Genomic DNA, 55,728 nt, shown 5'->3' with positions numbered 1-55,728 from the left:
AGTCATACCGGGAACGGTCAGGACGTATCAGCTCGTCGGCAGATGCACGTCGAACTCGACTTTCAACCGGCCGGTCGTTACTTGTCCCCTCAGCGGCGCCGAGGTCTCCGGCATGACGGGCGTTTATCCGACGAACGTCGCCGGCGTCGGAACGAGAATGCGCGATGGATCGGGCAAACCGTTGATCGGCACGGGGGCTTGTTCGACGGACTCGTCCCTAGGGACGGTCGGGGCGACGGGCGATTTCAACGTCGCGGGGTCGTTCGAACTCGTCAAGACGGGCCCGATCAGCGGAGGTTCGTTTTCCGGCGTGCGCTATGACGCCGGCGTGCTGAACACGGGTATTGCGCTGAACAACGGCGTGAAGTCCATGACGATTCCGAACGGCACGCCCGTTCGGACCGTGACGTGCAGCGTGTCGAGCGCGACGGCCAATCAGACCGTCACGCTTCCGACTATCGGAACCTCAACGCTCGGTGCGGCGGGTGCGGTGGCCGGAAAAACATCCTTCAAACTGGATCTGATCTGTCAGCCGGGGGTGAAAGTGGCTGTGACCTTCAGTTCCACGTCGGGCAACACCGGCGTGCCGAGCGTACTGGCCAGTACAGGCTCGGCGCAAGGCGTCGGCGTGCAGTTGCTGGATTCTGCTCAAGCGCCGCTTGCTCTGGATAACGCACTGCCGCTGACAGCGGGGACGACGGGCAACACGTCCTTCACGTTCTTCGCCCAGTATTACCGCCTCGGCGCCGCGGCCGTTTCGCCCGGCGACTTCCACGCGACCGCTATTTTCACGATGAGCTATCAGTAGGTAACCCGTCGATTGTTGCGCACAAAGCGCTTGCCATCGTGACTCCGCCGCCTACACTTAAAGTAGTTTCTCAACTGCTTCGAAGGAGGCAACAATGAGAACGAGAACTCGCGAAGTCGTACGCATGCTCGCGACATTCCGCCGTTCGGCGCATTGCCGAAGCTTGCGTGCTGCCGCGGCAGCTCAGGAAGTACGCGATCTCGCAAACGAAACGTCGTCCGACGACGCAGCCGAAGAGGACGAGCGTGCCGAACTCGAAACGCGGCTCGCCACACGCAAGCCGCATCCCGGCATGCATTGAGATGCGCGCGCTCAGACGCCTGCCGGATTCCTGAACGGCGAGAAGCGCCAGTGCCCGCTCGCGTCCTTCACGGCGATCGCGCCATGCTCGTGCAGCACGTCGCCGATGGCGCCCGGCTTGATGTCGTCGGAGATGCGGATGACGAGCAAGGTGCGCTGCGGCGCGGCGTCGTCGCTGGCTGGCGGCGTCTGCGGTTGCTGTAGCGGCTCTTGCGGCACGTAGCGGTTGCGCGCGCCGATCACGCCCTGATGCTCGCCGTGCGCGACGTACTCGGCATCGTCTTCGTCGTGAGTGGGCGGCAGCAGCGCATCGATGTCGATTTCGCCGCGTCCTGCCCGGTAAAGATGCGCATCGTCGCGTCGCAGGCCTGCGAGCTGCAATGCGCGAAGCGCGTCATGTCCGTCGCGATAGCATCCGAACACCCCAACTATGACCTGATTCATCGTCGCCCCCTCTGTCGGCCCGTATCGTTTCCACGAACCAAGCAACTGATGTCATCCTGCGCGGTCTTCGATTCGCTTCCGCGCTGTTCGATTCGTCAGATGATCTTCAGCAACGGGCGTTCCCGCATGATGGTTTTGAAAGGGTGAGTGTCAATGAGCCGTTTCCCGCAGGTTGCGACCCCAACGGCTATCACCTAAAGTAGCTGAGCTTCTTTCCCGGATCCGCGCGTCACGCAACGCGCTCTTCGCGAGGTTCGAATGATTGCGAAAGCCTGTGCTTGGGTACTCGTACTGATCGCAGGCTCCGCAGCGGCGGCGCCTTGCTATAACGACGGCGATGTCGTCACGCTCGAAGGCACGGCGACGCGCCAGGCCGCGCACGAAGGAGATGCATCCGCGAAGCCCGCGTGGGTGCTTGCGCTGTCGGGCCCGATCTGCGTGCTGAGTGCGGGCACGGGCCAGAGCGCGCGGCAGCAGTCGAACGTGTCGGCGGTGCAGATCATCGATGCAACGCCCACGGAAAACGCGCGCATCCAGGTGACGGGCAAACTCGTCACCGGCAACGTCAGCGGCTATTACGCGGTGCCCACCGCGATCTGGGTGCTCAAGCAGCGGGTGCTGTCGGGACAATAAGCCTCTCGGCCCGCATGGGCGATGCGTCGAACCCGCGATGAATGCGAACGATCAGGCCGCTTTCGCGTGCGCCTGATAGCGCCAGAATTCAGCGACGACGATATGCAGCGGTTGATCGTCGAGCTTGCGTTCCTCGGCGAATCGCAATAAGGCATCGAGTTGCGCGCCGGTGCAACGGAACGCTTCGCGGCGCGGAGCCGTCTGGTTTTTCTTGTGCGTGGTCATGGCAATCCTTTTTAGGACCTTCCCCGACAGGGCAGGATCGTTCGACGGGGCGGCCCGTGCGCGCGAACGCTGCCTGCTGCTTTCACATTAAGCCGGAGCCGCGCACGCGCGACCGGCTGTTAGCGCACATAGCCGTCAAGACACGACACATAGCGCAAAGCGCGGACCCGGGTATGTGCTTAGGTCTCTTTTGCTTTCACCGCTGGAATAAACCGTTCGACCATGCCGTTTAGCATGGGTGAACCCGCGCGGGAATCGAGACGCGGGACGAGGGAGGAGGAGCCTGTGAGCGCCGATCAACAAGCGCACGAGGAGCTCGCGCATATCGGGCGGATGATCGCGGAACTGGAGCGTGTCGCGGCCACGGAGCGCGGCGAACCGAAACGGTATGCGGTCATGCGGCCGGAGTACTGGCAGCGGCGCATCGATGCGTTGATCGTCGCATCGACGAACGAGCCGTTGCGGCGCGATGCGGCCGCGTTGCGCGAGCGCCTGGCGGAAGTTTTCGCCGATGCGCACGAACGGGATACGGGGCACGCGGGAGAACCGGCGCGGGAGACCGGCAGCAGAAAATGAAGCGAAGCGACGTGCGTGGCGGCGCGTGTGACGATCGGACGATCGACATGCGCCGCCGCAGCGTCAACCCGTTTGCTCGACGGGCGTCACGTCGATATCGAGCTTCTGCGTCCCGCGCAGCACCGCGATCTTCACGGGCTTGTCGATACGCGATGCATCCAGCGTGCGCTGCAAGCCATCGACGCTATCGACGGCGATGCCATCCACCGCGACGATACGATCGCCCGTGCGCAAACCGCCGAGCGCGGCCGGACTGCCTTTTACGATCTCCATCACATGCACGCCGCTCGCGAATGCGAGTTCGAAGAAGCGCTGCACGCGCCGCGAGATCGGCGTAGTCGTGCCCGCCACGCCGATATACGCACGCCGCACGCGCCCATACGCGAAGATCTGCATGATGACCCACTTGGCCGTGTCGATCGCGGTGGCGAAGGAGATGGCCTGCGCGCCGGAAATGATCGCGGTGTTCACGCCGATCACTTGCCCCGCCGAATTGATGAGCGGCCCGCCCGAGTTGCCGGGATTGAGCGCGGCATCGGTCTGGATGACGTCGTAGATCATGCGGCCCGAGGTCGAACGCAGCGAGCGGCCGAGCGCGGACACGACGCCCGTCGTGACGGTCTGCGCGAGCCCGAGCGGATTGCCCACCGCGATCGCGATCTGCCCCACGCGCAGGCTGCCCGAATCGCCGAGCTCGACATGCGGCAGCGGCTCCGCCGAACCGATGCGCAGCACCGCGAGATCGCTCGCGGGATCGTCGCCGACGAGATCGGCATCGAAGCGCGCGCCGTCCGCGAGCGTGACCACGATATGCGTCGCGCCATGCACGACATGGCTATTGGTCAGCAGATAGCCGTCCGGCGTGAAGATGAATCCCGAGCCCGTGCCGCCGACATTGCGGCGCGCGCCGCGCGGATCGGCGACCTGGCGCTCGACTGCGATGAACACTACGGCTTGCTGCACGCGCTCGAGCGCACCGATGACCGTGCGCGAATAGGCGTCGAGCAGGGCTGAATCGTCGATATGGCCGAGCGGGGCGGAGGGCGCGGCGTCCTGCGCGCCGCGCGCAAGATCGTCGATGAATTGAGGCCGGCTTCCCATGTTCCTAGAACTCCCGATGTCTGGAAGCCGACATGCGGGCCGCTGCCGCCGATTTCAAGAGAGGGTTGCGTTCGCGAGCAGTTTCATCGGCCCGAGCGTTTCGACGACGTTGCGCTGTGCAGCGTCGCGCACGAAGAGCGAGCCGGCGAAGCCGAGCGCATTCACCGCGACGCCTTCGACATGCGAGACCCCGCGCGGCACCGCGAGCATCCAGCGGCGCGTGACGAGCAGGTTGTAAGGCGCGCTCTGATGCGCAACGCCCGCGACGTCGAGCGGCTGCACGCCGATCGCGTTAAGCAGTTGCAGATAGATTGCTTGGGCGTTCGCGGGGTCGTCGTCGTCGAGCCGTGCGGCCGTGTGCGCGAACGCGAGTTGCGGCGCGCGAAAAATGCCGCTCGTGTGCGCTGCGTCGATGAACGGTTCGATGGGCAAGGCGTGACCATCGAGCGGCAGCGGCACGATCTGCAGATGCTTGTGCGGCTGGCTCGATCCGGCGATCGTGCCGCCGTTATAGAAGCCGAGGCCATCGAAGCGTTCGAGGCATGCGAAGAGCGCGGCGAAGTCATCCTCGCAGATCAGCGATTCCTGCGGCTCGAAGTCCGTCGTCACGATCAGCAGATGATGCGCGAGCACGTTGAACTTGTTGAGCAACAGAAAGTGCCGCTCGCCGATATCGCCCACACGCAGCGCTTCCTCGCACGGAGAAAACGGATCGCGCCATGCGCTTGCGGCGTCTGCCGTGGCCTTCGCCGCGAGCTTCGATGCTTCCTCCTTGCGCGCGAGGTTCGCCGCTTGCCGCACGAGAAACGGCACGCCGCCATCTTCGATCACGCTTTGCACCGTGTCGAAGGAACGCAGCGCGCCGCACGCGAGCGCGCGTTGCGTTTGCGTGACGACGTCCTGCCACGAAGGAGCGTTCATTCGCGCCATGCTTCTCCTTTGCCGAACTCGTATCGATCGAGCGATGCCGCGTGCATCTCGATGCTGTAGCCGGGCGCTTTCGGCGGCATATAGCGCCCGTTTTCGATGACGACGGGATCGAGAAAATGCTCGTGCAGATGATCGACGTATTCGAGCACGCGACGATCGAGCGAGCCCGACACGCAGATGTAATCGAACAGCGAAATATGCTGCACATACTCGCACAAGCCGACGCCGCCCGCATGAGGACACACCGGCACGCCGAACTTCGCGGCCATCAGCAGCACGACGAGCACTTCGTTGAGACCGCCGAGACGGCAGCTATCGATCTGACAGAAATCGATCGCTTCGGCTTGCAGCAACTGCTTGAAGATCACGCGATTCTGGCAATGCTCGCCGGTCGCGACGCCGATCATCGGTGCAAGACGCCTGCGGATCGCGGCGTGACCGAGCACGTCGTCGGGGTTCGTGGGCTCTTCGATCCACCACGGATCGAACTCCGCGAGACGGCGCATGTTCGCGATCGCTTCATCGACTTCCCAGACCTGGTTCGCGTCCATCATCAGCTTGCGGTCGGGGCCGATTTCCTCGCGCAGAATGCGCGCGCGCCGCATATCTTCGTCGAGATCGCCGCCGACCTTCTGCTTGAAATGCGTCCAGCCTGCCGCTACGCCTTCACGCGCGAGCCGGCGAATCTTGTCGTCGTCATAACCTAGCCAGCCGGCGGATGTCGTGTACGCGGGAAAGCCCTGAGCGAGCATTTCCTTTTCGCGTTCTCCGCGTGTTCCATGAATGCGCTTCAATAAGGCGAGTGCTTCCGATGGCGTGATCGCATCGGTCACATAGCGGAAGTCGAGACAGCGCACGAGCTGCTCCGGACTCATATCGACGAGCAGTTTCCACACGGGCTTCTTCTCGCTCTTCGCCCAGAGATCCCACACGGCATTCACGACGGCAGCCGTCGCGAGATGAATCACGCCTTTCTCCGGGCCGATCCAGCGCAATTGACTATCGGATGTGAACGCGCGCCAGAAGCCGCCCATGTCCGCGGCGATATCCTCGATGCGCCTGCCGACGACGAGCGGTGCCAGCGCCTCGACCGCCGCGACGACGACTTCGGTGCCGCGTCCGATCGTGAATGTGAGGCCATGACCCGCGAGTCCGGGCGCATCGGTTTCGAGTATCACGTAGGCGGCGGAATAGTCGGGCGCGGCGTTCATCGCGTCCGAGCCGTCGAGCGAACGCGAAGTGGGAAAGCGGATATCGCGCACGGAGAGCTTCGTGATGCTGGTCATGTTCATCTCCTCAGATGGTGTCGTGACGGCGATGCTCAGGGTTCGAACGGAGGCCTTCATAAAGGCCCGAATATGCTGCAACGCACGGGCGCAATCGACATTGACAACCCGTGTTGCACCTCCTAGCCTGCTAGCATGTTAGTGCGAAATCAAGGGCGGCGTGAGCTCATCGACGAATGAAAACAGTCTTGCCGCCGACCCTTACCGCGCGTTGCCCCGCTTGCACGGTTCGGAGCGCGGCAGCCTCACCGACGCCGTCGAGGAGGCGCTGCGCGCGGCCATCGTCAATCTGGCGATGGAGCCCGGCATGATGATCGATAAGCTCGCGGTGTGCGAGCGCATGGGCGTATCGCGCTTTCCGGTTTCGTCTGCACTCGCCAAGCTTGCGACCGTGGGGCTCGTCGAAGTCTTGCCGCAGCGCGGCACACGCGTCATGCCCATCGTCATGCACGACATACGTCAGCATCTGTTCATCCGCAGCGCGCTCGAAGTGAAGACCGTGCGCACGCTTGCCGTTGCGTGCGACGCAGCCACGCTCGATGCACTCGATGCGAACCTCGACCGCGAAACGGAAGCAGTGCAGCAAGGTCTGCGCCGCGAGTTTCATCTGCTCGATCTCGCGTTCCATGAATTGCTTCTCGACGCAATCAACTTGCCGCGCGTGAAGGAGATCGTCGCTGCATCGCGCAATGCGCTCGATCGCGCGCGCCGTCTGATGGCGAGTCCCGAGCGTCACGCGCATACGCTCGCCGAGCACACACGTATCGCCGATGCGATCCGCGCGCGCGATGGCGATGCCGCCGCGCGCGCGATGCACGATCACCTGGATGAAGTCGTCGCGGAACTGCGGCGCTTCTCCGCTGAAAGACCGGATCTGTTCAGGGAGTAGGAGACAAGAAAGACGAGCCATACATGTGGTCAACCGCAATGGAGGAGACACACAATGAACCTGTTCAAGCAAATGGGCGCCGTGACCGCGCTCGCGGCCGCATGTCTCGCCGCGTCGCCGGCGATCGCGGCCGAGGACTTCAAGGGCGTGACCGTCAACGTGATGACTTTCGTCGGTCCGCAAATCGCCGAGCCGCTGCAACGCCGCGCGCCCGAGTTCGAGAAACTCACGGGCGCGAAAGTGAATGTGCTGACGGTGCCGTTCTCTGACCTTTATCAGAAGCTGTTGACGGACTGGGCGTCAGGCACGAATTCCGTCGATGCGGCGGTATTCGCGCCGCAATGGATGGTCGATTACACGAAGGGCGCCTTCCTTGAAGACCTGACGCAGCGTGTCGCCAAAGACACGGCGTTGAAGGAAGACGACGTGATGCCGTTCTTCGTCGACTTCTCGCAGAAGTACAACGGCAAGACCTATCTCGTCGCGCTCGATGGCGACTTCCAGATGGTCTACTACCGCACGGATATCCTTCAGCAACTTGGCAAGCAGCCGCCGAAAACCTGGGACGATTACCTCGATATCGCAAAGGCCGCGAACGGCAAGGCGTTCGGCGGCGACGGCAAGCCGGTCGCGGGTTCGTGCATTTCGAAGAAGCGTAACGCGCAGGCGTACTGGGCGATCATCTCGATCGCGGGCGGTTATCTGCAATCGAAGGGCACGGCGCAAGGCGCGTTCTTCGATCCGCGCAACTTCAAGGCGCTCGTGAACAACGACGGCTTCAAGGAAGCGTTGCGCGTCTACAAGGAATCGACGACTTACGGACCGCCCAACGAAATCAATCTCGATGTCGGCGACACGCGCAGCGCGTTCATCTCCGGCCATTGCGCGTTGACGCTCGACTGGGGCGATGTCGGCGTGCTGGCGATCGATCCGAAGCAGTCGAAGGTGATCGACAAAGTGGGCGCGGTGATTCTGCCCGGCTCGCGCAAGGTGGTCGATCGCGACACGGGCAAGCTCGTGCCGTGCGACAAGACCCGGTGTCCTTATGCGATCGACGGCGTGAATCACGCACCGTTCGCGGCCTTCGGCGGTTGGTCGGGCGGTATCAATGCGAAGGCGAAGCCGAAGGTGAAGGACGCCGCTTATGCGTTTCTCTCGTTCATGAGCCAGCCGGCGCAATCGAACGTGGATGTGACGATCGGCGCATCGGGCTTCAATCCGTATCGGCGTTCGCAATTCACGGACATGTCGGCGTGGAAGAAGGCGGGCATGAGCGACGCGGCCGCCAAGTCGTATCTCGGCGCGATCCAGCAGAGCCTGCAAAGCCCGAACATGATCATCGACCTGCGCATTCCGCAGAATCAGCGCTATGAACAGGTCGTGCTCGATACGGCGGTCGCGCGCTTCGTCGCGGGTGAAATCGATGCGGACGCCACGATGAAAGCCATCGATAGCGGCTGGGCCGAAATCACCGACGATCTCGGCAAGGACACCCAGTTGCGCGCATACAAGGCGTCGATCGGCGCGAAGTGAGGAGGAGGGCGGGCGCGTTCATTCCCGACGCGCCCGCGTCGCAATGGAGATTCGATGAATACGCCGTCCCACGCATCGTCCGTGGTCGCGAACGAGCGAGGCTCGCGCGCGCGCGTCGCCAACTGGCTCGACCGGCAGGCGCCCTTCGTATTCGTGTTGCCTACGGTGCTGCTGATTCTCGCGTTCTCGATCTTTCCGCTCGTGGCGTCGGCCTATCTTTCGCTCACGCGCTTCGAACTGGGCGAGGGCGGCTATCAACTGACCTTCACGGGCCTGCGCAACTACGTGCGGCTCTTTTCCGGCAGCCAGCAATATCATTTCACCGGCGTGTTCCGCGCGCCGGGAGTCTTCAGCATTGCGACTATCGTGGTCGCCGTGCTCGCGGTGATCTACTGGTTCTATCGCTATCTAAGGAGCGACGGGCGCTCGATCATGGGCACGCTCGGCCGATCGATCAGCGCGGCCGCGTTTCTCGCGCTCGTGTGGCTCGCGGCGAACACGCTCGGCGGCGGCGGCGCGCTCGGCAGCCTGATGGTGACGATCTTCTATGTCGTGCTCGGCGTCGCGCTGCAATTTCTCGTCGGCCTGGGCCTGGCCTATCTGTGCACGCTGCCCCTCAAGGGCGGGCGCTTCTTCCGGCTTCTCTTCTTTCTGCCGCTGATGGTGACGCCCGTCGGCATCGCGTACATGTTCCGCATGATGGCCGATACGTCCATCGGACCGCTCGCGCCGGTATGGTCGTGGCTCGGCCTCGGCCAGATCGCGTGGGCGGCGAACCCGTGGCTTGCGCGGCTCGTCGTCGTGATCGGCGATACATGGCAATGGGTGCCCTTCATGTTCCTCGTGATGCTCGCCGCGCTCGAAGGCACCTCGCGCGAGCAGATCGAAGCGGCGCAACTCGACGGCGCATCGGCGTGGCGTGTGTTCCGCGATGTCACGTGGCCGTCCATCGCGCCGGTCGCCGCGAGCGCGGTGCTGATCCGGCTGATCGAGGCGTTCAAGATCGTCGACCTGCCGAACGTGCTGACGAACGGCGGCCCCGGCATCGCGACCGAATCGATGACGCTGCACGCGTTCATCGAATGGCGCGCGCTGAATCTCGGCGGCGCGTCGGCGGTGGCGTACATGCTGTTCTTCGTCTCGACGATCGCGTGTGTATCGTTCTTCCAGTTCGTCGTGCGGCGCGCGCGGGGAGATCAGTGATGAACGCGTTGAAACGCTGGTTCGTGCCCGCGCGTCTGGATGAACTGCCGATCGGCGGCAAGGCGATCGCGTATCTGTTGCTCGGGTTCTGGTCGCTCGTCGTGCTGTTTCCGCTTTACTGGATGGCGATCACGTCGTTCAAGCTGCCGGTGGATGTATCGACGGGACCGCTCTACATTCCCTTCGTCGACTTCGAGCCGCATCTCGACGCGTGGCATTACATCTTCGTCGATCTCGGGCCGGACACGTATCGGCCTTATATGAACTCGCTGATCGTCGCGACATGCGGTACGGCGGCTTCGGTCTTTCTCGGCTCGATGGCCGCATATGCACTCGCGCGCATCGAGTATCGACCGCCGGTTGCGGCGGTGGGTTCCGGCATCGTGCTGATCGCGCTGCTGATCGCGGCGGTCGCGTGGGGACATGTCGATCTGCGCATCGCGCTCGCTGTCGCGCTCGCGCTGTTCTTCCTGCTGTTGCGCCCGATCGTGCGGCGCGCGCGCAGGCATCTGAGCAACGACGACATTCTCTTCTGGGTCGTATCGCAGCGCATATTGCCGCCCGTCGTCACGGTGATCCCGATCTATCTCACCTTCAGGGACGTCGGCCTGCTCGACACGCATCTCGCGCTCATCATCACGTATGCGACGGCGAACCTGCCGATCGTCGTGTGGCTGATGTTCGATTTCTTCGATGGTGTCCCGCGCGAGATCGAAGAGAGCGCGCAGATCGACGGCGCGACGCGCTTCTCGATACTCTTCGGCATCGTGCTGCCGCTCGTCGCGCCGGGTCTCGTCGCAACGGGTCTGCTCGTGCTGATTCTCTCGTGGAACGAGTACCTCTTCGCGCTCTTTCTGACGACCGCGAATGCGCAGACGATGCCCTTGCTCGTCGCCGCGCAGAACGCGACGCGCGGACCGCAATGGTGGAACATGTCGGTGCTGATACTCATCATGATCCTGCCCGTGATGCTGCTGACGCTCACGCTGCAGCGCTTCATCGTGCGGGGCATTCTCGTGGGAGCCGTGAAAGGATGACGGTCATGGATAGCGAGGCGGTGAAAGTCGATGACGCCCGCCTGACGAAGATCGCGGCGGCGCGCCAGTCGAAGAGCGTGTCGTTGAGAAACGTCGGCAAGACGTTCGGCGATACGCGCGTGCTGAGCGATCTGTCGCTCGACGTGCAGGCGGGCGAGTTCCTCGTGTTGCTCGGCGAATCGGGCTGCGGCAAGACGACGGCGCTGCGCATCGTCGCGGGACTCGAATCGGCGACGGAAGGCGCGGTGTTCGTCGGCGATACCGATGTCACGCATCAGTTGCCGCGCGATCGCGATGTGGCGATGGTGTTTCAGTCGTATGCGCTCTATCCGCACAAGACCGTGTTCGAGAACATCGCGTATCCGCTCATCGTGCGAAAGCGCCCGAAGGCCGAGATCGATGCCGCCGTGCGTGAAGTGGCCGCGAGCGTGCAACTGGAGCCGTTGCTGTCGCGCTTTCCGCGACAGTTGTCCGGTGGACAGCGTCAGCGTGTGGCGCTCGCGCGCGCGATCGTGCGCCGGCCTGCGGCGTTTCTGATGGACGAGCCGCTCTCCAATCTCGATGCCAAGCTGCGCGGCCACATGCGCGCCGAGTTGAAGCACATGCAGCACGAACTCGGCATCACGACCATCTATGTGACGCACGATCAGATCGAAGCGATGACGCTCGCGCATCGCGTCGCCGTCCTCGACAAGGGCGCGCTGCAGCAACTCGATACGCCCGCGCGCATCTATTCGGACCCGGCGAATCTGTTCGTCGCGGGCTTCATCGGTTCGCCGCCGATGAATTTTCTGCGCGGCACGCTCACGCAAGGACGTTTCGATGCGCCCGGCATTTCTCTCGACACGCCGGCTCGTCACGAGGGCCGGGCGGTGCTCGGCGTGCGTCCCGAGGAATGCTCGCTCGTAGCGCAAGGCGATGGCGAATTGCAGGGGCGCATCTATTCGGTCGAGCTGATCGGCGATCATTCGCTCGTCACGATGAACGTCGGTGAACAGCAGGTGGTCGTGAAGGTGCCGAATACGTTTGCGGGCGAGATCGGCGGGGGCGCCGGGGTGCGCGCGAATCGCGAGCGCATCTATTTCTTCGATGAGAGCGGCGCGCGCATTCGCTCGACCGTTTGAAAAACGTAAGCCTTCAGGCGTGCCGCGCAGCGTTCCCGTGCGTGTGGTCTATATTGGATTTATAACGATCCGATATGGAGGTGCGACATGAGGCGCATCTATTTTCTGCTCCCGAACGTGGCGAGCGCAAAGGGGATCATCGACGAGCTGCTGCTGAAGCGAATCGAATGGCGGCATATGCATGTGCTCGCGCGGCCTCATGAACCGCTGGAGGATTTGCCGCAGGCGACGCTCGTTCAACGCAGCGATCTCTTGCCCGCACTGGCGCGGGGAACGGCTGCCGGCGGCGTGACGGGCGTGCTCGCGGGGCTTGTGGCGATGGCGTTTCCACCCGCGGGGTTGACGATAGCCGGAGGCGCGGTCGTCTGCATGACGCTCGCGAGCATGGGCTTCGGCGCCTGGGCCGCGACGATGATCGGAGTGGGTATTCCGAATACGCGCTTGCGGCGCTTCGAGCACGCCATTGAAGAAGGCGAGTTGCTGATGATGGTCGATGTGCCGAAGGATCGGGTCGAGGAAATTGAGGCGCTGGTGAAGAGTCATCATCCGGAGGCCGATGTCGAGGGGGCCGATCCTACGATTCCGGCTTTTCCTTGATGGTTTTGTTTTTTTCGCTGCAATCTCGGTTTCGCGTCGGTTTATAGAACTGCCGGTGCAAGGCGGTAGTCACGTTTCTTGATTGCTGGAGTCTATGTGCGGGTTTTTTCCTTGAAGATTAGGAAATGAATGCAGAGCCTCCGAATCTCGGGGCAAGCCTAATTCGCATTCGAACCCTTTCGCGATGGCGCAGACCCGTATTCGTTCGCATTCTGGGCCACCGAACGGATCGCGAAGGAAGAAGAGTTCTTTAAGCGCTCGTGCATAACGTTGAGTACCGTATGCGGCGGCGCACCACACACCCGGGTCGTAATAATGCGTTACACCCTCGCAAGATTATTCGGAGAGCAATCCGTTGATTGCTGTTCGGCAGTGGTTTTGGTCTAAAGGTTTTCCCCGATTTATCCTGAAAAAAATCCCTCGTAGCGTGTCGCACCTCGAGCCGACCACACGCGATTCGACTAGTCTAATGGCGCACGGATCCCAGGGCTGCTTCGCTCGAAATGCCCGCTGCGCTCGAAATACACTGGACGCCAAGTCTTTCGGTTGCGAATGTTCGGACAAGGTCCATTGGTGTTCATCCAACCATCATTTATCTAAGTTCAAAAATAGAGATTCATGGATTTTTCGTATTACCGAATCAACAAGTTCCTATGGCGCTGGAGCGAGCAAGACGGTGCTCGCATCGTGCGTGTGGCCGGGCTTTCAATGGACAAGGCACCGCCTGCGCCTCCAACTCCGCCTGCGGTAACGGCCACGCCAGCTCCCGCGCTTCAGAAGCCTGACCCGTTAATGAAAATGGTGGACGACCTATATAAGGTTGCTCACGCGTTCTCGCGTTTCAAAGCTTGGCTGAATGCTCCCGACCCGCCCAAGCTAGCGAAATCTGTAAGGACAGACCCATTAGTGCCGTCGTTCGATATACAGGAGATTCCGGCTGCAATGCGCAAGATGCACCTGCCAGTCTCGGCCACGTTGATGGAGCGGTGGTTTGCCGCGAAGCTAAACTATTCACCAACGGACGCCGATGAAACAGCGGAAATCAATCAGGACGGCAAGCCATATCCACCGGACATGTACGACACCACAACCATCAGAATGGATTGGGTGCTCAAATTCGCTCGCGCCAAGGACAAATTCGATTATCTAATTGATAAAGCTATTCGTTCGCCGAAAGCGAGAGATGAGCTTTATAGGAAGCTCATACCCTACAAGAACAGCGTGACTCTCTTGGACACCGCAGAGATCTGCGGAAACGATACAGCAATGCTTCACCGTCACTTTAGCTTTCAGTTTACGTCGGTCGACGGCACGTTTGGGCAGAAAATCGGCCTTTTTCTGTCCAATTTGGAGCGCAGCGGCGCGCCTGATGACCTCACTGGCGCGCTTGGCTCTTTTAACTTCAGTGTTGCCCTCGCGCACGCCCGCTTCGACTGGGATGTCGAGTCGAGGAGGACGAAAGCAGAAGTAAAGGGTATCTGGGTTTATGTGAAGGATAACTTTACATTCACCGACAGGCAGGGCGACCCCTCGCAATATTTGGGGCATTGGAGCAGCGACGGGGTGATCGTCGTCCCACTCGACGCCGTTGCAGCGACTCTTCCTTATGTTCCTTACGTTGAGTCTCCCGTCACCATCGGCAATCCAGTCATTAAAGGGAACGTCTACTATCCTGTACACAACAGCGACTTTCGGCAGTGGGCCATTAGGCACCGACAAGGCGGCGATTTTGTCATCTATTCCGATCGCCGCTATGTCCCAGTCGTTCCACCCATCACGATTACCCTATGAAGCTTTCGCTTATGCGGTTCGCGCTACTTGTCCCAGTTATCGGTACACTGTTCATCTGCCTCACTGATCTCACGCCACGCGGTACGGAGTGTCAAAAATCGGCACCGCCTGACGGTCTTTACGTAGCCGAACGATGTTTGCTTAAGTGGGTCCCGGGTGGGAATTCAGAATATGTTGGGCGCGTTTTCGACGCGAAAAGCGGAAAAAAACTCGCACAGCATATATTCAGGACGCCCGATCCTCAAATTGCTTGGTATAGCTATACTGCCTTATACGTGTCGTTCTCGATCGGTGATGACAGCAGTGACGCTCCATATATTTCGCTACCGCCCTCCAAGTGGGACAGGCTTCTAGCGGCACGCCTGAGTCCGCGATAGCACAGGCAAATCGCTCACGGACGCAAGTCAAGACACGCAAATGAGAGCGGAATGCAAGTGCCCGCCTCATTCCGTTCGACGCAGACGATCCTGAGCATGTGAAGGTCGCGAAGCCAATTGAACCGGGCTCGCGGATCAATATGTGTCACCACGCTAAATAGACTTGTCAAACTATTGAAACCCGCCGCGCGCGAGCCCTCTCATGGCCGGTCCTCTTCCACCTAGCTCTTGCGCGCTTTTCAGTTGGGTGCTGCGGCGGAATGAGCCGTTGAATCGCGTCCGTCTGAGTCGAGCGCTCGGGCGACTGCAAGCCGCATCGCTCTGGTATCGCTGCGACGTCCCCAAAATTCCGGGATGTTGACTCATTCATCGCCATTGGCGATCCGGTCATCAAAGATGAAGTCTACTTCCCGATACATACTTCCGATTTCGGAAAATGGCAAATCAAGCGCCAACGCCGCGGCGATTTTGTGGTTTTCATCGACCGGCAGTTTGTTCCGGTCATTCCGCCAATTGGGGTATATCTATGAAGTTCATAAGCCTACGTGCCGTTGCGCTAGTCGGAAATGCAGTCATCGTCGCGCTTTTCGGACTGTTTAAGCATACTCCGCCCGGCACGGAATGCGAAAACTCAACATCTCCAGATGGCATTTACAAAGCCGAGCGTTGCTTCCTGGAAGAACAGTCATTTCGCAGTGAATCTGCGACGTACGTCGGCCGATTGTTCGATGCTAAGAGCGGAAAACTGTAGGCGGAACACACCTTCGCACTATATACGCGCGTCCGTGAATTTCTCTCGTGGTGGGGAGGACGGCGACGGTTCAGACATCTCGTTACCGCCATCCCTGTGGGACCGGCTATTAGCTGCACGTCCGGGCTTGTAGAGGCCAGGGCAAGCGCTTTAATCGGTGCTTCAGGATTCCCACGACCCGGCTCGCGCGAGACTTCTCACGGTCGGTCCTCTTCCACCTAGCGCTTGCGCTCCTTGCAGGTTGGTGCTGTTGTGGGATCAATTGGGCCGGCCCCGCATAGGGGCAACGCTAATAGACCACCGCGAAATCGGGACCCAGCGAAAAAAACAAAAACCAATACGCTAAGATCACACCTCGGGAACCGAATCGCGACCCGCCCAGAACGCCTTGAAAAAAACCGAGCGTTCATAAACCGAGGATGAATAACCCGATGCGCCGTGTGGTCTTCAATCAAAAGGGTGGCGTAGGCAAGTCCACCATCGTCTGCAATCTCGCCGCGATCAGCGCCTCGCGCGGCCTGCGCACCCTGGTGATCGACCTCGATCCGCAAGGCAACGCGAGCCAGTACCTGCTCGGCGCCGAATCCCGCGATGCGCAGCCGAATCTCGCGAGCTTCTTCGAATCCGCACTGAGTTATAGCTTTCGCGAACCGGCGTTCGAATCTTTCGTTCATTCGACGCCCTTCGAAAATCTCGACATCGTGCCGTCGCATCCGACTCTCGAAGCGCTGCAGAGCAAGCTCGAATCGCGCTACAAGATCTACAAGCTGCGCGACGCGCTGAAGGGTCTGAAGCAATACGACGCCGTCTATATCGATACCCCGCCCGCGCTGAACTTCTTCACGCGCTCGGCGCTGATCGCCGTCGAGCGCTGTCTGATCCCGTTCGATTGCGACGACTTCTCGCGTCGCGCGCTCTATTCCGTGCTCGATAACGTGCAGGAAATCCGCCACGATCACAATCCGGACCTGAGCGTCGAAGGCATCGTCATCAATCAGTTTCAGCCGCGCGCGAGCCTGCCGCAGCAACTCGTCGACGAACTGCGCAAAGAGGATTTGCCCGTGCTCAATTCGCATCTCTCGCTCTCCGTGAAAATTCGCGAGAGTCATCAGCACGCGCGCCCGATGATCTATCTCGAACCTCGTCACAAGCTCGCGCAGGAATATGTCGCGCTGCACGAGGAACTGAACGGCTGAAGCGCACGGAAACGCCAGCGCGCCATCACGCCATGCCGCTCGCATCGAGAGTTGCGATTGCAGTCATCGTCGAAGCGGCCGTGTTCATCGCGCTGCTGTTCGGCGCGGCGGGCACGCTCGAATGGGGCGCGGGCTGGGCGTGGATGTTCCTGATGTTCGCCGGTGGCGGCGTGGTCACCGTGCTCATCGCGCGGCGCGATCCGGCATTGCTCGCCGAACGCATGCGCTCGCCGATGCAGCCCGATCAGCCGCTATGGGACAAGGTCTTTCTCGTCGCGATGGGCGCGCTGTGGTGCGCCTGGCTCGTGCTGATGGGCCTCGACGCCGTGCGCTTTCGATGGTCCGTCATGCCGCTCTGGCTCGCATCGGTCGGCGCGGCGCTCGTCGCCATGTCGTTCTGGCTCGTTGCGCGCGTGTTCCTTGCGAACACGTTTCTCGCGCCCGTCGTGAAGATTCAAAAGGAGCGCGGGCATCGCGTCATATCGAGCGGGCCGTACGCAATCGTGCGTCATCCGCTCTATGCGGCCGCCTGCGTCATGATTCCGGCGAGCGCGCTCGTGCTCGGCTCATGGTGGGGCCTCGCGTTCTCCGCGCTGCTGCTCGCGGGGATCGTCTGGCGCACGGTGATGGAAGAGCGCGAACTCGTCGCGCATCTCGAAGGCTATGCCCAATATGCGCGACGCGTGCGCTATCGGCTCGTGCCCTTCGTCTGGTAAGAGCGCGATACGAAATTGCGGGAATAAATCGGCGTCGGGAACGTTCATGCAGGAGACAGGCGCATTCCGTCGCGCCTCATTTCCCGCCAGATCATGAACAATATGACGACCGTTCCATCGCAGGCTCCGCACGGGTCTCTTGCCGGGAATTCCCCCGGGGCGTCTCCTTCGACAGAAAGTCTCTCCGGCATGGTCGCGTTCGTGCGCGCGGCGGAGTCGGGCAGTTTCGTGGCGGCGGGGCGCGCGCTCGGGCTGTCGGCGTCGGCGGTGGGCAAGAGCGTGATGCGGCTCGAAGCGAAGCTCGGCGTGCAACTGCTCAATCGCACGACGCGCAGGATCGGTCTCACGCACGAAGGCGCGCGCTTCTTCGCGCGCTGCAAGCGCATGCTCGCCGATCTCGAAGAAGCGGAGAGCGAGCTGTTCCATTCGACCTCTTCGCCGCGCGGACGGTTGCGGATCGCCGCGCCGTCGCTCGGCAGCCGGCTCCTGATGCCGCTCGTGCCGGAATTCAGGCGGCGTTTTCCGGATATCGAACTGGATATCGATTTCAGCGACCGCGTGGTCGAGATCACGCAGGAAGGGTATGACGCCGTGATCCGCACGGGGCGTCTCGCCGATTCGCAATTGCTCGCGCGGCCGCTCGCGCAATATGGCCCGGTGGTGGTCGGCTCGCCCGCCTATTTCGCGGGACACGGCGAGCCGATGACGCCCGCCGATCTCGAAGGCCATGCGTGCATCCGCTTCCGCTCTCCGGCGAGCGGCCGGCCCGAGCCGTGGCGCTTCGCTCGCGACGATCACACCTTCGCCATCGATCCGCACGCGACGCTCACGTTCAACGACATGGAAGCGGTGCTTGCCGCCTGCATCTCGGGCCTGGGCCTCGCGTGCGTGCCGGATTTCGTCGCGAAGAGCGCGCTGGAAGGCGGTCTGTTGCGCGCGGTGCTAGGCGCGCATCTGCGCACCGACGGCGTGTTCCAGATTCTGTGGCCGCCGAGCCGTCACGAAGCGCCGCGCCTGCGCGCGTTCATCGATCACGTCGCGCAGCGTCTGGGCGGCCTGCCGTCGCACGAGGTGCGGTTCCGCGCGGCGTAGAGATCAGCTTTTCTTGGTGGTTTTCGCGACGAACGGCGCGGGCGCGTGCGCGACTTTCTCGCTACCGCACTTCGGACATTTGAGCTGCACCGTCGCATGTTCGGCCATATGCTCCGCGTGCTCGAAGTTCTCGCCGCAATCCTGACAACGGTACTGATAAGTCGGCATGGCATCCTCCGCGCGCGCGCGGTGATCCGGCGCGAGCGGCGCCGGTTCCACCCATTCTAGTTCAGCAATGGCGCATGAAAATCAGTTCAGGACGCGGCGCACGAGCGGCGTTTCCGGCGTCGGATAGCCGGCCTCCCTGAATGTTTCGATGATCGCGCGATTGGTATCGAAATAGACCTGCCAGTAGTCGTTGGTATTGGTATAGGGCCGCACGCACAACAGCGGACCTTCGGGCGTGAAGGACAGCACTTCCACGTCCGGCGGCGGCGTGGTCGCGACATTCGGGATCTTCGCGACGGCTTCCTTCAGCCGCGCGATGGCATCGAGCGGATCGACGCCATTGGCGATCTTCGCCGTCAGTTCGACGCGCCGATGCGGCAGCAAGCTGAAATTCCAGATGATGTCGGAAAAGATCTTGTTGTTGCCGATGATCGCGGCGACGTTATCCGGCGTCGTGATCGTCGTGCCGAAGAGGCCGAGTTCGGTGACGGTGCCGGTCACGCCGCCCGCGGTCACGAAATCGCCCACTTTGAACGGCCGCAGCACCTGCATGAATATGCCCGCGGCGAAGTGCGCGAGCAGCCCGCCCCACGCGGTGCCGATGGCGAGACCGAGACCCGCGAGCAGCGCCGCGAAAGACGTGGTCTGAACGCCAAAGATCTGCAGAATCGCGAGTACGAGCAGCAGATTGAGAATGACGCCGACGATCGAGCCGAGGTAGTGCGCGAGCGTCGGATCGACACGGCCGTTGCGCGCGAGCAGCTTGCGCATCGTGCCCGTGACGAGGTTGATGAGCCAGCGGCCGATGATCCAGAGCGCGATCGCGCCGGCGACCATGATCGCGAAGTCGACGCCGCGCGTCATGATGAATACACGTACGGTATCGAGGTTCATGTCATTCTCGCGTGCGTGAAGCTTTGTCAGAGGAACACGTCAAGCCGGGAAAACATGCCGTATGGGCCTCACGAGTTATAGGCGACGCCCCGCGTCATCGCAAGAATTACAGGAGCAGTTAAGTTTGATCGGAAGCATTGCCCGCGGCTCGCGCGAAGATCACGTCCATTCTGCTTCGTCGGCGTTCTGATCGGGCAGGGTTAGTCCGGATGCGGGCAACGGCAGCGCGGTCTTGTAGCGCACCTGTTTGAGCGCGAAGCTCGAACGAATGTTGGAGACGCCCGGCATTTTCGTGAGCCGCTCCAGGATGAAACGCTCCAGCGCGGCGACATCGGGCAGCACGACGCGCAACAGGTAATCCGCATCGCCCGTCATCAGATAACACTCCATCACTTCGGGACGCTCGCTGATCGCCTGCTCGAAGCGCGCGAGCGCGTCCTTGATCTGCTTTTCCAGACTGACCTGAATGAAGACGTTGATGGAAAGGCCCAGCGCTTCCGGGTTGAGCAACGTGACGTGCTGCTTGAAAAGCCCCGCTTTTTCCAGCGCGCGCACGCGATTGAAGCAGGGCGTCGGCGAGAGGTTCACCGCGCGCGCAAGCTCCGAATTGGTGATGCGCGCGTTTTGCTGAAGCTGATTCAATATGCCGATGTCGGTGCGGTCGAGGCGCTGCTTGGTATTTGCCGTCATAGTCGAAACATTCCGGTTTCTGGCGTTTTCGAAGAATAAACACACTACCGCAAAGCGCGGCGCCAGCCAAATGAGACGCACATTCTGCGCATCAATGGATATGCTTGGATCATCCTTCAGCCACAGCGGAGTCGCGCCATGACCGACTTATCGAGCGGAACCAACCAGCTTCTTTCCATCGCCAAGGGACGCGAGGACACCGATCCCGGCGAAACCGCCGAATGGCTGGAGGCGCTCGATGCCGTCGTCGCGCATGTCGGACGGGACCGCGCGCAATATATCTTCGACAGGCTCGCGGAGCATGCATTGTCGGTGGGCGTCGAATCGGCGCGGGCGCGCGCGACGCCTTACGCGAACACGATCCCCGTATCGCAGCAGCCGCCTTATCCCGGCAATCTCGACATCGAGGAAAGGCTCGCCGCGGTGCTGCGCTGGAATGCGCTCGCGATGGTCGTGCGTGCGAATCGCGCATACGGCGAACTCGGCGGCCATATCGCGAGCTATGCGTCGGCGGCGGATCTGTTCGAAGTTGGCTTCAATCACTTCTTCAAAGCCGCCGATGCAAACAATGGCGGCGACCTCGTCTACTTCCAGCCGCATTCGTCGCCGGGCGTGTATGCGCGCGCTTATCTCGAAGGCTTCCTCGGCGAAGAGCATCTGAAGCACTATCGGCGTGAGATCGCCGGACCGGGTTTGTGCTCGTATCCGCATCCGTGGCTGATGCCCGACTTCTGGCAATTTCCGACGGGCTCGATGGGCATCGGTCCGATCAACTCGATTTATCAAGCGCGCTTCATGCGCTATTTGCAGAACCGCAATCTGCAGCGCACGGAAGGGCGCAAGGTGTGGGGCTTCTTCGGCGACGGCGAAATGGACGAGCCCGAATCGATCGGCGCGTTGTCGCTCGCGGCGCGCGAACAGCTCGATAATCTCGTGTTCGTCATCAATTGCAATCTGCAGCGGCTCGATGGTCCCGTGCGCAGCAACGGACGCATCGTCGATGAACTCGAAGCGCAGTTCACCGGCGCGGGCTGGAACGTGATCAAGGTGCTGTGGGGATCGGACTGGGATGCGCTGTTCGCCCGCGATCGCACGAATGCGTTGCTGCGCGCCTTCGCGCATACCGTCGATGGACAATTCCAGACCTTCTCGGCCAACGACGGCCGCTATAACCGCGAGCGCTTCTTCGGCCAGAATCCGGAACTCGCGTCGCTCGTTGCGCATATGTCGGATGAAGATATCGACCGCTTGCGCCGTGGTGGTCACGATGTGCGCAAGCTGCACGCTGCATACGCGAAAGCGCTGTCGCACAAGGGCCAGCCGACCGTGATTCTCGCCAAGACGATGAAAGGCTTCGGCATGGGCACGGTGGGACAGGGCCGCATGACGACGCATCAGCAGAAGAAGCTCGATCTCGACGATCTCAAGCAGTTCCGCGATCGCTTCCGCTTGCCGCTCTCCGATGAAGACGTCGAGCAGGTCAAGTTCTATAAGCCCGCGGATAACGCGCCCGAGATGCGTTATCTGCATGAGCGCCGCGAGGCTTTGGGCGGTTATCTGCCGCGTCGTCGCGCGAAGGCGTCGCAAGGCATCGCGCCGCCCGCGCTCGATTCGTGGGGGCAATTCGCGCTCGATGCCTCCGGCAAGGAGATGTCGACGACGATGGCCTTCGTGCGGATGCTCGGCAGCCTGCTGAAGGACAAGACGCTCGGCCCGCGCGTCGTGCCCGTGGTCGCGGACGAGGCGCGCACGTTCGGCATGGCGAATCTCTTCAGGCAAGTGGGCATCTATTCGCCGCTCGGCCAGTTGTACGAGCCGGAGGACATGGGCTCGATGCTCTATTACCGCGAGGACACGCGCGGGCAGATTCTCGAAGAGGGCATCTCGGAGGCGGGCGCGGTGTCGTCGTGGATCGCGGCGGCGACGTCGTACAGCGTGCACGATCTGCCGATGCTGCCGTTCTACATCTACTACTCGATGTTCGGCTTTCAGCGCATCGGCGATCTGATTTTCGCGGCGGCGGACCAGCGCTCGCGCGGCTTTCTCATCGGCGCGACGGCGGGGCGCACGACGCTCGGCGGCGAAGGCTTGCAGCACCAGGACGGCACGAGCCATCTCGCCGCATCGACGATTCCGAACTGCCGCGCCTACGATCCCGCGTTCGCGTACGAAGTCGCCGCGATCGTCGATGAAGGCATGAAGGACATGATGGAGCGCCAGAACGACGTGTTCTACTACGTCACGGTGACCAACGAGAATTACGCGCAGCCGTCCGCGCCCGAGGGCTCGCTCGATGCGCACACGCGCGAAGGCATTCTGCGCGGCATCTATCGCATCGGCGGCGATGCGCCCGACGCACAGGTGCAGTTGCTCGGTTCCGGCGCGATTCTCAACGAAGCCATCGCCGCGCGCACGATGCTCATGGACGACTGGAATATCGGCGCCGCCGTGTGGAGCGTGACGAGCTTCACGGAATTGCATCGCGATGGCGCGTCATGCGAGCGTCTCGCGCGCCTGCACGACGACGATGCGAACGTGCCGTTCGTCACGCGTGCGCTCGAAGGGTCGCGCGGTCCCGTGATCGCCGCGACCGATTACGTGCGCGCCGTGCCCGAACTCATTCGCGCATATGTGCCGTGCCGCTACGTCACGCTCGGCACCGATGGCTTCGGCCGCAGCGATACGCGTCAATCGTTGCGCGCGTTCTTCGAAGTGGATCGCGTGTCGATCGTGATTGCCGCGTTGAAATCGCTCGTGGACGAAGGCGTCATCGATAAAACGGTGTTGCAGGGCGCGCGCGAGAAATACGGCAAGGCGCAGGAAGCGCACGACGCGCCGTGGATGCGCTAGGCGGCCTTGCGCGCCGCGTCGAGCAGTTCGCGCACTTCGTCGTCGCTCGTCTGATCGAAGTCGATATAGAACTGCCCGACGCCGAAGTAATGGCGCGGGCGCATCACGCAGACGAATTCGTCGACGACTTCTTCCACGCGCGCTTCGGAATCGAGCGGCGCGACCGGCAGCGCCGCGACGATCTTCGACGGATGCGCGTGACGTAAGGACATTGCGGCAGCCTTCATCGTCGCGCCGGTCGCCATGCCGTCATCCACGACGATCGCAATGCGGCCCTCGACATCGAGCGGCGGCTGCGAGCCGCGATACAGCGTCTCGCGGCGTGCGAGTTCGGCGCGTTCCTTCGCGATCACGCGTTCGAGATCGTCCTTCGCGACGCCCGCGTACTGCACGATGCGCTCGTCGAGATAGAACGCATCGCCGGATGCGATCGCGCCCATCGCGAGTTCGGGCTGAACGGGCACGCCGAGCTTGCGCACGACAAGCACGTCGAGCCGCGCGCCGAGCGCGCGCGCCACTTCATATGCGACGGGCACGCCGCCGCGCGGCAACGCGAGCACGGTCACATCGTGGCGGCCCGCGTAAGCGCTGAGATGCTGCGCGAGCTCGCGGCCCGCCGCTCTGCGATTCTCGAACACTGAGTTCATGTCGCCTGTCCTTTCGGGCTCGACGCGCGCGAAAGAAAACGCGTCGCGCCGTCGAGACCTTCATCGAATATCGAGCGATATCCGTTCGCGCCTTCACGCTGCAATGCCCGGGCGATGTCGGCGTCGAACGCGTTCTCATGCACCGAGCGCAGGTCGGCGCGCAACGCGGCTTGCGGCAGCGCGGCCAGTTCGCACGCGAGCGCTTCCGCGACGCTGCGCGCTTCGCCTTGCGGCGCGATGCGATTCGCGAGGCCGATGGCGAGCGCCTCGTGCGCATCGACCGCGCGCCCGGTGAGAATCAGATCCAGCGCGCGCGACATGCCGATGAGCCGCGGCAGCCGTATCGTGCCGCCGTCGATGAGCGGCACGCCCACGCGCCTGCAGAACACGCCGAGCACCGCGTGTTCCTCGACGACGCGCATATCGCACCACGCCGCGAGTTCGAGCCCGCCCGCGACCGCATGTCCCGCGATCGCCGCGATCACGGGCTTGTTCAGCGCGAGGCGCGTCGGTCCCATCGGGCCGGGGCCGCTGCCGTCGGGATGGATCTCGTTGCGGCGCGCGTCGTCCTCGAGTGCGGAGAGATCCGCGCCCGCGCAGAACGTGCCGCCCGCGCCCCACAGCACGGCGACCGACAACGCGTCGTCGGCGTCGAAGCGTTCGAACGCTTCGCGCAGCGCATCCGCGATTTTTCGATCCACCGCGTTGCGCCGTTGCGCGCGATCGAGCACGACCGTGACGACGCGCGGATCGAGCGCGTGCGGTTCCATGCGCACGTGCTCGCCCAGATATTCGACGGACATCGACGCCTCCTGTTGCGCGATGCAGCTTTCAGGATACTCGCCGCGCGGCGCATCGGTGCGCCAAGTCGAATACTTGCAAAGTGAAATTTTTGGCCCGTGTCCGGTGCATCCAATGCGACATGACGGGGCATTGCACCAACATCGAGCGAAACGATACGAACCTTCGCGGCGCACGTTGCACCATGCGTTACCGCGCCGCTTCACGCCTGCGCACCGTTTCGATGCTTTCTGCGCCAACTTGGCCCGGAACTTGCAAAATCAGCGCCTCCTCCAGACCCGACCGCTCGACACATGCAGGCACTTCAATCCGGAACCAACACTCTTTTCCTGCTGCTGGGCGCCGCGATGGTGCTCGCGATGCATGCGGGCTTCGCCTTTCTCGAACTCGGCACGGTGCGCCGCGAGAATCAAGTGAACGCGCTCGTGAAGATTCTCGTGGATTTCGCGGTATCGACGCTCGCGTACTTCTTCATCGGCTACAACATCGCGTATGGCGTGCAGTTCATGCACAGCGCCGATATCCTCGCCGAACACAACGGCTATGCGCTCGTGCGCTTCTTCTTTCTGCTGACCTTCGCGGCGGCGATTCCGGCGATCGTGTCGGGCGGCATCGCCGAGCGCTCGAAGTTCAATCCGCAACTGTTCGCGACCTGCGTGATCGTCGGCTTCATCTATCCGTTGCTCGAAGGCGTGGCGTGGAACGAGCGCTTCGGCATTCAGGGCTGGCTGACGCAGGCATTCGGCGCGCCGTTCCACGATTTCGCGGGCTCCGTCGTCGTCCATGCGTTCGGCGGCTGGGTCGCGCTGCCGGCGGTGCTGCTGCTCGGGCCGCGTCACGGGCGCTATCACAAGGATGGACGCATCGCCGCGCATCCGCCGTCGAGCATTCCGTTTCTCGCGTTGGGCGCGTGGGTGCTGGCGGTCGGCTGGTTCGGCTTCAACGTGATGAGCGCGCAGACGGTCGACAAGATCAGCGGCCTCGTCGCGGTGAACTCGCTGATGGCGATGGTCGGCGGCACGCTCGCCGCGTGGGTCGCCGGCCGCAACGATCCGGGCTTCACCTATAACGGACCGCTCGCGGGTCTCGTCGCGGTGTGCGCGGGCTCGGACCTCATGCATCCGCTCGGCGCGCTGATCGTCGGCGCGGTCGCGGGCGTGCTCTTCGTGCAGATGTTCACGTGCGTGCAGAACCGCTGGCGCATCGACGACGTGCTCGGCGTGTGGCCGCTGCACGGCATGTGCGGCGCGTGGGGCGGCATCGCTGCGGGCATCTTCGGGCAGAAGGCGTTCGGCGGCATCGGCGGCGTGTCGATGTGGTCGCAGGTCATCGGCACGGTCGGCGCGGTGGCCCTCGCGCTCGCGGGCGGCGCGGCGGTGTATGGCGCGATCAAGATGACGGTCGGTTTGCGGCTCGATCGCGAGGAAGAATTCAACGGCGCCGATCTCGCGATCCATCGCATTTCGGCCACGCCGGATCGGGAAATGGCGGGCTGACGCCAGAGACTCGCGCTTTGCTGTAGCGTTACGAGTTCATCAGCCCACGCGAGCACACGATGTCGAACGATCACGCCTCACGCCAGCGCGGCATCATCGAGGAACTGAAGGTCGCGCCGGTCTTCGATCTCGACGCCGAACGCGAACGCCGCATCGCGTTTCTGGCCGACTATCTCGAAGCGCAGAAACTCAGCACCTATGTACTCGGCATCAGCGGCGGCGTGGATTCGTCGACGGCGGGCCGTCTCGCGCAACTCGCCGTCGAGCGCCTGCGGGCGCGTCATGTCGATGCGCGCTTCATCGCGATGCGTCTTCCCTACGGCGAGCAGCGCGACGAAGCCGATGCGCAACGCGCGCTCGCATTCATCCGGCCCGACGAAACGCTCACCGTCAACATAAAGCCCGCCGCCGATGCGATGCGCGAATCGCTCGCGTCATCGGACCTGCTGTATCGCGACGAGCGGCACGAGGATTTCGTGCTCGGCAACATCAAGGCGCGCCAGCGGATGATCGCGCAATACGCGGTGGCCGCCGCGCACCCGGGCGTCGTGATCGGCACGGACCACGCGGCCGAATCGCTGATGGGCTTCTTCACCAAGTTCGGCGATGGCGGCGCGGACGTGCTGCCGCTCTACGGCCTGAACAAGCGCCGCGTGCGCGCGCTCGCAGCAGCGCTCGGCGCGGGCATCGAGATATACGCGAAGGTGCCGACCGCCGACCTCGAAACGCTTACGCCGATGAAGCCCGACGAAGACAGCTACGGCATAAGCTACGAGGACATCGACGATTTCCTCGAAGGCAAGCCGGTTTCCGATATGGTCTACGCGACCATTTACCGCTTTCATGACGCGACACGTCACAAGCGCGCGTTGCCGATCACACCCGATGACGACTGGCGCATGCAGGCACTTTGCTGAACGGCAAATTTCATAGTTGATGTCGCTTTCCGGCGCACGCCGGGTACGATGTATTGGGTACCGGTCGATTTCTCGGAGACGCAACGTTGGACTCCACCGAGACCGCGACATTCGATTTGCCGCTGCCCGCTCGCAATTTCGCGTCGATGCGAAAGATGCTGCTCCTTGCGCTCTGCGCGTCGGTCGTGATTCCGCTCGCGAGCCTTTGCATTTACGGTTACCACGATCATCAGCGCCGCTTTACGGAAGCACAGGAACTGACCGGGCGCTTGACGCGCATCGCGGACGAGCACGCGCTGAAGGTGATCGACCTTAACCAGCAACTGGAGACGCGCATCGTCGATCTCCTCGGCGACAGCGACGATGCCTCCATCAAGCGTCGCGAGGTGGGACTGCATCGCACGCTCGACGACATGAGCGGCACGCTCGCGCAGATCGCCGCAATTTCCGTTTTTGGCGTAAAAGGCGCGCTGCTCGCAAATAGCCGCTGGTATCCGGCGCCTGCCGTGTCGATTGCGGAGCGCGACGATTTTCAGTCCGCGCGCGCGGTCGCGCCCGTCACGTACTTCTCGTTGCCGTTGCTCGGCAAGGTGGCGCGTTCCGATGTGTTCACGACGACCAAAGGCCGCATCGGCCGCAACGGACAGTTTCTCGGCGTCGTGTCGATCGCGTTGAAGCGCGATTATTTCACCGATTTCTATCGCGAACTCGCGGCGGGCGATCATGCGCTCGTCATCGGACTGTATCGCCGCGACGGCAATATCCTCGCGCGCTTTCCGGAGAGCGCGGACAGCACGGAAGCTGCGACGAACACGCCCTTTACCAGCGAGTTTCGCAACAACGAACTGTACGGCAGCACGCGCATGCGTTCGGGCATCGATCACGTCGAGCGGCTGCTCGCCTTCAGGCGCGTGGGCGATGCGCCGCTCTACGTATCGACGGGTTATGCGACCTCCGCCGTCGAGAAGCGCTGGCGCGACAACCTCGCGCTCGTCGCGGCGATCGCGCTGATGCCGTGCATCGCGGTGTGGCTGCTGATCGCGTTCTCGATTCGCCGGCTCGATGCCGAACAGGCCGCATGGGAGCGCTGGCAGGCCGAAGTCGCGACGCGCCTTTCCATCGAAGCGTCGAGCCGGCAATTGCGGCGCACGGGCGCGCTCGGCAATCTCGTCGCCAACGTCGCGCACGACTTCAACAATCTGCTGATGGTGGTCGGATCGAACATGGAACTCGCGCGGCGCAAGCGCTTCAACGACGTCGAGAGCGAAGTGCTCGCGGTGGAGCGCGCCACCGCCGGGGCCAGGTCGCTCGCGCGGCGGCTCATGAGCGTCGCGCGCAAGCAGCCGCTCAAACAGGAATTGATCGATCCGGCTAACTGGCTGCGAAGCGTGCTCGATCTCGTGAAGACATCGATGCATCCGTCCGTCACGGTGTCGCTGGAACTGTCGCCCGATCTGTGGAAGGTGATGGCCGATCCGGTCGAGCTGGAACTCGCGCTCGTGAATATCGCAGTGAATGCGAACGATGCGATGCCGGATGGCGGGCGCATGCTGATCCGTTGCCAGAATGCGCCCATGCGCGGCGCGGAAACGAATATTCCCGATGGCGATTACGTGCTCGTTTCGATCACCGACAACGGCGAAGGCATGACCGAGCCGATTCAGCGGCGCGCATTCGAGCCGCTTTTCACGACGAAGCAGCGCGGCGCGGGCACCGGTCTCGGCCTCGCGCAAGTGCTCGCCGCGTGCGAGCAGGCGGGCGGCGCTGCGCGCATCGCGAGCGTGGCGGGCGCGGGCACCACGGTCCGGCTCTATCTGCCGCGTCATGATGGTCCGGTGCCCGAGGCATCGAAAGCCGGTATGCCGCCCGATATCGCGACGCTGCCGCTCGCGCCCGCGACGGACGAGCAGGATGAGCGGTTGCGCGGCACGTCGGTGCTGCTGGTGGAGGACAACACGGATGTCGCGGCGGGCGTGACAGCGGTGCTCGAAATGTTCGGCTGCACGGTGCATCACGAGGAAAGCGCCGATGCCGCGTTCGCGCTATTGGACGAAGGCCACGGATTCGATCTGGTGCTGTCGGATGTGCAAATGCCCGGCCGCATGAACGGCATCGATCTGGCCGAGGAGATCGTCAAGCGTCGTCCTTCGCAGAAGCTCGTGCTGATGACGGGTTATGCCGACGAACTGGAGCGCGCGAAGCATCTCGGCGTGCCGATCCTCGCGAAGCCCTTCAACATGGACGATCTGCTCGATCTGATCGCGCCGGGCGGACCGCGTTGATCGCAGTTACTGCTTGTCGCGTCCCTGCACGGCACGCGCGCCGACCAGGGGATTGAACGCCGCGCGCTTCGGTTGCGCTGCCTGCGTGCTCTTCCTGGCCGTCTTCGTGTTCGTAGTGCCGCCGAGTTGACTCAGCAGGTCTTCATCGTCCTCGGCTTGCGTTGCTTCGTCGTCCGCGGGCGATTCGGCACCCGCGAGATGCGCGACCACCGACATGAAGTCTTTCCGTGCGCTCCTGAGCGCGCGTCCCGGCATCATGACGAGCACGACTGCCTCATGCACCGTATGTCCATCCACGGTCTTCAGCGCGCCGTCCTCGTTCCAGTCGATGCCGCTATCCGCATACGCCGCGACCACGTGATGCAATACGGCGGGCGACATCACGCCGGCATCGTACAGGCCGACGATCTGCCGCTCCGCGAGCGCGAAGAGGCTCTTTGCGGCGCGATTCGGCTTCTTCGCGGCCATCTACTTCGCGGCGGGCGCGACCCGCCACACCGTGTTGCCGACATCATCGGCGACGAGCAACGCGCCTTTGCCATCCACCGCGACGCCGACGGGTCGCCCGAGCGCGTGACCATCGGACGATAGAAAGCCCGTCAGGATATCTTCGGGCGGACCCGAAGGCTTGCCGTCCTCGAACGGCACGAAGATGACCTTATAGCCGCTTCTCGGCTTGCGATTCCACGAGCCGTGCTGACCGATGAACGCACCATTGCGGTAATGCTCCGGGAACGCCTTGCCGTCGTAAAACGCGAGTCCGAGCGATGCGGTGTGCGCGCCGAGCGCATAGTCAGGCACGATCGCCGATTGCACGAGATCCGCGCGCTGCGGTTTCACGCGATCATCGACATGCTGGCCGTAATAGCTGTACGGCCATCCATAGAACGCGCCGTCTTTTACCGAGGTCAGATAGTCCGGCACGAGTTCGTCGCCGAGTTCGTCGCGCTCGTTCACCACGGTCCAGAGCGCGCCGCTTTGCGGTTGCCACGACATACCGTTCGGATTGCGCAAGCCCGTTGCGAACAGACGCGATTGTTTCGATTCGATATCGACTTCCATGATCGCCGCGCGGCCATTCTCGGCGTCGATGCCGTTCTCAGCGGCATTGCTGTTGGAACCGACCGTCACATAGAGCTTCTTGCCGTCGCGGCTCGCGATGATGTTCTTGGTCCAGTGATGATTGATATCGCCGGCGGGCAGATCGATGAACTTCTCGCCGGGCGTCGCGATCTGCGTCGCACCGTTTTCGTACTTAAAACGCAGGATTGCATCGGTATCCGCGACGTAGAGATCGTCGCCGACGAGCGCCATGCCGAACGGAGAGTGCAGCTTGTCGATGAACACGGTGCGCGTCTCGGCGACGCCATCGCCATCGGCATCGCGCAGCAGCATGATGCGGTCCGGGCTTTCCACCGCGGCGCCCGCGCGTTTCTGGACCTTCTTCATCACGAAGCCCTTGAGGCCTGCGTTTTCATCGTGCTGCGCGGGCGCGTTGCTTTCGGCGACGAGCACGTCGCCATTGGGCAGCGTCGCGATCCAGCGCGGATGGATAAGCCCCGTGCCGAAAGCGGTCACGTCGAAACCGGCGGGCGCGATGGGCTTTTGTCCTTGCGCCCACGGTCTGGCGGGTGCGATGTTGACCGTGGGCATCAGCGATTTGCGCGGCGCGGGCAGCGTGGGATTCGGGCCGAAGCCCTGCGCGTAGTCATCGGCGATGGCCGCGCCGCTCGCGAGCATCAAGGCAAACGCCATTGCTCGCGTGAGTTGCTTCGTTTGCGTTTTCAAACTTGCGCTCCTGACGGGTCAGCCGCCGCCGATGCCTTGCGTGACCTTGCCGGTGCCGCCGCAAGTCTTGCAGTCGGCGCCATCGAGCTTGCCCGAGCCATTGCAGTCCGGACAGATGTCTTCGCCCGTGCCTGGCGCGCCGGGCTCGGCTTCATCGCCGGGATTGAGAGGGGGTTCCTGGGCCATCGACGTCTCCTTGGGTTGTTTCCTGCAACTGGAGAGCAAGCGACGTTCCTTGCAAGGGTTTCATCGATCTGGGCAGTTTTTGCAAGCGCGCGGCGTTCATGGCGTCGCGACACGCGCGCACAAGCGGATGTGCCTTCTGGTACGCATGATGCTGCATCCAAAGTGCGGCGCTAGCCGTGGCTTTCACCACTGCAACGTCATCACGCGTTTCAAGGCGCGATGACATAGCCAGGAGGGTTTCATGAGCGGAAATCAAAAGCAGATGGGCAACCAGCCGTCGACGCCGAATCAGTCGAATCCGTCACAGCGGCAACACGGCCAGCAGGAACGGTCACCGGGGCAGCCGCAACAAGACCATCAGTCCGGTCAGCGGCAACAGAACCAGCCGTTGCCGCAGCATAAGGGCGGCCAGCGTCAACCCTGATGGTTGTTGGAAGTGGCAGGAAGCAACGCGCGCGGCTTCGTTTCGACGAGGCCGCGCGCTTGCCTTGTATTCACATACTCACGGCTTGCGTCCGAATGCTTCGCGCAAGCGTTTTTTCGCGCGTTCGAGCGTGCTCTTGCGCGACTTCGGCAGATTGCGTCCCGCGCGATTGATATAGAAATTGAGCATCGACATCGCCGATTGAAACGGCGAGCCTTTGCGTCGCGTGCTGCGTGTCGATGAGCGTTTGAGCGAGTCGGCGATTTCCTGCGCATTGCCCATCTTGAAGATATCGCGCTGGATATCCATTGCATCGCTCGTTTCCATCACATGATGCGACCAGCGATGCGAGGCGCGCTCCGGCTTCTTGCGCGCGCTCGCGAGTGAATGTCTTTGCCGCGTGCTCGGCCGCTTGCCACCGCTCGTTTTCTTCTTCGATTTAGTCGTTGCCATAGCCTCACCTCAACGATGCGATGCGCCGCGCGTCCTCCAGCGTGAGCGGCTCGCGCATCGCTTCGGCGAGACGGCACACGGCGACGTCGTGTTCGCATGCGATGATCGCGCCCACGCGTCCATCCTTCAGCAGATACGCGATGAAATGCTGCGCGTCGAGATCGCCATCGATTTCGATGGTGTCCGGCTTTTCGACATGCCCGAGATAGTCGAAAGTCTTTTCGTAGTGATACGTCCAGAAGTAGGGCACGCCGACATACTCGCGTGGACTGCCAGCCATGTTATAGGCGGCGACGCGCGCATGCTGCTGCGCAACGCGCCAGTGTTCTATGCGCACGCTGTGATCCGAGCGCGGCAGAGGAAAGCGCGCGATATCGCCCGCGGCGTATAAAGCGGGCGCGGCGAGCATCGTTGCATCGACGTTGACGGCGCGGTCATCCGCGAGCGCGAGGCCCGACAGAAACGATGTCGCCGGTTCGACGCCCGTGCCCGCGATCACGACATCGGCCGCGATCTTCTCGCCCGAATCGAGGATCACTTCGCTGACCGCGGTCTCGCCTGCGAATTCATTAATGCGCGCATTCATATGAAACGTCACGCCGTTCTTCTCGTGCAGCGTCCTGAACATTTCGCCGATACGCTCGCCGAACTGTTTCGCGAACGGCACCTTGCCCGGCGCGACCACGGTTACGTCGATCTCGCGCTTACGCAAACACGAAGCCACTTCGAGCCCGATGAAACTCGCGCCGACGATCACCACGTGCTTGCATCCTTCGAGCGATGCGAGAATCGCGCGCGCATCTTCGCGCGTGCGCAGCAGATGCACGTGTTCGAGTTTCGCGCCGGGGATATCGAGCGGCTTCGGAACGCCGCCGGTGCACACGAGCGCGGCTTCATAATCGATCTTCTGTCCGTTCGCGAGTTCGGCGCGCTTCTCCTTCGGATCGAGATGAACGACCTGCGATTCGATGCGCTCGATGTCGTGCTTCGCGAAGAAATCGCCGTCGAGCAGGGCAGGGACATCATCGGGCGGCATGTCGCCTGCAAGCGTGAACTTGCTGAGCGACGTGCGATCGTAGGGCTCGCGCGCATCGTCGCCCGCGAGCACGATGCGTCCGTCGAAGCCCGCTTCGCGCAACGCCGAACATGCGGCCGCGCCCGCTGCGCCCGCGCCGACGATGAGCATGGTCCGGCTCGGGTTCGCCTGCTTCTTCAATGCTTCGCCGCTGTCGATGGGCTGCGCGGACACGTACACATCGCAGTCTCTGATGGTCGCTTCGTAGCGCGTCAATGCCTTCAGCGGCGGCGGCTCGACGAGACTGCCGTCGCGCACCTCGAACGTGCCTTTGTGCCAGGGACAAACGATACGCCCGTTGCAGATCGCGCCTTCATCGAGCGGGCCGCCCGCGTGGGGGCATTCGGCGGTATAGGCGCGCACGTCGTCGCCATCGCGCACGAGCAGGATCGGGATTTCCTTCGCGTCGTCGCCGCCTTTGACGCACACTCGTGTGCCGCGCTCGGCGGAAAGATCCGCGAAACGCGCGACTTTATGCAGGGTGGGGGACATCGCACTCTCCGTTGGCTGAAGCATCAGGCCATGCGAAGAGCGCGAAGCAATTATCGGACCGCGAAGAAACGCCTGTTTAAAGCGCTTCGGTCACCGCGCGCAGAAACTGCCGCGTGCGCTCATGCTGCGGCGCGGAGAAGAACTGCTGCGGCGGCGCCTGCTCGATGATCTTGCCTTGCGAGAAGAAGCACACGCGATCCGCGAAGTCTTTCGCGAAACCCATCTGGTGCGTGACCATCAGCATCGTGAGGTTGTGCTCTTCGCCGAGCCGTCGAATCACGGTGAGCACCTCGCCGCACAATTCCGGATCGAGCGCGGACGTCACTTCATCGAACAGCATGATTTTCGGGCGCATCGCTAGCGCGCGCGCAATCGCGACACGCTGCTGCTGTCCGCCCGACAACTGCGACGGATAGTGATTGCACTTTTCGGAAAGGCCAACCATCGAAAGCAGCTCGCGCCCGCGTTCGGTCGCTTCCTTCTTCGACAACCCGGCCACGCTCATCGGCGCTTCGATCACGTTCGCGAGCGCGCTCATGTGCGGAAACAGATTGAAGCTCTGAAACACCATGCCGATCTTGCTGCGCACCTGGCGAACGTGTCGCGGCGACGCGGGCACGAGCTTGCCGCCGCGGATCTCATGCGTGAGCGGTTCGCCGTCCACGTCGATGACGCCGTCGGTGAGCGGATCGAGCGTCATCAGCACGCGCAAGAGCGTGGACTTGCCTGAGCCGCTCGGCCCGATGATCGCCACCTTCTCGTTGCGGGCGACATCGAGATCGAGGCCGTCGAGCACGGTGAGCGCGCCATAGCGCTTGGTGACATTGCGAAAGCGCACCATCGGCGTGTTCGCGCTGGCGTCGGCCGCTGCGCCCAGCGCCGGGTCGAGGTCTCGTTTCATCTGCTGCTCCTGGAGTTGCATTACCGTGCGCCGTCCAGCGGGGTCTGAGTGGTCGATACGCGAGGCTGAACCATCATGGCAGCCTCACGCGCCGTTCAAGATGACGCACGCCCGAAGCGAACGTCACGCTGATGAGAAGAAAGAAGATCCCGGTCATGGTGATCGGTTCGAGATAGCGGAACGTCTCGGAACCGATGTTCTTCGCCTGCTGCATCAGTTCGACGACGGTGATCGCGGAGAGCACCGGCGTGTCCTTGAACATCGCGACGAGATAGTTGCCGAGCGCAGGAATCACCGGTCGAATCGCCTGCGGCAGGACCACGCCGGTATAAGTGCGCCACGGCGAGAGCGACAGCGCGCACGATGCTTCCCACTGGCCGCGTGCGACGCCGTTGAGTCCCGCGCGATACACCTCGGAGACATAGCACGCGTAGTGCACCGCGATGCCGAGCGTGCCCGCCATCAGCGCGGACATCGTGAAGCCATAGAGCGGCGCGACATAGAAGAGCACGTACACCTGAATCAGGAGCGGCGTGCTGCGAATGAACTCGATGAAGAACGCGGTCGTCTTCGCGAGCGGCGCGAACTCGCTGCGCCGCATGATCGCGAGCACGAGGCCGAGCACGAGCGCAATCGCGAAACCGACGAGCGTGATGCCGATCGTGTAGATCGCCGCGCGCGCCAGTTCGGGCAGGATATGCAGCGCGTATTTCACATCGAAGAGTTGACCCAGCGATGTCATGATGCAGCCCTCGGAACAGTGCGGCGAATGGCGACATGACTGCTCACGCGCCGCTCGAACACGCGCATGACGGCGACGATCACCTGCGCGAGCACGAAGTAGATGAGCAGCGTGAGGCCGAAGACTTCCGCCGTCTTGAAGGTCGCCTCGTCGAGCTGGCGCGCGCGGAACGTGAGGTCCGAGAGCGTGATCAGCGAGACGAGCGACGTGCCCTTCAGAAGCTCGATCATCAGGTTGGTCGCGGGCGGCAGCGCGTTGATCATCGCCTGCGGCAGCACGATGCGGCGCAATCGCGCGGCGGCGGGCATGTTCAGCGCGAGCGCCGCTTCATACTGGCCGCCGGGCACGGAGCGCAGCGCGCCGCGCAGGATCTCCGAGCCATACGCGCCGTAGTGCAATCCCAGACCGACGATCGCAACCGTGAACGGCGTCAGTTGCACGTTGAAAGGCGGCAGCGGCAGCACGAAAAAGAGCCAGAAAAGTTGCACCAGCAGCGACGTGCCGCGAAACACCTCGACATACACGTTGCCGGCCCAGCGCACGGCGCGGTAAGGCGCGGCGCGCAACGCCGTCGCGACACCCGCCATGACGATCGCGAGCAGGATGCTGATGACGGCGATCTGGATCGTGACGAGCGTGCCCTTCATCATCAGGGGCAGAAGCTCATTGAGGTCACTCATGACGGTTCCTCGCAAATTGATGAACGCTGCGCGTCGCTATGCAACGATGTTCAACCGGCGCACAACTCCGGCGCCTTCTTGGTCGTTACGTTGGTCTTGTCGAAGCCGAAGGGTTTGACCGTTTTCAGGTGATCGTCGGTGCCGAGCCACTGATGCAGTTCCTTGTTGACGGCGTCGCGCAGGTCGGTGTCTTCGGGACGAAACGCGAGCGCGCCATAACCGGTGTGCTTCGGATCGTCGTTGAACTGGCTGATCGCTTCGACCTGCGGGCCGCCCTTGTCGGCGAGACCTTTCATCGTCAGTGCGGTGCCGACCGCTGCATCGGCGCGGCGTGCGCGCACGGCCTGCAATTGCGCGGTGGTGTCCGGAACTTGCAGGATCTGGTCGTCCTTGATACCGGCCTGGCGCGCATAGCCCAGTTCGGCCGTTCCTGCCATCACAGCAAGTTTCGTGTCCGGTTGCTTCGCGACATCGGCATAGCTGTGCAGATTCTTCGGGTTGCCCTTCATCGTCAGCAGCGTGTCGGGAATCTGATATTGCGGATCGGCGAACGCCACCTGCTTGCAGCGTTCCGGCGTGATGTACATGCCCGCCGCGATCACGTCGAAGCGCCCGGCCTTCAGGCCCGGAATCAATGCGCCCCATTCGGTCAGCACTGCATCGACCTTCTTCACGCCGAGCTTGGCGAACACTTTCTTCGCGATTTCGGGCGATTCGCCGGTCACGGTGCCATCGGGCGTCGTGTAGGCGAAGGGCGTTTCGTTGGCATAGCCGATACGCACCTCGCCGGTGCGCTGGATGCGCTGCAACGTGGTTTCCGCGCTCGCGCTCGTGGTGTAGGCGGCAAGGCTCGCTGCCGCGACGCACGCCGCTGCCAGCATGCCAGACAGTCGCTTCGTGTTCATATCGTTCCCGTTGTGATGGTTCTTCAAGCGTGGTCGAGTAGGCAATCCAATGGCGCGAACGCGCGAGACACAGAGAAAACCCTTATTCCGCAGGGCTTTGAAGCGACTCGCAGCGCAGCCACCGACGCAGAATACAAAGCCATATATTTGTTCCGATTGCTCTAGGACAATTATTTTCATACGCGCTTTTGCGCCACTATTGCGCATGGAACGAGGCATGTGAGGAGCAGCAAGTGAATGAACGATGGCGCGACGCCGTGCGCACGGTGCAGGGCGTGCAGTCCAAATACAAGCGGCTCGTCAAGGCGATGGCCGCCGACATAGAAAGCGGCGCGCTCGCATCGGGCGAACGTTTGCCGCCGCAGCGCGAAGTCGCGGCCGATCTCGCGATCAGCGTGCAGACCGTCACCAACGCCTACAAGGAACTCGAACGGCAAGGGCTGATTCGTTGCGAAGTCGGGCGCGGCAGCTTCGTCAGCGCGCGCGTGACAGAAACGATGTCGAACTACATGCTCGACACGGCCGAGCGCTCGGTGGTCGATTTTTCCATCGCGCGCATCGTGCATACGGCCGAGCACGACGCGATGTGGCGCAAGGTCTGCGCGACGCTGTCCACCATCGAGGATCAGCCGTGGATTCGCGCATTCAGGCCGATTGCGGGCTTCGACAGCCATCGTCAGGCAGGCGTCGAATGGCTCGCGTCGCTCAACATGCCCGCGAAGGTGGAGACGCTGCTCGTCACCAATGGCGTCGCGCACAGCATCTTTCTCGCGCTGGCGAGCATCGTCGGGCCGGGCGATACGGTGCTGTGCGAAAGCCTCACGGATCACGGCGTGATCGGCTCGGCGAACGTGCTGGGGTTTACGCTCAAGGGTCTGGAGATCGACGAGCACGGCATTCGCCCCGAGCACTTCGAGGAGGTCTGCGATAGCGAACGTGTGAGCGCGCTCGTCTGCACGCCGACGCTGAACAATCCCACCGTCGCGATGATGACCGATTCGCGCCGCCGCGCGATTGCGCGCATCGCGGAGCGCTACGGCGTGTATGTGATCGAGGACGATGTCTACGGCGCGTTGCCCGCCAAGACGCAGACGCCTATCGCGAGCCTGATTCCCGAACTCGCGTTCTATTGCACGAGCATGACCAAGTCGGTGCTGAGCGGTCTGCGTACCGGCTTCATGACGGTGCCGCGGCGGCTCGCATTGCGCGCGGAAAGCGTGTTGCGCGTCAGTTGCTGGATGGCGACGTCGCCGATCGCGGAAGTCAGCGCGCGCTGGATCATGGACGGCACGGCGCAACGTCTCGTGCAGATTCAGCGCGAGCGGCTCGCGGCGCGTCAGAGCGTCGTGCGCGAAGTGCTCGGCGAATATGTGCTCGGCAGTCATCCGAACGCGCTCTCGGTCTGGTTGCGCGTGCCCGATGAATGGGAGGCGGAGCGCATCACGCGCGAGTTGCGCAATCGCAATATCGCGGTGACATCGCCCGATCCGTTCCTCGTGCGCGGCGCGGACCGGCCCAATGCAGTGCGGCTGTGCGTGGGCGCGGAAGTCGGCGAGAGCACGTTCCGCACGGCCGTCGAAACCATGCGCGAAGTCTTCGGCCAGTTCCCGCACGTACACGACTTCAACTAAATGAACTAGGACAATCGAAAACGATTTTTTAGGACATTAGACTGGGTTGCATCGATACACGAATTCGCAGCCCAGCCACTTATGTCCGCACTCACGCTCGCCGATGTCTACCGCGCCCGCCAGCGCATCGAAGGCCGCGCGCTCGTCACGCCGCTGGTTCATTCGTTGTCGCTCTCGCGCCTCGCGGGCGTGCCGGTTCATCTCAAGCTCGAAACGCTGCAACCCACGGGCAGCTTCAAGTTGCGCGGCGCGACCAATGCGCTCGCGCAGATCGCGGAAGAAGGCTGCACGCGTGTCGTCACGGCATCGACGGGCAATCATGGCCGCGCGGTCGCGCACGCGGCTCGCGCGCTCGGCATAGAAGCAGCGGTGTGCATGTCGTCGCTCGTGCCGAAGAACAAGGTCGATGCGGTGGCCGCGCTCGGCGCGCGCGTCGTCATCGAGGGCAAGAGTCAGGACGATGCGCAGAAGGAAGCGCAACGTCTCGTGCGCGAGGAAGGCTATGCATTCGTGCCGCCTTTCGACGATGAACGCGTGATCGCGGGACAGGCCACCATCGGCCTCGAAATTCTCGAAGCGCTGCCGGATACGGAGAGCATCGTCGTGCCCTTGTCGGGCGGCGGGCTCTTCAGCGGCATCGCGTTCGCGGCAAAGAACATTCGCGCCGACGTGAAGCTGATCGGCGTCTCGATGCAACGCGGCGCCGCGATGCACGCGAGTCTCGCGGCGGGCAAGCCGGTCTTCGTCGATGAACTGGAGACGCTCGCGGATTCGCTCGGCGGCGGCATCGGCCTCGATAACCGGCATACGTTCTCCATGACGCGCGATCTCATCGACGACATCGTGCTGCTCGATGAAGTGTCGATCGCGCGCGGCATCGTGCATGCGTATCGCGAAGAGCGGCTCGTCGTCGAAGGCGCGGCGGCGGTGGGCATCGCGGCGCTGCTCGATGGCGCGATTGCCGTGCAGGACGGACCCATCGTCATCGTCGTGAGCGGCAGCAACATCGATATCGAAACACATCGTCGCCTGATCGGAGCGGCCTGAACCCATGTCCAACATCGATACCTCCACCGTGCTGCTCGGGCAGGCGCAATTGCGCAAGCTCGTGCCGCTCGACCTCGACGCGATCGAACAAGTCGAAGCCGCGTTCAGATCGCTTGCGACCGAAGCCGTTGCGATGCCGCCGATCCTCCGTCTCGACATTCCCGAGCACGCGGGCGAAGTCGATGTGAAAACCGCTTATTTGCCGCGCTTTCCGAGCTTCGCGATCAAGGTGAGCCCGGGCTTCTTCAACAATCCGTCGCTCGGTTTGCCGAGCCTGAACGGCCTGATGCTGGTGTTGTCGGCGCGCACGGGCCTCACCGAGGCCGTGTTGCTCGACAACGGTTATCTCACCGCGGTGCGCACCGCTGCGGCGGGTGCTGTCGCATCACGCTGGCTCGCGCGCAAGGATGCGAAGCGCGTGGCGATCATCGGCGCGGGCGAGCAGGCGCGTCTGCAATTGAAGGCATTGCGGCTCGTGCGCGATATCGAGCACGTCACCGTATGGGCGCGCGATGCCGAGAGCGCGCATCGATTCGCGCGTGATTGCGAAGGCTTGCCGTGCGATGTCGCAGGCAGCGTCAATGAGGCGCTCAAGCACGCGGACATCGCCATCACGACAACGCCGAGCCGCGAGCCTTTGATTCACGCGCGCGATCTGCATCCCGGCCTGCATATCACGGCGATGGGATCGGATGCCGAGCACAAGAACGAAATCGCGCCGGACGTGTTTGCGAAAGCGCGCTACGTATGCGACCGCTTGCAGCAAGTGCGTGTGCTGGGCGAACTGCATCATGCGATCGAAAGCGGCGTGATCGCAGCCGATGCTTCATTTGCCGAGCTCGGCGAAGTCATCGCGCAAAAGGCGCAGGGCCGCGCACACGATGACGAAATCACCGTGTGCGATCTCACCGGCACCGGCGCACAGGACACCGCGATCGCAACGCTCGCCATTCAGCGTGCGCGCGCGAGTCATGCAGGAACCATTTTCCACAACGATGTGACCGCTTGATAGAGGGGACGATGTCCGAAATCATGCAACAGAAGAAAGCGGATGAACGAGGGGCGCCCGTGGTACGCCTGCCGTTCGAGCGCAGCGAGTACGACGCGCGCATCGCGAAGACGCGGCGTGCGATGGAGAAGGCGGGCATCGATCTGATGATCGTGACCGACCCGACCAACATGGCGTGGCTCACGGGCTACGATGGCTGGTCGTTCTACGTGCATCAATGCGTGCTGCTCGCGATGGAAGGCGAGCCGGTCTGGTATGGCCGGGGCCAGGATGCGAACGGTGCGAAGCGCACGGTGTTCATGTCGCACGACAACATCGTCGGCTATCCGGATCACTATGTGCAGTCGTCGGTGCGCCATCCGATGGATTACCTGTCGAGCGAAGTGATCGCAGCGCGCGGCTGGGACAAGAAGCGCATCGGCGTCGAGATGGACAACTACTACTTCAGCGCGAAGGCGTATGCGTCGTTGACGCAGCATCTGCCGGACGCGAAGTTCGTGGATGCCACCGCGCTCGTGAACTGGCAGCGCGCGGTGAAGTCGCCGCGTGAGATCGAATATATGCGTGTCGCGGCGCGCATCGTCGAGAAGATGCATGCGCGCATTCTCGACAAGGTCGAGCCGGGCATGAAGAAGAGCGACCTCGTCGCGCAGATTTACGAAGCGGGCATTACGGGCGCCGATGGTTATGGCGGCGACTATCCTGCGATCGTGCCGCTGTTGCCGACCGGTTCCGATGCCGCCGCGCCGCATCTCACATGGGACGACTCGGCATTCACAGCGAACGCGGGCACGTTCTTCGAAATCGCCGGCTGCTTCAGGCGTTATCACTGCCCGCTCTCGCGCACGGTGTATCTCGGCAAGCCGCCGCAGCATTTCATCGAAGGCGAGAAGGCGGTTGTCGAAGGCATCGAAGCGGGTCTCGCGATGGCGAAGCCGGGCAACAAGACCGAGGACATCGCCAATGCGTTCTTCGCGGTGCTGCGCAAGTTCGGCATCGAGAAGGACAGCCGCTGCGGCTATCCGATCGGCGCGAGCTATCCGCCCGACTGGGGCGAACGCACGATGAGTTTGCGTCCCGGGGACAAGACTGTCCTCGAACCCGGCATGACGTTCCACTTCATGCCGGGCCTGTGGCTCGACGACTGGGGCCTCGAAATCACGGAGAGCATCCTGATTACGGATACCGGCGTCGAGACCTTCTGCAACACGCCTCGCAAATTGTTCGTGAAGGAGTAGCACGATGCGCGCGTCACCGATCAGCCCGACCGTCGACTTCGACGCCAATGGCGAACAGCACGGCTTCCTGAAGCTGCCGTACTCGCGCAACGATTCCGCGTGGGGCGCCGTGATGATTCCGGTCACCGTGATCAAGCGCGGCGACGGACCGACGGCGCTGCTCACGGGCGGCAATCACGGCGACGAGTACGAAGGGCCGATCGCGCTCGCGAAGCTCGCATCGACGTTGAAGGCGAGTGATGTGAACGGCCGCGTGATCATCGTGCCGTTCATGAACTATCCCGCGTTTCGCGCGGGCTCACGCACTTCGCCGATCGATGCGGGCAACCTGAATCGCAGCTTTCCCGGCAAGCCGGACGGCACGGTGACGGAGAAGATCGCGGATTACTTTCAGCGTCATCTGTTGCCGCTTGCCGATTACGTGCTCGATATCCACGCGGGCGGCCGCACGCTCGACTTCCTGCCGTTCGCGGCGATTCACGTGCTGAACGACGCGACGCAGCAATCGCGCTGCGAAGCAGCGATGCGCGCGTTCGGCGCGCCGTACTCGATGCGCATGCTGGAGCTCGATAGCATCGGTCTTTATGACAGCGCGGCGGAGGAAGCGGGCAAGGTGTTCGTATCGACGGAACTGGGCGGCGGCGGCTCGTCGAGCGCGAAGAGCGTTGCGGTCGCGGAGCGTGGCGTGCATGGCTTTCTCGCGTATGCTGGCATCATCGAAAAAGGGGTGACGCGCGGCGAGGCGCGTACGACGACGCTGCTCGACATGCCGGACGGTTCTTGCTACACGACGAGCGAGCATACGGGCCTGCTCGAAATGTGCCGCGATCTCGGCGACATGGTGAAGGCGAACGACGTGCTCGCGCGCGTGCATGACATCACGCGCACGGGCGCGGCGCCGGTCGAATATCGCGCGAAGCGTGACGGGTTGCTGGCGGCGCGGCATTTTCCGGGCCTTGTACAAACGGGCGATACCGTGGCTGTGGTCGCGGATATCGTCGAACGCAACATTGCTGTGAGCGTGTAATTTGATCAAGCTCGACCGCTACGATCTGGCCATTCTGCGCATTCTTGCGCGGGATGGCCGCATTACGAAATCGCGCCTGGCGGATGAGGTCAATCTGTCGATCTCGCCGGCATGGGAGCGCGTGAAGAAACTCGAAGACAGCGGACTCATCAAGGGTTATCGCGCGGATATCGACTGGACGGCTGCTTTCAAGGGCAGCCGTATCGTCGTGGAGGTGACGCTTTCGCGTCATACCGCGCAGGATATGCGGCGTTTCGAGGAGCGCGTTTCTTCTGCTTCCGAGATCGTGCAATGTTTTGCCACCGGGGGTGGCGTGGATTATGTGCTGCACGTCGTGGCGCGGGATATCGATCACTATCAGCGGTTCATCGATTCTTTGCTCGTCGAGGAGTTGGGGATCGAGAGGTATTTCACTTATATCGTTACTAAAGTCGTTAAGGATGTGGCGGGGGGTCCGCCGGATGGGGTTGATGATTTGGTGTGATCTTTTTTGCTCTCGCTTTTTGCTTTTGCTTTTGCTTTCGCTTTCGTTTTCGTGGAATCCTGATTTCGTGTTGGTCTATTAGCACTGCCCCTGTGCGGGGCGGCAGTCACTTTCTTTGCTGCTGCAAAGAAAGTAACCAAAGAAACAGCTATCCCCAGCCTAAGCACTTCACACCGGCCGCGGCACAGACGATTGGCTGAATGGCCCGGCAGTAGAGAGTGCCCTCACAAGCAGACAGGGGCTTGGCTCGCGCACGGTCTGACTCATCGCACCACAGAACAAACTGGTTCAGCACCAAATAGCTCCGGCCCGCTACGCGGCCGACCGGTCAATCCGGTCGGCGCACGCTTCTTCGATGGTTTCCCTTGCATACCCCACGGCAGCGCGAAGCGCTGTGCCGAAGCTCTTTCGTGCTGAACCAGCGCCCTAAAACTTCTAGCTCGTCAGACCGTGCGCGAGCCAAGCCCGAGTGGGCCTTCGAGGGCGACACTTAGGCGAGGGCCACGCGCGGCTGGCAAGCATGGCCAACGTGCGTGTGACCGCGGGCGATGAGAAGCTGCTTTCTTTGGTTACTTTCTTTGCAGCAGCAAAGAAAGTGACCCCCGCCCCGGGGAGGGGCAGTGCCAATAGACCACCGCGAAATCAGGATTCCACGAAACCCGAAAAACCCCCAAGACCCACAAACCCAAACAGAAAAAACACCAACCCACCACAGCGATAACAAAAAAACCACCGACCGCATGCCCCATAAACTAGATGCATCGAATCAACGCACGCTGTGAGCAAGGAGACAAAACATGCTACTGGGCCATCCCGTTCTATTCAAATCGCTGTGTTATATCGACGGCCGCTGGGTTCACAGCGAAAGCGCCGCATCGATCGCGGTAACCAACCCCGCGGATCAAAAAGTTATCGGCCACGTCCCGATGCTCGAGCAATCGCAAATCAAAAACGCAATCGACGCCGCCGATCGCGCATTCCAGTCCTGGCGCTGGATGCCGCAACAAAAGCGCAGCGCGCTGCTCTTGCGCTGGCACGAACTCATCATGCGTCATCAGTCCGACCTAGCGGGCATTTTGTCTCTCGAACAGGGCAAGCCGCTCGCCGAATCCAAAGGCGAGATCGCATACGCGGCGAGTTTCATCGAATGGTTCGCGAACGAAGCCAAGCGTCTGACGGGCCGCACCATTCCCACGCATATCGACGGCGCGCATCTCGGCACGGTGATGGAGCCGGTCGGTGTCGCAGCACTCATCACACCGTGGAATTTCCCGGTCGCGATGATCACGCGCAAAGCCGCCGCCGCCATCGCAGCCGGCTGTACCGTCGTCGTGAAACCCGCGCACGAAACGCCGTTCTCCGCGATCGCGCTCGCGCAACTCGCCGAAGAAGCCGGCTTCCCGCCGGGCGTGTTCAACGTCGTCATCGGCGAACCGCAAATGGCGATGGAAACGCTCGTCAGCGATACACGTGTGCGCGCCGTGAGTTTCACGGGTTCGACACGCGTCGGCGGTCTCGTGGCGAAGACAGCCACGCAAGCGGGCATCAAGAAGCTCGCGCTGGAACTGGGCGGCAATGCGCCTTTCATCGTGACGGAAGATGCGGACCTGGAACAGGCCGTGCGCGTCGCAGTGGGCGCTAAGTTTCAAACGTCGGGTCAGGATTGCTGCGCTGCAAACCGCATTCTCGTCGCGCGTCCACTTTACGAACGATTCGTCGAACGCTATACGGATGCGGTAAAAGAGCTGAAAGTAGGGACCGCATTCGAAGCGGATGTCGATGTCGGTCCGCTCATGCATCAGGCCGCATTCGATGCGACCGTCGCGCGCGTCGAGGATGCGAAAGCGCAGGGCGCGCGCATCACCGTGGGCGGCAATGCGCATGCGCTCGGTGGCTGGTTTTATGAACCGACCGTCGTCGCCGATGCCAAACCAGGCATGCGCATCTACGACGAAGAGAACTTCGCGCCGATCTCCGCGATTTCCCCGTTCGATACGCTCGACGAAGCCGTCACGCGCGCGAACGACACGGAGTACGGCCTCGCCGCCTACGTCTGCGCGAATCGCATCGACACGATCTTCCAGCTCGTGCGTCGGCTCGACTTCGCGATGGTGTCGGTCAATGGCGTGAAGTTCACCGGCGCACCGATTCCGTTCGGTGGCGTGAAGGCATCGGGTCTCGGCCGCGAAGGCGGCGCTGAAGGCTTCGAGCCCTTCGTCGAAACGAAATACTTTTGCCTCGGCAATCTCGGCCTGCCGCTCACGAGCGCGGCCTGAAAGAAACATCCTCAAAGACACGCATCATCGAATCAAGGAGAAGCTTATGTCCCAGCAAAACCAATCGCTCGATCAACTGTTCGCCGAAGACCGCGCGCATTTCATGCATCCGTCGACTCACGCGCACGATCACGCCAGCGGCGCGCTGCCCGGCAAGATCGTCACGGGCGCGAAGGGCATCCGCATTCAGGATCATCAGGGCAAAAGTTATATCGATGCATTCGCGGGCCTCTATTGCGTGAACATCGGCTATGGCCGCACCGAAGTCGCGGAAGCGATCTATGAGCAGGCGAAAAAGCTCGCGTATTACCACACGTATGTCGGTCACTCGACGGATACGATCATCGAATTGTCCTCGCGCATCATCGACTGGTCGCCCGAAGGCATGAAGAAGGTGTACTACGGCATGTCGGGATCGGATGCGAACGAAACGCAGATCAAGATCGTCTGGTACTACAACAATGTGCTCGGCCGTCCGAACAAGAAGAAGATCATTTCGCGCGAGCGCGGCTATCACGGCTCGGGCATCGTGACAGGCAGCCTCACGGGATTGCCGAGCTTTCATCAGAACTTCGATCTGCCGATCGAACGCGTGAAGCACACGGTTTGCCCGCACTGGTATCGCAAGGCGCCGGCCGGCATGAGCGAAGCGCAATTCACCGCGTATTGCGTGGAAGAGCTGGAAAAGCTGATCGCGAAGGAAGGCGCCGATACGATCGCCGCATTCATCGCCGAACCGGTGATGGGCACGGGCGGCATCATCGCGCCGCCGCAAGGCTATTGGGAAGCGATCCAGGACGTGCTCAGGAAGCACGACATCCTTCTTATCTCCGATGAAGTCGTGTGCGGCTTCGGCCGTCTCGGCTCGAAGATGGGCGCGCAGCACTTCGGCATCAAACCGGACCTCATCACCGTCGCGAAGGGCCTGACGAGCGCGTATGCGCCGCTGTCGGGCGTGATCGTCGGCGAGAAGGTTTGGGATGTTATCGAAAAGGGTTCGCAGGAATTCGGTCCGATGGGTCACGGCTGGACCTATTCGGGACATCCGATTTGCGCGGCCGCGGCGATCGCCAATCTGGATATCCTCGAACGCGAGAACCTCACGCAGAATGCTGCCGATGTCGGCGCGTATCTGCAGCAGCAGTTGCACACGGCTTTCGATGCGCATCCGCTCGTCGGTGAAGTGCGCGGCGCGGGCATGCTTGCGGCGCTCGAATTCATGGCCGACAAGGACGCGCGCACGCCGTTCGATGCGGCGCTGAAGGTCGGCCCGAAGGTATCGGCGGCGGCGCTCGAACGCGGCGTGATCGCACGCGCGATGCCGCACGGCGATATCCTCGGCTTTGCGCCGCCGCTCGTCACTACGCGCGCCGAAGTGGACGAAATCGTCGGTATCGTCAAGCAGGCCGTGGATGCGGTGGCGAACGAGGTAATCGGCTCGGCGCTCACGACGCAGGCGATCTGAGTTTTTTGCCACTGTGATGGTAATGAGGGCCCGCAATCAGATGCGGGCCTTTTTATTTGCAGGCAGTGGAACGCGCGTTGCTGCAAAGCTTTCGACTAGCTCGAAAGGAGACTGACGATGAGCGATAGCGAAGAGAAGCGTCACCAACAACCGCATTCGGCGCCTAATCCGAATTCGGCGGAAATCGAACCGGAGAATCGGCGGCTGGATCAGCATCCGCATCAGACGGCGGAAGTGCCTTATGGCTCGGGCAATGAGCCGGAGGTCGCGGGCAAAGGCGGTTTCGACGCACAGGATGCGGATCTTCCCCGTCCAGCGAATAAGCATACGGAACCGCTGCAACGAAAATAGCGATCTTCCGATAACCCGAAAAACAAAACGGCCACTTTTATGGCCGTTTTGTCATTTCCGATTAGCGGGTGGCTATGTACATCGTGATTTCGAAGCCGAAGCGCATATCGGTGAAACTCGGGGTTTCCCACTTCATAGAGCCTCCTTGTGCTTGATTGGCCAGACGGATGCCAGGCCATTGCGCGGTTCATCTGCTGCGGGCGCCGTGCAAAGCCGCGCATCCCAAATCGACGCTCTTTAATCCTAGCGCGATAACACATGATGCACGATTAGAAATTGCACCGGCGTTCATTTAATTTATCTATAGCGTCCGCCATCGATAGTTTCAAGACAAGGGATTACCCTATCCCGAGTGCATTGCTCCGATAATAATGCCGCATTGCGGTATCCGCGCGAAAACACGCGCGAGATCAGCCCGCACGCATTGCCTCGCGCATTACTGCGTCCGCGCTGTCGAAATTACGATTGGTGATCTTGTCGAGCACGGCGATGACTTCGCCGTCCGCGCCATTGCTTTTTGCCAGCGCCATGAGCTTTTCCTTGCCCATCGGAAAATCGGCGCCCTTGAGCGCGCGTGCGATCTCTTCCGGCGGCGGCTCGTCCGGATGTCGATGATTCTGCGAATGCGCGGGATGCTGTGCCATTTACGCCTCCTTTCGATTCGACGATAACGCTTACGAATCAGCAACGGGCGTACCCGTCGCGTCTGGATGAGGCGTATAAGGCGCTTATAGCGCCGCGCTTGCCGTCGTCGAACGCGGTGCGAGCGATGCGCGGGTGAGTGCGTCGAGCGGCAGCGGCTTGTCGAAGAAATAGCCCTGCGCTTGCGCTGCGCCCATATCGCGCAGCACGGCGAGCGTGGCCGCATCCTCGACGCCTTCCGCAACCAGCGTCAGATCGAGCGATTCGGCCATCCGCACGATGGCCCGCACGATCGCCCGGCTGCGCGGACTTTCGGTCAGTTCGAGAATGAATGACTTGTCGATCTTCAGGCCTGTGAACTGATACTGGTGCACGTAACTGAGCGACGAGAAGCCGGCGCCGAAATCATCGAGCACCACGGACATGCCGTTGTCCGCGAGGCGCTGCATCGTGCGGCGCGCGAGCGCGGGTTCGGCGACGAGCGCGCCTTCCGTCAACTCGAGACATACACGCGACGGCGACACGCGATAACGTCGCAACAGCGCGAGCACGTCGTCGGCGAATTCAGGGCGCGTCATGCTATAGCTGGAGCAATTCACATGCACCGGCGGCCAGTGCGCAAAGTGCGCGTTGGAGAGGATCGCCGCAACGCGCTCGAGCATGTAGAGATCGAGCCTGCCAATGAGTCTCAAGCCCTCGACCGAAGGAAGGAACTCCCCCGGCCCGACGAGGCGTCCATCGGGCTGACGCCAGCGTATCAATGCTTCGAGCGCGACGACTTCGCCACTCTTCACATCGACGATAGGCTGAAAGTAGGGCAGCAGTTCGTCGTCGCGCTTGATCGCATTGCGCAGCGCGCCTTCGCGTTCCACCTGGTCCGACACCTGACGTCGCAGTTCCTGATTGAACACGACGAAGCTGTCGCGGCCCGCGTTCTTCACGCGATACATCGCGGTATCGGCATCGCGCAAAAGATCCGCGGGCTCGGTATGGAACTGACTGTCCGCACTCACGATGCCGATGCTGCACGACGAAAACACGACATGTTCTTCGATATGAAACGGCAGATCGAACGCGGCGAGAATGCGCTTAGCGATCGATACCGCATCGCGCAAGTGCGCATTCGGCGAGAGCACGGCGAATTCATCGCCGCCCAGACGCGCGAGCAGATCCGTCGCGCGCAGGCAATCGCGCAGACGCGCGGCGGCCTGCACGAGCAGCATGTCGCCGAAGTGATGGCCGAGACTGTCGTTGACGACCTTGAAGCGGTCGAGGTCGATGAACATCACCGAAAGCTGTTCGCCGCGCGTCTGATAGTCACGCCATGCGCAACGCAATCTCTGCATCAGATGGCTGCGATTGGGCAGGCCCGTCAATGCATCGTGCGAGTTCTCGTAGACGAGGCGCGCGTTGACATCGTCGAGTTCGCGCGTGCGGGCCTGCACGCGTGCTTCGAGTTCGAGGTTCGCGGCATGCAGCGCTTCGGCATCGCGACGGCGCGAGAGCGCGGTGTCGATATGGCGCGACACGAAGGTCAGCAATTCCTGATCGCGCAGCGAATAGCGCACGAGCGGCGAATAGCTCTGCACGGCGAGCACGCCTCGCACGACTTCGCCATCGAATAGCGGAATGCCTAGCCACGAGCGCAGGCGAACTTCGCTGTGCTCGATTTCGAACGCGCCTTCTTCGATGAGACGCAATGCTTCCGAATGATCGATGAGTCGCGCGCGCCGCTCGTGAATCACATACTCCGTGAGGCCGCGCTGATTGCGTCGCGGAGCGGGGCGTTCCTGCACGATCTCATCGACGTAATACGGGAACGACACTTCGCCCGTCTTCGTTTCGAAGAGCGCGATATAGAAGTTGCGCGCATAGAGCAACTCGCCGACGATGCCGTGCAGGCTGCGAAAGAACTCCATCGTGTCGCCCGGACGGCTCGACAACTCGGCGATCTGATACAGCGCTGCCTGCAAGTGCTCGGAACGCTCGCGCTCCGCGATGCCATGACGCAACGCCGCGTTGAGCTTCGACAATTCGGAGGTGCGCCGCGCGACCTGCTCTTCGAGATCGGCGCGGTGCAGGATACGGTCGAGAGCCATCGCCACATGGCGCGCGACGACGAGAAAGAGCGCGCGGTCCTCGGCGGTGTAGATGCGCGACACGTCGTAGACCTGCATCGCGAGCATGCCGAACACTTCGTCGCTGGCGTTCTTGAGCGGCGCGCCCATCCAGAACTCGGGGCGATCGCCGATGCAATAGAAACGGCCCGCGCGCTCGGCCGCGCAGATATCGGCGGCGGTGATGAAAAGCGGCTGCGCGCTCGTGAGCACCTGACCGGTCATCGACAGATGCGCCGGATTCAGGATGTCGTAGTTCTCTGCCGCGACGACATCGGTATCGATCACATCGACGTAATACGGATACGTGACCCGGCCCGTCTTGCGATCGTAGAGCGCGAGATAAAAGTTCTCGGCGTCGATGAGGGTGCCGAGCCGTTCGTGCACGCCCCGCAGAAAATCGGCACGCTCGGGCACCGAGCTCGCGAGATACGCGATTTCATAGAGCACTCGCTGCGTGAGTTGTGCGCGCGCGAGAACATCGGCCTGCACGCGCTCGCCGAGCGTGCGCGCGAGTTCGGCAAGATGCGCGTCGTCGCGATGCGTGACGGGCGCGAGCAGCCAGCCGAGTGCGCTTTCGCCGCGCCCGGTCGGCCAGCAATGCCAGCCCTGCGTCGCGCATAGCTCCGCGAGACGTTCTTCCGCGATGTCGTGCGGCCATGCTTGCGCGTGGGGCAATGGCGCATCGCCGCGCCGCTCCAGATGCAATTGCTCGCCCGCGCGATACCACGCCCATTGCTGCGGACAGCCCGTCGCGGCGGCTTCGCGCAGCAAGGCGTCGATCGATGGCGCGACGCTGGCGAAGACCTTGTCGTCGGTCGCCGTCACGGCTGCAGGCTCGACCGCGGTTGCGCGGGCAACCTGCGCGTCGTACGCGGGAAACACACTCATCGGCGCTCCAGGCCATATTGTCGCCACGGCGGGCGGTTCTCGTTCAGCGACTGCGTGCGCACGCGGCCTGGGGCGCGCGTCTCAAGCAAACGTTCTTAATGGGGTAACGGCAGCGAGCATACAGGCTTGAGTACGCAGGACAAAAAAAGCCGCCGCGACGAAACAATATGGGCATTCATGCCGGATGCGCGGCGTCGGCGCGGTCGTGTCCGGTAAATCTCTCGCGATACGCCTGCGGCGACACGCCGAGCGAACGCAGAAAACCACGGCGCATGGTTTCCTCGGTGCCGAAGCCGCAGCGCGCGGCGACACGCTTCACGGGCAGCGCCGTATCGCCGAGCAGCCGTCGCGCCGCTTCGAGGCGCATGTGTTCGATCGAGCGCGCGGGCGTCGTGCCGGTCTGCGCGCGGTAATGGCGCACGAAGCTGCGCTCGCTCATGCCGACGCGCGCGGCCAGCACGCCGACCGACAAATCCGCCGCCAGGTTTTCGGCGATCCACGCGTGCAACTCGCCGAAGCGTTCGCCCGATTTTTGCAGCGACAGCGCCGCGCTGAACTGCGCCTGGCCGCCGGGGCGCTTCAGGAACACGACGAGCTGGCGCGCGACGTCGAGCGCGAGCGCGCGCCCGAGATCGTCCTCGACGAGCGCGAGCGACAGATCGATGCCGGCCGTGACGCCGGCGGACGTCCACACGTCGCCGTCGCGGATGAAGATCGGATCGGGCTCGACATGGACCGCCGGAAAGCGCGTGGCGAGCTCCGCGCAGCGCGTCCAGTGCGTGACCGCGCGGCGCTCGTTCAAAAGGCCCGCCGCCGCGAGCAGAAACGCGCCGGTGCAGACCGACGCGGTGCGCCGCGCGTGCGTCGAGCGCGCGCGCACCCAGTCGACCAGTTCGCGGTCATGCACCGCTCTGTGCACGCCCCATCCGCCCGCGACGATCAGCGTGTCGCACGCTTCGTTTGCGTCGGGCAACACGTCGCCGACGAGCCCCAGTCCCGCCGACGCGTTGACCGTGCCGCTGCGCGAGACGACGCGCGGACGATACGGCGCTGGCAAGCCCGCCGCCACGGCCAGATCGTTCGCCGATGCGAACACCTGCAAGGGACCGGCGACATCGAGCAACTGGACGTCAGGGAAGGCGAGCACGTCGATGGTGCGTGGGGCGTCGGTCGGCATGGCGGTCTCCCGAAGATTTGGCGGAAAACGTGGGTTATGTGTCAACTTCGCCATAGCGTAGCGGCGTAGCATCGGTTCGTCTACTGCATACAATCGACCAAGGAGAAGACGATGACGCTACACATCGGCCTGTTGCTGTTCCCCCGCGTGCAGCAACTCGACATGACCGGCCCCTACGACGTTTTCGCGTCCATGCCCGACGTGAAAGTGCATCTCGTCTCGAAGACGCGCGAACCGGTGAAATCGAGCGCCGGCATGATCCTGACGCCCGACGCGACTTACGCCGATTGCCCCGCGCTCGACGTGTTGTGCGTGCCGGGCGGTTCGGGCGTCGGTGACCTGATGGAGGACGATGCAACGCTCGCGTTCCTTCGCAAGCAGGCGGCGAGTGCGCGATACGTGACGTCGGTTTGCACCGGTTCGCTCGTGCTGGGCGCGGCGGGCCTGTTGCGCGGCAAACGCGCGACGACGCACTGGGCGTATCACGAACTGCTCGCGGAACTGGGCGCCATACCGGTGCACGGACGCGTGGTGCGCGACGGCAACGTGTTTACCGGCGGCGGCATTACGGCGGGGATCGATTTCGCGCTGACGCTCGCGGCGGAACTCGTCGGCGAACACGAGGCGCAGGCGATTCAACTGCAGATGGAATACGCGCCCGCGCCGCCTTTCGACTCGGGCGATCCGGCGCACGCGCCCGCGGCTGTCGTCAGCGATGTGCGCGAACGTTGCGCGCCGTCGCTGGCGCAGCGTGGCGCGGTCACGGCGCGCGTGGCGGAGCGGCTGAAACTGAATGCGTAATGCAAAACGCATCATGCAAGATGGTTCAATGCATGCGTAATGCAAAACGCCAGATGATCAAAACCGCTTCTGCATGAAATAGCGTGTGTGGCCGGCGTGAAAATCGGCGAGTTCGCCGAAGGTTTCGTAACCGCGGCGCGCATAGAGCGCGCGTGCCGCGGGATTGACCGTGTCGAGCCACGCGGCGCGGCAGCCGCGCTTTCTCGCCTCGTTTTCGGCGGCTTCGAGCGCGCGTGCGCCGAGTCCGGCGCCGCGCGCGTCCTCGCGTATCCACAGCCATTTCACGAAGAGCCAGTCCCACGCGGTGTAGCCCGCGAGCCCGCCGAGGAAATCGTCATCGCGGTACAGCGACACGGCGAGATCGCGCTGCTGGCTTGGCCCGAGTCGCTCGCGATTGAACGCGGCAAGGCCGCCCGCGACGTCCTGCTCGAAGCTCGCATCGATCCAGTCCGTGACCGCGAGCGTGACGTCCGCGCTCATATCGCGTCGCTCAACTCTGCGCGGCCGGTGCAACCGATGCGCCCTTGATGCCGTGCCGCGCGAGCGCCTCGGCGACGAAGCCCGAGCGTTTGACATCCTCGACGAATTCGCTCAGATAGCGCGCGGCTTCGTCACCGCGCGTCTTCGACAAGCCCATCGCCTGCTGGATCACCATGAAGCGTCCGTCGAGCAGACGCAGGCCGGGCGTGCGCGCCGCATCGGCTTCGAGTTGCTGCTTCACGCCCGCCGCTACTTCGATGTTATCGCGCAGAAACTCTTCGACCACGGTTTGCGACAACGCCGTGCGCACGATCTGCGCATGCTTGATCTCGCGCGTGAGAAAGAGATCGTATGCGCTGCCCTTGCCGACCATGATGCGATTGCCTTCGCGATCGACGTCTTCGTTGCGCGTGAGCGGCGACGCATCGCGCACGAGATAGCAGCCTTCGATCAGCACGTAAGGCGCGGTGAACGCGATGCCCGCGCCGCGCAGCGGATCGATCGCGAAGAAGCCGATGTCGGCGCCTCCGTTCGTGACGGTTTCGACCGATTCCGCGGCGCGGTCGAACGACGTGAACGCGACGGGCACGCCGAGCCGCGATGCGAGCTCGCGCGCGATATCCACCGATACGCCGCCCGGCTCGCCGCTGTCGGTCCGGTGCGCGAGAATCGGATTGCCGAGATTGATCGATGCGCGCAGCGTGCCCGTCGGCACGAAGGCATTCAGCAAGGAAGAGGAAAGAGTCATGGTGTCCGTCGATTGAATGAAGGGAAGTGGCCGCACGAGCAATCCGATGCAGAATACGCGAACCGCAACCGCTCTGCCAAAGGAACGACATGCAACGCACACGCATCGACAGCCGGGAATTGATCGCGCGCCTGAAGCTCGAACCGCATCCCGAAGGCGGATTCTTTCGCGAGACGTATCGCGCAAGCGGCAACGTCATGCGCGAGAACGAAAGCGAATTGCGCTCGGCGTCGACCGCGATCTACTTCCTGCTATGCGACGGCGCGCATTCCGCATGGCATCGCATCCGCTCCGACGAAGTCTGGCATTTTTATGCAGGCGATCCGATCGACGTGCATGTGCTCGATGCGAACGGCGCGCTCGTCACGCATCGTCTCGGCAACGCGCTCGAACATGCGGATACGGTGTTTCAGGCGGTCGTCAAAGCGGGCGACTGGTTCGCGGCCGAGTGTCGCGATGAAGAGGGCGCGGCGCTCGTCGGCTGCACGGTCGCGCCGGGCTTCGAGTTCAGCGAGTTCGAACTCGCCGCGCCGGGCACGCTGGAAGCACGTTATCCGCAACATCGCGAACTGATCGCCCGGCTCGGGTCCAAACCATGACGATGCGAGTGCGGTTATCATCGCGCGCATCATCGACAACGACACAAGGTCAGGCATGAGCGGAGTGCGCCGGGGGATTCAATCGATCGAAGTGGGGGGCGCGCTCTTGCGTGCGCTGGTTGATCATGGCGGGCCGATGCTGCTCGGCGATCTCGCCAGGAAGGCGGGCATGCCGTCGGCGAAGGCGCATCCGTATCTCGTGTCGTACGGCAATCTCGGCCTGATTCAGCAGGACGCCGCGACGGGCCGCTACGAGCTCGGGCCGTTCGCGTTGCAAATGGGGTTGATCAGCCTGCAGCGCGTCGATCCGGTGCGTCTCGCGATTGCGGAAGTGGCGAACATGACGCCGGGCATCGAGCATACGGTCGCGCTCGCGAGCGCGGGCAGCTATGGGCCGACCATCGTGCATATTCAGCAGGCGAGCGTGCCGATCCACGTGACGATGCGCACGGGCACGGTGATGTCGCTGTTGCAGACCGCGACGGGCCGCGCGTTCGCCGCCTATCTTCCGCCGATGACGGTCGATGCGCTCGTCGCGATCGAGCGCGCGGGCGCGTTGCAGATCGGGGCGGGGCGTCGCGACTATACGCGTGCGCAGATCGACGCGATGCTCGGCGAAGTGCGCGAGCATGGCATCGCGAGGGCGGTCGACGAACCGGTCGCCGGGATTAGCGCGATCAGCGCGCCGGTGTTTGATCACACGCGCAATATCGTGCTTGCGATTACGGCGATCGGGCCGAGTGGG

Annotated in this window: 57 protein-coding genes (2 of these 57 only partly in view); 32 read left to right on the top strand and 25 right to left on the bottom strand. The window is 62.7% G+C overall.

Annotation, left to right across the window (positions count from 1 at the left end; all coding sequences use genetic code 11):
• Both QCE73_RS30970 and QCE73_RS30965 read left to right on the top strand, forming a co-directional pair.
• On the top strand, positions 1-808 hold the 3' portion of the coding sequence (locus tag QCE73_RS30970) for a fimbrial protein (protein ID WP_309884903.1). It extends 173 nt beyond the left edge of the window; the window shows 808 of its 981 coding nt (coding positions 174-981); its start codon lies off the left edge, out of view; its stop codon occupies positions 806-808.
• A 94-nt stretch (positions 809-902) separates the two neighbouring features.
• A complete protein-coding gene (locus tag QCE73_RS30965; RefSeq protein ID WP_309884902.1) occupies positions 903-1,109 on the top strand; it encodes a hypothetical protein in 207 nt (68 codons plus the stop codon).
• 11 nt (positions 1,110-1,120) lie between these two features.
• On the opposite strand, the gene QCE73_RS30960 is transcribed toward QCE73_RS30965, so the two are convergent.
• Complete coding sequence (locus QCE73_RS30960) at positions 1,121-1,552, bottom strand: hypothetical protein (protein ID WP_309884901.1); 432 nt, start codon at positions 1,550-1,552, stop codon at positions 1,121-1,123.
• A gap of 258 nt (positions 1,553-1,810) precedes the next feature.
• On the opposite strand from QCE73_RS30960, the gene QCE73_RS30955 reads away from it, so the two are divergent.
• A complete protein-coding gene (locus QCE73_RS30955; RefSeq protein WP_035506047.1) occupies positions 1,811-2,185 on the top strand; it encodes a hypothetical protein in 375 nt (124 codons plus the stop codon).
• Between the two features lie 51 nt (positions 2,186-2,236).
• On the opposite strand, the gene QCE73_RS30950 is transcribed toward QCE73_RS30955, so the two are convergent.
• Positions 2,237-2,410 (bottom strand): hypothetical protein, encoded by a 174-nt coding sequence (locus QCE73_RS30950; RefSeq protein WP_309884900.1) that lies wholly within the window; start codon positions 2,408-2,410, stop codon positions 2,237-2,239.
• A gap of 285 nt (positions 2,411-2,695) precedes the next feature.
• On the opposite strand from QCE73_RS30950, the gene QCE73_RS30945 reads away from it, so the two are divergent.
• Entirely contained in the window at positions 2,696-2,986 is a 291-nt protein-coding gene (locus tag QCE73_RS30945; RefSeq protein WP_035506045.1) for a hypothetical protein, read from the top strand.
• Between the two features lie 63 nt (positions 2,987-3,049).
• Here QCE73_RS30945 and QCE73_RS30940 read toward each other — a convergent pair whose 3' ends face one another.
• Genes QCE73_RS30940 through QCE73_RS30930 form a run of 3 tightly spaced genes read right to left on the bottom strand, consistent with a single transcriptional unit; the run spans position 3,050 to position 6,303 of the window.
• The gene (locus QCE73_RS30940; protein ID WP_035506043.1) at positions 3,050-4,087 is read right to left on the bottom strand and encodes a S1C family serine protease; all 1,038 of its coding nucleotides are present in this window, start codon (positions 4,085-4,087) and stop codon (positions 3,050-3,052) included.
• Between the two features lie 54 nt (positions 4,088-4,141).
• Positions 4,142-5,017: a DUF4922 domain-containing protein gene (locus QCE73_RS30935; protein WP_309884899.1), complete on the bottom strand. Its 876-nt coding sequence runs from the start codon at positions 5,015-5,017 to the stop codon at positions 4,142-4,144.
• Positions 5,005-6,303 carry an L-fuconate dehydratase gene (locus tag QCE73_RS30930; protein WP_309884898.1) on the bottom strand — a complete coding sequence of 433 codons (1,299 nt, stop codon included), beginning with the start codon at positions 6,301-6,303 and terminating at the stop codon, positions 5,005-5,007. Before QCE73_RS30930 ends, QCE73_RS30935 begins: the two co-directional genes overlap by 13 nt.
• 160 nt (positions 6,304-6,463) lie before the next feature.
• Between QCE73_RS30930 and QCE73_RS30925 the strand changes: the two genes are divergently transcribed.
• The 11 genes from QCE73_RS30925 to QCE73_RS30880 all read left to right on the top strand — a co-directional run bounded on the left by QCE73_RS30925 (position 6,464) and on the right by QCE73_RS30880 (position 18,609).
• Entirely contained in the window at positions 6,464-7,192 is a 729-nt protein-coding gene (locus QCE73_RS30925) for a GntR family transcriptional regulator (RefSeq protein WP_309884897.1), read from the top strand.
• A 54-nt stretch (positions 7,193-7,246) separates the two neighbouring features.
• On the top strand, positions 7,247-8,725 hold the full coding sequence (locus QCE73_RS30920; protein ID WP_309884896.1) for an extracellular solute-binding protein: 1,479 nt from the start codon (positions 7,247-7,249) through the stop codon (positions 8,723-8,725).
• Between the two features lie 54 nt (positions 8,726-8,779).
• A complete protein-coding gene (locus QCE73_RS30915; protein WP_309884895.1) occupies positions 8,780-9,928 on the top strand; it encodes a sugar ABC transporter permease in 1,149 nt (382 codons plus the stop codon).
• On the top strand, positions 9,928-10,965 hold the full coding sequence (locus QCE73_RS30910; protein ID WP_309884894.1) for a carbohydrate ABC transporter permease: 1,038 nt from the start codon (positions 9,928-9,930) through the stop codon (positions 10,963-10,965). Before QCE73_RS30915 ends, QCE73_RS30910 begins: the two co-directional genes overlap by 1 nt.
• 5 nt (positions 10,966-10,970) lie before the next feature.
• A complete protein-coding gene (locus tag QCE73_RS30905; protein ID WP_404989828.1) occupies positions 10,971-12,089 on the top strand; it encodes an ABC transporter ATP-binding protein in 1,119 nt (372 codons plus the stop codon).
• 87 nt (positions 12,090-12,176) lie between these two features.
• Positions 12,177-12,686 carry a hypothetical protein gene (locus QCE73_RS30900; RefSeq protein WP_035506030.1) on the top strand — a complete coding sequence of 170 codons (510 nt, stop codon included), beginning with the start codon at positions 12,177-12,179 and terminating at the stop codon, positions 12,684-12,686.
• Positions 12,687-13,304: 618 nt separating this feature from the next.
• On the top strand, positions 13,305-14,477 hold the full coding sequence (locus QCE73_RS30895; RefSeq protein WP_309884892.1) for a DUF6402 family protein: 1,173 nt from the start codon (positions 13,305-13,307) through the stop codon (positions 14,475-14,477).
• A gap of 703 nt (positions 14,478-15,180) precedes the next feature.
• Positions 15,181-15,384, top strand: coding sequence for a DUF6402 family protein (locus tag QCE73_RS39455; RefSeq protein WP_404989842.1), 204 nt, complete (start codon positions 15,181-15,183; stop codon positions 15,382-15,384).
• A gap of 652 nt (positions 15,385-16,036) precedes the next feature.
• Complete coding sequence (locus QCE73_RS30890; protein ID WP_309885287.1) at positions 16,037-16,801, top strand: ParA family protein; 765 nt, start codon at positions 16,037-16,039, stop codon at positions 16,799-16,801.
• A 32-nt stretch (positions 16,802-16,833) separates the two neighbouring features.
• Entirely contained in the window at positions 16,834-17,517 is a 684-nt protein-coding gene (locus QCE73_RS30885; protein ID WP_309884891.1) for an isoprenylcysteine carboxylmethyltransferase family protein, read from the top strand.
• Positions 17,518-17,706: 189 nt separating this feature from the next.
• On the top strand, positions 17,707-18,609 hold the full coding sequence (locus QCE73_RS30880; RefSeq protein ID WP_035506023.1) for a LysR family transcriptional regulator: 903 nt from the start codon (positions 17,707-17,709) through the stop codon (positions 18,607-18,609).
• Between the two features lie 3 nt (positions 18,610-18,612).
• Here the strand turns inward: QCE73_RS30880 and QCE73_RS30875 are convergent, their stop codons facing one another.
• The 3 genes from QCE73_RS30875 to QCE73_RS30865 all read right to left on the bottom strand — a co-directional run bounded on the left by QCE73_RS30875 (position 18,613) and on the right by QCE73_RS30865 (position 20,361).
• Positions 18,613-18,777 carry an FmdB family zinc ribbon protein gene (locus QCE73_RS30875; RefSeq protein WP_035506159.1) on the bottom strand — a complete coding sequence of 55 codons (165 nt, stop codon included), beginning with the start codon at positions 18,775-18,777 and terminating at the stop codon, positions 18,613-18,615.
• A gap of 81 nt (positions 18,778-18,858) precedes the next feature.
• Positions 18,859-19,671: a mechanosensitive ion channel family protein gene (locus tag QCE73_RS30870; protein ID WP_035506021.1), complete on the bottom strand. Its 813-nt coding sequence runs from the start codon at positions 19,669-19,671 to the stop codon at positions 18,859-18,861.
• Positions 19,672-19,830: 159 nt separating this feature from the next.
• On the bottom strand, positions 19,831-20,361 hold the full coding sequence (locus QCE73_RS30865) for an Lrp/AsnC family transcriptional regulator (RefSeq protein ID WP_035506019.1): 531 nt from the start codon (positions 20,359-20,361) through the stop codon (positions 19,831-19,833).
• 138 nt (positions 20,362-20,499) lie between these two features.
• On the opposite strand from QCE73_RS30865, the gene mdeB reads away from it, so the two are divergent.
• Positions 20,500-23,211: an alpha-ketoglutarate dehydrogenase gene (gene mdeB, locus QCE73_RS30860; protein WP_309884890.1), complete on the top strand. Its 2,712-nt coding sequence runs from the start codon at positions 20,500-20,502 to the stop codon at positions 23,209-23,211.
• Here the strand turns inward: mdeB and QCE73_RS30855 are convergent.
• Both QCE73_RS30855 and QCE73_RS30850 read right to left on the bottom strand, forming a co-directional pair.
• A complete protein-coding gene (locus QCE73_RS30855; RefSeq protein ID WP_309884889.1) occupies positions 23,208-23,858 on the bottom strand; it encodes a phosphoribosyltransferase in 651 nt (216 codons plus the stop codon). The genes mdeB and QCE73_RS30855 overlap by 4 nt on opposite strands.
• Positions 23,855-24,661 carry a crotonase/enoyl-CoA hydratase family protein gene (locus QCE73_RS30850; protein ID WP_309884888.1) on the bottom strand — a complete coding sequence of 269 codons (807 nt, stop codon included), beginning with the start codon at positions 24,659-24,661 and terminating at the stop codon, positions 23,855-23,857. Before QCE73_RS30850 ends, QCE73_RS30855 begins: the two co-directional genes overlap by 4 nt.
• A gap of 291 nt (positions 24,662-24,952) precedes the next feature.
• Between QCE73_RS30850 and QCE73_RS30845 the strand changes: the two genes are divergently transcribed.
• From QCE73_RS30845 to QCE73_RS30835, 3 genes are all read left to right on the top strand, one after another.
• Positions 24,953-26,155 carry an ammonium transporter gene (locus tag QCE73_RS30845; RefSeq protein WP_309884887.1) on the top strand — a complete coding sequence of 401 codons (1,203 nt, stop codon included), beginning with the start codon at positions 24,953-24,955 and terminating at the stop codon, positions 26,153-26,155.
• 59 nt (positions 26,156-26,214) lie between these two features.
• On the top strand, positions 26,215-27,072 hold the full coding sequence (gene nadE / locus QCE73_RS30840) for an ammonia-dependent NAD(+) synthetase (protein ID WP_309884886.1): 858 nt from the start codon (positions 26,215-26,217) through the stop codon (positions 27,070-27,072).
• 86 nt (positions 27,073-27,158) lie between these two features.
• Positions 27,159-29,354 (top strand): response regulator, encoded by a 2,196-nt coding sequence (locus tag QCE73_RS30835; RefSeq protein WP_309884885.1) that lies wholly within the window; start codon positions 27,159-27,161, stop codon positions 29,352-29,354.
• A 6-nt stretch (positions 29,355-29,360) separates the two neighbouring features.
• Here QCE73_RS30835 and QCE73_RS30830 read toward each other — a convergent pair whose 3' ends face one another.
• Genes QCE73_RS30830 through QCE73_RS30820 form a run of 3 tightly spaced genes read right to left on the bottom strand, consistent with a single transcriptional unit; the run spans position 29,361 to position 31,328 of the window.
• Positions 29,361-29,822 (bottom strand): hypothetical protein, encoded by a 462-nt coding sequence (locus QCE73_RS30830; RefSeq protein WP_309884884.1) that lies wholly within the window; start codon positions 29,820-29,822, stop codon positions 29,361-29,363.
• Positions 29,823-31,109, bottom strand: a complete 1,287-nt coding sequence (locus tag QCE73_RS30825; RefSeq protein ID WP_309885286.1) for a sorbosone dehydrogenase family protein — start codon at positions 31,107-31,109, stop codon at positions 29,823-29,825. It lies immediately after the preceding gene.
• A 51-nt stretch (positions 31,110-31,160) separates the two neighbouring features.
• Positions 31,161-31,328 carry a hypothetical protein gene (locus QCE73_RS30820; RefSeq protein ID WP_238213376.1) on the bottom strand — a complete coding sequence of 56 codons (168 nt, stop codon included), beginning with the start codon at positions 31,326-31,328 and terminating at the stop codon, positions 31,161-31,163.
• 241 nt (positions 31,329-31,569) lie between these two features.
• Between QCE73_RS30820 and QCE73_RS30815 the strand changes: the two genes are divergently transcribed.
• Positions 31,570-31,752: a hypothetical protein gene (locus QCE73_RS30815; RefSeq protein ID WP_238213377.1), complete on the top strand. Its 183-nt coding sequence runs from the start codon at positions 31,570-31,572 to the stop codon at positions 31,750-31,752.
• Between the two features lie 78 nt (positions 31,753-31,830).
• Here the strand turns inward: QCE73_RS30815 and QCE73_RS30810 are convergent, their stop codons facing one another.
• The 6 genes from QCE73_RS30810 to ehuB all read right to left on the bottom strand — a co-directional run bounded on the left by QCE73_RS30810 (position 31,831) and on the right by ehuB (position 37,000).
• Entirely contained in the window at positions 31,831-32,205 is a 375-nt protein-coding gene (locus QCE73_RS30810; RefSeq protein ID WP_309884883.1) for a DUF3175 domain-containing protein, read from the bottom strand.
• A gap of 4 nt (positions 32,206-32,209) precedes the next feature.
• Positions 32,210-33,772, bottom strand: coding sequence for an FAD-dependent oxidoreductase (locus QCE73_RS30805; protein ID WP_309884882.1), 1,563 nt, complete (start codon positions 33,770-33,772; stop codon positions 32,210-32,212).
• A 76-nt stretch (positions 33,773-33,848) separates the two neighbouring features.
• Positions 33,849-34,673, bottom strand: coding sequence for an ectoine/hydroxyectoine ABC transporter ATP-binding protein EhuA (gene ehuA, locus QCE73_RS30800; RefSeq protein ID WP_309884881.1), 825 nt, complete (start codon positions 34,671-34,673; stop codon positions 33,849-33,851).
• A 73-nt stretch (positions 34,674-34,746) separates the two neighbouring features.
• Positions 34,747-35,415 (bottom strand): ectoine/hydroxyectoine ABC transporter permease subunit EhuD, encoded by a 669-nt coding sequence (gene ehuD / locus QCE73_RS30795; protein ID WP_404989827.1) that lies wholly within the window; start codon positions 35,413-35,415, stop codon positions 34,747-34,749.
• Entirely contained in the window at positions 35,412-36,095 is a 684-nt protein-coding gene (gene ehuC / locus QCE73_RS30790; protein WP_187607903.1) for an ectoine/hydroxyectoine ABC transporter permease subunit EhuC, read from the bottom strand. The genes ehuD and ehuC overlap by 4 nt, the downstream gene beginning before the upstream one ends.
• A gap of 50 nt (positions 36,096-36,145) precedes the next feature.
• Positions 36,146-37,000 carry an ectoine/hydroxyectoine ABC transporter substrate-binding protein EhuB gene (gene ehuB / locus QCE73_RS30785; protein ID WP_309884880.1) on the bottom strand — a complete coding sequence of 285 codons (855 nt, stop codon included), beginning with the start codon at positions 36,998-37,000 and terminating at the stop codon, positions 36,146-36,148.
• Positions 37,001-37,233: 233 nt separating this feature from the next.
• Between ehuB and QCE73_RS30780 the strand changes: the two genes are divergently transcribed.
• The 9 genes from QCE73_RS30780 (at position 37,234) to QCE73_RS30740 (ending at position 47,528) form a co-directional block, all read left to right on the top strand.
• On the top strand, positions 37,234-38,631 hold the full coding sequence (locus QCE73_RS30780; RefSeq protein ID WP_035505988.1) for a PLP-dependent aminotransferase family protein: 1,398 nt from the start codon (positions 37,234-37,236) through the stop codon (positions 38,629-38,631).
• 81 nt (positions 38,632-38,712) lie between these two features.
• Positions 38,713-39,678: a hydroxyectoine utilization dehydratase EutB gene (eutB, locus tag QCE73_RS30775; RefSeq protein WP_309884879.1), complete on the top strand. Its 966-nt coding sequence runs from the start codon at positions 38,713-38,715 to the stop codon at positions 39,676-39,678.
• A 4-nt stretch (positions 39,679-39,682) separates the two neighbouring features.
• Positions 39,683-40,687: a cyclodeaminase gene (locus QCE73_RS30770; protein WP_309884878.1), complete on the top strand. Its 1,005-nt coding sequence runs from the start codon at positions 39,683-39,685 to the stop codon at positions 40,685-40,687.
• An 11-nt stretch (positions 40,688-40,698) separates the two neighbouring features.
• The gene (doeA, locus tag QCE73_RS30765) at positions 40,699-41,925 is read left to right on the top strand and encodes an ectoine hydrolase DoeA (RefSeq protein ID WP_309884876.1); all 1,227 of its coding nucleotides are present in this window, start codon (positions 40,699-40,701) and stop codon (positions 41,923-41,925) included.
• Between the two features lie 4 nt (positions 41,926-41,929).
• The gene (doeB, locus tag QCE73_RS30760) at positions 41,930-42,952 is read left to right on the top strand and encodes a N(2)-acetyl-L-2,4-diaminobutanoate deacetylase DoeB (RefSeq protein WP_309884875.1); all 1,023 of its coding nucleotides are present in this window, start codon (positions 41,930-41,932) and stop codon (positions 42,950-42,952) included.
• 1 nt (position 42,953) lies between these two features.
• Positions 42,954-43,436 carry an Lrp/AsnC family transcriptional regulator gene (locus tag QCE73_RS30755; protein WP_035505976.1) on the top strand — a complete coding sequence of 161 codons (483 nt, stop codon included), beginning with the start codon at positions 42,954-42,956 and terminating at the stop codon, positions 43,434-43,436.
• Positions 43,437-44,233: 797 nt separating this feature from the next.
• Positions 44,234-45,712, top strand: a complete 1,479-nt coding sequence (locus QCE73_RS30750; RefSeq protein ID WP_309884874.1) for an NAD-dependent succinate-semialdehyde dehydrogenase — start codon at positions 44,234-44,236, stop codon at positions 45,710-45,712.
• Between the two features lie 46 nt (positions 45,713-45,758).
• Positions 45,759-47,177, top strand: a complete 1,419-nt coding sequence (locus tag QCE73_RS30745) for an aspartate aminotransferase family protein (RefSeq protein ID WP_309884873.1) — start codon at positions 45,759-45,761, stop codon at positions 47,175-47,177.
• A gap of 117 nt (positions 47,178-47,294) precedes the next feature.
• Positions 47,295-47,528: a hypothetical protein gene (locus tag QCE73_RS30740; RefSeq protein ID WP_309884872.1), complete on the top strand. Its 234-nt coding sequence runs from the start codon at positions 47,295-47,297 to the stop codon at positions 47,526-47,528.
• A 61-nt stretch (positions 47,529-47,589) separates the two neighbouring features.
• Here QCE73_RS30740 and pqqA read toward each other — a convergent pair whose 3' ends face one another.
• The 4 genes from pqqA to QCE73_RS30720 form a co-directional block, all read right to left on the bottom strand.
• A complete protein-coding gene (gene pqqA / locus QCE73_RS30735) occupies positions 47,590-47,664 on the bottom strand; it encodes a pyrroloquinoline quinone precursor peptide PqqA (RefSeq protein WP_008353049.1) in 75 nt (24 codons plus the stop codon).
• Between the two features lie 274 nt (positions 47,665-47,938).
• Positions 47,939-48,172 (bottom strand): DUF2795 domain-containing protein, encoded by a 234-nt coding sequence (locus QCE73_RS30730; RefSeq protein WP_309884871.1) that lies wholly within the window; start codon positions 48,170-48,172, stop codon positions 47,939-47,941.
• A gap of 84 nt (positions 48,173-48,256) precedes the next feature.
• Positions 48,257-51,178 (bottom strand): EAL domain-containing protein, encoded by a 2,922-nt coding sequence (locus tag QCE73_RS30725; RefSeq protein WP_309884870.1) that lies wholly within the window; start codon positions 51,176-51,178, stop codon positions 48,257-48,259.
• A 175-nt stretch (positions 51,179-51,353) separates the two neighbouring features.
• Positions 51,354-52,409 carry a helix-turn-helix domain-containing protein gene (locus QCE73_RS30720; protein ID WP_309884869.1) on the bottom strand — a complete coding sequence of 352 codons (1,056 nt, stop codon included), beginning with the start codon at positions 52,407-52,409 and terminating at the stop codon, positions 51,354-51,356.
• Positions 52,410-52,466: 57 nt separating this feature from the next.
• Here QCE73_RS30720 and QCE73_RS30715 point away from each other — a divergent pair, with 57 nt between their 5' ends.
• Positions 52,467-53,156 (top strand): DJ-1/PfpI family protein, encoded by a 690-nt coding sequence (locus QCE73_RS30715; protein WP_309884868.1) that lies wholly within the window; start codon positions 52,467-52,469, stop codon positions 53,154-53,156.
• Between the two features lie 57 nt (positions 53,157-53,213).
• Here QCE73_RS30715 and QCE73_RS30710 read toward each other — a convergent pair whose 3' ends face one another.
• Both QCE73_RS30710 and QCE73_RS30705 read right to left on the bottom strand, forming a co-directional pair.
• On the bottom strand, positions 53,214-53,636 hold the full coding sequence (locus tag QCE73_RS30710; protein ID WP_035511545.1) for an N-acetyltransferase: 423 nt from the start codon (positions 53,634-53,636) through the stop codon (positions 53,214-53,216).
• 10 nt (positions 53,637-53,646) lie between these two features.
• Positions 53,647-54,384, bottom strand: coding sequence for an ABC transporter substrate-binding protein (locus tag QCE73_RS30705; RefSeq protein ID WP_309884867.1), 738 nt, complete (start codon positions 54,382-54,384; stop codon positions 53,647-53,649).
• Positions 54,385-54,473: 89 nt separating this feature from the next.
• Here QCE73_RS30705 and QCE73_RS30700 point away from each other — a divergent pair, with 89 nt between their 5' ends.
• Both QCE73_RS30700 and QCE73_RS30695 read left to right on the top strand, forming a co-directional pair.
• Positions 54,474-54,983 carry a cupin domain-containing protein gene (locus QCE73_RS30700; protein ID WP_309884866.1) on the top strand — a complete coding sequence of 170 codons (510 nt, stop codon included), beginning with the start codon at positions 54,474-54,476 and terminating at the stop codon, positions 54,981-54,983.
• Between the two features lie 55 nt (positions 54,984-55,038).
• A protein-coding gene (locus QCE73_RS30695) for an IclR family transcriptional regulator (RefSeq protein ID WP_309884865.1) crosses the window boundary here: on the top strand, positions 55,039-55,728 show its 5' portion. It continues 93 nt past the right edge of the window; 690 of the gene's 783 nt are visible here — the first part of the coding sequence; it begins with the start codon at positions 55,039-55,041; the stop codon falls past the right edge of the window.

Origin of the sequence: Caballeronia sp. LZ029 (assembly GCF_031451275.1) — a bacterium.
Lineage (GTDB): Bacteria > Pseudomonadota > Gammaproteobacteria > Burkholderiales > Burkholderiaceae > Caballeronia > Caballeronia jiangsuensis.
This window is presented reverse-complemented; position numbering and strand designations above follow the sequence as displayed.

What these genes read in the sequence shown, in the direction of transcription:
- QCE73_RS30830 (WP_309884884.1), bottom strand. Translation starts at nt 29,822, where the DNA reads ATGGCCGCGAAGAAGCCGAATCGCGCCGCAAAGAGCCTCTTCGCGCTC.
- mdeB (WP_309884890.1), top strand. Translation starts at nt 20,500, where the DNA reads ATGACCGACTTATCGAGCGGAACCAACCAGCTTCTTTCCATCGCCAAG.
- ehuA (WP_309884881.1), bottom strand. Translation starts at nt 34,673, where the DNA reads ATGAAACGAGACCTCGACCCGGCGCTGGGCGCAGCGGCCGACGCCAGC.
- QCE73_RS30900 (WP_035506030.1), top strand. Translation starts at nt 12,177, where the DNA reads ATGAGGCGCATCTATTTTCTGCTCCCGAACGTGGCGAGCGCAAAGGGG.
- QCE73_RS30930 (WP_309884898.1), bottom strand. Translation starts at nt 6,303, where the DNA reads ATGACCAGCATCACGAAGCTCTCCGTGCGCGATATCCGCTTTCCCACT.
- doeA (WP_309884876.1), top strand. Translation starts at nt 40,699, where the DNA reads ATGTCCGAAATCATGCAACAGAAGAAAGCGGATGAACGAGGGGCGCCC.
- QCE73_RS30875 (WP_035506159.1), bottom strand. Translation starts at nt 18,777, where the DNA reads ATGCCGACTTATCAGTACCGTTGTCAGGATTGCGGCGAGAACTTCGAG.
- ehuC (WP_187607903.1), bottom strand. Translation starts at nt 36,095, where the DNA reads ATGAGTGACCTCAATGAGCTTCTGCCCCTGATGATGAAGGGCACGCTC.
- QCE73_RS30750 (WP_309884874.1), top strand. Translation starts at nt 44,234, where the DNA reads ATGCTACTGGGCCATCCCGTTCTATTCAAATCGCTGTGTTATATCGAC.
- QCE73_RS30730 (WP_309884871.1), bottom strand. Translation starts at nt 48,172, where the DNA reads ATGGCACAGCATCCCGCGCATTCGCAGAATCATCGACATCCGGACGAG.
- QCE73_RS30885 (WP_309884891.1), top strand. Translation starts at nt 16,834, where the DNA reads ATGCCGCTCGCATCGAGAGTTGCGATTGCAGTCATCGTCGAAGCGGCC.
- QCE73_RS30965 (WP_309884902.1), top strand. Translation starts at nt 903, where the DNA reads ATGAGAACGAGAACTCGCGAAGTCGTACGCATGCTCGCGACATTCCGC.
- QCE73_RS30890 (WP_309885287.1), top strand. Translation starts at nt 16,037, where the DNA reads ATGCGCCGTGTGGTCTTCAATCAAAAGGGTGGCGTAGGCAAGTCCACC.
- nadE (WP_309884886.1), top strand. Translation starts at nt 26,215, where the DNA reads ATGTCGAACGATCACGCCTCACGCCAGCGCGGCATCATCGAGGAACTG.
- QCE73_RS30700 (WP_309884866.1), top strand. Translation starts at nt 54,474, where the DNA reads ATGCAACGCACACGCATCGACAGCCGGGAATTGATCGCGCGCCTGAAG.
- QCE73_RS30705 (WP_309884867.1), bottom strand. Translation starts at nt 54,384, where the DNA reads ATGACTCTTTCCTCTTCCTTGCTGAATGCCTTCGTGCCGACGGGCACG.
- eutB (WP_309884879.1), top strand. Translation starts at nt 38,713, where the DNA reads ATGTCCGCACTCACGCTCGCCGATGTCTACCGCGCCCGCCAGCGCATC.
- QCE73_RS30895 (WP_309884892.1), top strand. Translation starts at nt 13,305, where the DNA reads ATGGATTTTTCGTATTACCGAATCAACAAGTTCCTATGGCGCTGGAGC.
- QCE73_RS30940 (WP_035506043.1), bottom strand. Translation starts at nt 4,087, where the DNA reads ATGGGAAGCCGGCCTCAATTCATCGACGATCTTGCGCGCGGCGCGCAG.
- QCE73_RS30810 (WP_309884883.1), bottom strand. Translation starts at nt 32,205, where the DNA reads ATGGCAACGACTAAATCGAAGAAGAAAACGAGCGGTGGCAAGCGGCCG.
- doeB (WP_309884875.1), top strand. Translation starts at nt 41,930, where the DNA reads ATGCGCGCGTCACCGATCAGCCCGACCGTCGACTTCGACGCCAATGGC.
- QCE73_RS30815 (WP_238213377.1), top strand. Translation starts at nt 31,570, where the DNA reads ATGAGCGGAAATCAAAAGCAGATGGGCAACCAGCCGTCGACGCCGAAT.
- QCE73_RS30915 (WP_309884895.1), top strand. Translation starts at nt 8,780, where the DNA reads ATGAATACGCCGTCCCACGCATCGTCCGTGGTCGCGAACGAGCGAGGC.
- QCE73_RS30880 (WP_035506023.1), top strand. Translation starts at nt 17,707, where the DNA reads ATGGTCGCGTTCGTGCGCGCGGCGGAGTCGGGCAGTTTCGTGGCGGCG.
- QCE73_RS30855 (WP_309884889.1), bottom strand. Translation starts at nt 23,858, where the DNA reads ATGAACTCAGTGTTCGAGAATCGCAGAGCGGCGGGCCGCGAGCTCGCG.
- QCE73_RS30870 (WP_035506021.1), bottom strand. Translation starts at nt 19,671, where the DNA reads ATGAACCTCGATACCGTACGTGTATTCATCATGACGCGCGGCGTCGAC.
- QCE73_RS30720 (WP_309884869.1), bottom strand. Translation starts at nt 52,409, where the DNA reads ATGGCGAAGTTGACACATAACCCACGTTTTCCGCCAAATCTTCGGGAG.
- QCE73_RS30920 (WP_309884896.1), top strand. Translation starts at nt 7,247, where the DNA reads ATGAACCTGTTCAAGCAAATGGGCGCCGTGACCGCGCTCGCGGCCGCA.
- ehuD (WP_404989827.1), bottom strand. Translation starts at nt 35,415, where the DNA reads ATGACATCGCTGGGTCAACTCTTCGATGTGAAATACGCGCTGCATATC.
- QCE73_RS30805 (WP_309884882.1), bottom strand. Translation starts at nt 33,772, where the DNA reads ATGTCCCCCACCCTGCATAAAGTCGCGCGTTTCGCGGATCTTTCCGCC.
- QCE73_RS30955 (WP_035506047.1), top strand. Translation starts at nt 1,811, where the DNA reads ATGATTGCGAAAGCCTGTGCTTGGGTACTCGTACTGATCGCAGGCTCC.
- QCE73_RS30935 (WP_309884899.1), bottom strand. Translation starts at nt 5,017, where the DNA reads ATGGCGCGAATGAACGCTCCTTCGTGGCAGGACGTCGTCACGCAAACG.
- QCE73_RS30715 (WP_309884868.1), top strand. Translation starts at nt 52,467, where the DNA reads ATGACGCTACACATCGGCCTGTTGCTGTTCCCCCGCGTGCAGCAACTC.
- QCE73_RS30820 (WP_238213376.1), bottom strand. Translation starts at nt 31,328, where the DNA reads ATGGCCCAGGAACCCCCTCTCAATCCCGGCGATGAAGCCGAGCCCGGC.
- QCE73_RS30865 (WP_035506019.1), bottom strand. Translation starts at nt 20,361, where the DNA reads ATGACGGCAAATACCAAGCAGCGCCTCGACCGCACCGACATCGGCATA.
- QCE73_RS30910 (WP_309884894.1), top strand. Translation starts at nt 9,928, where the DNA reads ATGAACGCGTTGAAACGCTGGTTCGTGCCCGCGCGTCTGGATGAACTG.
- QCE73_RS30850 (WP_309884888.1), bottom strand. Translation starts at nt 24,661, where the DNA reads ATGTCCGTCGAATATCTGGGCGAGCACGTGCGCATGGAACCGCACGCG.
- QCE73_RS30825 (WP_309885286.1), bottom strand. Translation starts at nt 31,109, where the DNA reads ATGGCGTTTGCCTTGATGCTCGCGAGCGGCGCGGCCATCGCCGATGAC.
- QCE73_RS30950 (WP_309884900.1), bottom strand. Translation starts at nt 2,410, where the DNA reads ATGACCACGCACAAGAAAAACCAGACGGCTCCGCGCCGCGAAGCGTTC.
- QCE73_RS30845 (WP_309884887.1), top strand. Translation starts at nt 24,953, where the DNA reads ATGCAGGCACTTCAATCCGGAACCAACACTCTTTTCCTGCTGCTGGGC.
- QCE73_RS30710 (WP_035511545.1), bottom strand. Translation starts at nt 53,636, where the DNA reads ATGAGCGCGGACGTCACGCTCGCGGTCACGGACTGGATCGATGCGAGC.
- ehuB (WP_309884880.1), bottom strand. Translation starts at nt 37,000, where the DNA reads ATGAACACGAAGCGACTGTCTGGCATGCTGGCAGCGGCGTGCGTCGCG.
- QCE73_RS30770 (WP_309884878.1), top strand. Translation starts at nt 39,683, where the DNA reads ATGTCCAACATCGATACCTCCACCGTGCTGCTCGGGCAGGCGCAATTG.
- QCE73_RS30960 (WP_309884901.1), bottom strand. Translation starts at nt 1,552, where the DNA reads ATGAATCAGGTCATAGTTGGGGTGTTCGGATGCTATCGCGACGGACAT.
- QCE73_RS30740 (WP_309884872.1), top strand. Translation starts at nt 47,295, where the DNA reads ATGAGCGATAGCGAAGAGAAGCGTCACCAACAACCGCATTCGGCGCCT.
- QCE73_RS30745 (WP_309884873.1), top strand. Translation starts at nt 45,759, where the DNA reads ATGTCCCAGCAAAACCAATCGCTCGATCAACTGTTCGCCGAAGACCGC.
- QCE73_RS30725 (WP_309884870.1), bottom strand. Translation starts at nt 51,178, where the DNA reads ATGAGTGTGTTTCCCGCGTACGACGCGCAGGTTGCCCGCGCAACCGCG.
- QCE73_RS30905 (WP_404989828.1), top strand. Translation starts at nt 10,971, where the DNA reads ATGGATAGCGAGGCGGTGAAAGTCGATGACGCCCGCCTGACGAAGATC.